This window comes from Mycolicibacterium palauense, from assembly GCF_002592005.1.
Lineage (GTDB): Bacteria > Actinomycetota > Actinomycetes > Mycobacteriales > Mycobacteriaceae > Mycobacterium > Mycobacterium palauense.
In genome coordinates this window covers 1-57,671 of the sequence record NZ_NVQF01000002.1, presented here as the reverse complement: position 1 = coordinate 57,671, position 57,671 = coordinate 1, and the positions used below count along the sequence as shown (strand labels likewise).

The following is a 57,671-nucleotide window of genomic DNA, read 5'->3' as shown; positions in this document are numbered from 1 at the left end:
ACGAGAGCACCTCCTCGGTGGTCGGATACCTGCCGGCGTGGGACTCCGGGATGTTCGACCCGTCGCGCAGGGCGCCCACCGGCGGCTGGCCGGTGGGGGCGGCAAGCTCGACGTGCTGGGAACCCAGCAGCGAGGTCTGCGCGACCCGGGCGGTGGCGTTGGCCGGCAGGTGCACGTTGGAGTCCAGCGAGAGCTGCGCCGCGGCGTAGAAGGTGCCGTCGGGCCGCTGCACGGCGTCGATCCCGGACACCGAGCCGACGGTCACGTCATCGACCATGACCGGTGAATTCTGCGGCAGCGTCGCGACATCGGGCAGTGCGACGGTGACGGTGTAGGACCCCGGCCCGTGCCCCCTGGTACCCGGCATGTCCAGTGAGTTCAGGCCGCCGAACGAGCAGCCGGCCAGCAGCGCCGCGCCCGACGCGAGGGCCGTGGCCCGCCGCGCGGTGCGGGCCAACGCCGTGATCGGTCTCATCGGCCGCCTCCGGTGGCCGGTGCCGGGGCGGGTGCCGGCGCGGGTGCCGGCGCGGGTCCCGGCGGCGGGCCCCCACCCGGCGGCAACTGGGGCGGGCCCGGCGAAACCTGGCCCTGCACCGGCGGCGGCGGCAGGAAGATGTCGTTCCAGTCGGTGCCCGGCGGGACCACCGGCGGGTTGGCGCCCGGGGCGGGCTGCCACTGCAGATAGGGCAGCGGGGTCTTGGCCTTGGCCTCGGTCGCCGGGGTGTCGTACTGGATCTGTCCCTTGTAGGCCAGGATGCTGTTGATCGGGTGGAACAGCACCGGCGGGTAGTTCATGGTGATCCGGCGCATCACCGGCCCCATCCGCTCGCGGCAGATCTCGGCGCGCTTGTAGTTGTCCGGGTTGGCCCCGATATCGAAGGTGCCGCCGCAGATGAACTGCACGGGGTTGGCGAAGTTCGGCAGGGAGAGCACCCCGGCGACGGTGCCCTGCGCGGGCTCGTAGATGTTGTAGAAGTTCGCCAGACCGTTCGGGGTGACGTGCAGGACCTGTTCGATGTCGTCGTGCTGGTCGGAGAGCAGCTTGGTGAATCGCGTCAGTTTGTCGACGGTCCCAATGAGCGCGTCGTTGTTGTCGTCGAGCAGTCCGCGCACGTCGGCGAGCGCCGTGTTCAGGGTGTCGAGGGTGTTGTCGAGGCCGACCGTGCTGTCGGCCAGCACCTGTGACACCGAGGCGACGTGGCTGGTGAACTGGACGATCTGCTCGTTGCTGTTCGACAGCGCGTCGATGAGCACCTGCAGGTTGCGCACCGTGCCGAACAGATCGGTGCGGGAGTCCCCGAGCCGGCCCGCGGTCTGCGACAGCTCGCGCAGGGCGTTTCGGAACGAGTCGCCGTTGCCGTCGAACGTGGTGGCCGCCTGGTCGACGAAGGTCGACAGCGGGCCCTGCAGACCGCCCTGTTCGGGTCCGAGTGTCTCGGACAGTTTGGTCAGTTCCTCCTTGACCTCGTCCCACTCCACCGGCACTGCCGTGCGGTCATCGCCGATGACGGCGCCGTCGGCCAGCAGCGGCCCGCCCTTGGCGTCGTCGTAGGCGGGGGTGAGCTGGATGAACCGGGCCGCCACCAGGTTCGGCGAGATGATGATCGCCTTGGCGTCGGCGGGCACCCTCACACCGTTGTCGATCGACATGGTGATCTTGACGTCGCCGGCGCGCGGTTCGATCGCGTCGACCCTGCCGACGGGCACGCCCAGCACCCGCACCTCGTCGGCCGGATACAGACCCACCGCCGAGGAGAACAGCCCGACGACCTTGTAGGTCGATCGGCCCGGCCACAGCACGAACAGGCCGACCGCCAGCGCCACCACCAGCACGACGACGGCGGTGATCAGCAGCCCGCGCCGGCGGCTGCTGCGGGGAGCGGAGGTGGTTGCCATGTGATCGGTCGTGGAATCGGTCATGGTGACTTCGGCCTGATGATGAGACGTTCGGAAATGAAGCCGCGCAGATAGTCGGCGAGGCTGTCGGGCAGCTTGCCGGGCTGGAAGTAGGTGTCCAGCAGGACCTCCGAGAGGGTGGCCGGTGGCAGGCCGTAGAGGTTGATCTGGAAGCCGGGCGCCGAGCCGACCACCTCACCGAGCGCGGTCGCGTACGGCGGCAGGCGTTTGAGCGCCTCGCTGATGTTGTCGCGGTGCTCGTTGAGGTTCTGCAGCACCGCACTGAGGTTCGTCAGCACGGGGCCGAATTCCTTGCGGTTGTCGGCGACGAAACCCGAGATCTGTGCGGAGACATCGTCGATGCCGGCGATCAGGGTGGACAGCGCCTGCCGGCGCTCGTCGAGCGCGGCGAACAGCTGGTTGCCGTCGACCACCAGCTGGTTGACCTGCTTGGCCCGGTCGCTGAGGGTCTTGGTCACCGACTGTGCGTGCTGCAGCAGCTCGGCCAGCGCCTGGTCGCGCTTGTTCAGCGTGCGGGACAGCGCGGTGACGCCGTCGAGCGCGCCGCGCAACTGAGGCGTGGCGTCGTGCAGGGTGTCGGTCAGCGTCTGCAGCGCCATCTCGAACCGCGGCTTGTCCAGCGCGGCGGTGTTGGCGCCCAGATCCTGTAGCGCGGCGTTGAGCGTGTACGGGGTGGTGGTGCGGCCCAACGGGATCGTCGTCGAGGACCCGCCGCCGGCCGGTGTCACGTCCAGGGACCGCTGCCCCAGCACGGTGTCGGTCTTGATCGCCGCCAGCGACTGGTCCCCCACCCGGATGTCCCGGTCGACGGTGAAGGAGACCTTGGCCGCGGTGCCGGCGAGTTGCACCGACTGCACGTGGCCCACCTTGATGCCCGAGACGTTCACGTCGTTGCCGGGCGAGATGCCGCCCGCGTCGGTGAAGAAGGCGGTGTAGTTCTTGCCCTGCGGCCAGAACGGGAGGCTGGTGTAGCCGAACGACACCAGCACCAGGCACAGCACGAGGACGATGCCGAAGATGCCGGTGCGGAGCGGATTCGAGCTGTCAGTTGTCCGGGACAGGAGCGCACCTCCCCCTGGACGGATCGGCGGGACCGCCGAACGGAATCAGGATGTCGCTGCCTGCCGGGCCGTTGATCTTCATCCGGATCGAGCAGTAGTAGATGTTGAAGAAGGAACCGTAGGCACCCAGCGCGTTGAGGCGCAGGTAGTTCTCGGCCAGCGGCTCGATGACCTTGTTGACGTCGGCCTTGCGGCGGTCGAGTTCCCCGGTCAGCGGCCGCAGGTTCTCGATGACCCCCTGCAGCGGGCGCCGGCTCTTGGTCAGCATGTCGGTGAGATCAGTTTCGGCCGAGGCCAGCGGGGCGATCGCGCCGGCGATCGGGTCGGCCCCCTGCGCGAGCCCGGTGATGAGCTTCTGCAGCTGGTCGACGCTCTCGTTGAACTGGGCGCCCTTGGCGTCCACGGTGGACAGCACCGCGTTCAGGTGATCGATGACGTCGCCGATGAGCTGGTCGCGCGCGGCCAGATCGGTGGTGAAGGCACCGGTCGAGGACAGCATCTGGGAGATGGCGCCGCCCTGGCCCTGCAGCAGGGAGATGACGGCATTGCTGATCTCGTTGACCTTGGTCCCGTCGAGACCCTTGAGCACCGGACGCAGCCCACCCAGCAGCGCGTCGAGGTCGAGGGCGGGCTGGGTGTGGTCCTCGGCGATGGTGCCGCCCGGCGGGAGTTTACGCAGTTCGCCGGGGCCCGAGGTGATCTCCAGGAAGCGGTCGCCGACGAGGTTCTCGTAGCGGATGAGCGCCCGGGTGGAGGTGTAGAGCTGGTAGCGGTCGTCGACGTCGAAGGTGACGTCGACGGAGTTGTCCGGTTTCAGCGTAACGGCCTGGACGGAGCCGACCGGCACCCCGGCGATGCGCACGTCCTGGCCCGACTTCAGCCGGGACGCCGTGGTGAAGGTGGCGTGGTAGGTGTGCCCGGCGGAGAACCGGAACTCGCCGAAGACGATCACGAGCCCGGCGGCCACCAGCACCATCACCACGGTGAAGATGCCGACCTTGATCCCTGTGCCCCGGTTCATCAGAAATCGTCCCGCTCTGCGAACGCGCCGTTGAAGAGGAACTGCAGGGTCGACGGGGCGTCGAACTGCAACTCGGTGTTCGGCTCGTAGGGAACGTAGGCGTTGTCGGTGACCAGGAACGGCGCGCGGTACCACGAACCGCCCAGCTGCTTGCTCGGGATCACCGGCAGGCCACGGCAGTTCGGCCCGCCCGAGGCGTTCACGATCGGCAGGCTCTCGGGATAGGTGTAGGCCGGCGCGCCCGGCAGGAAGTTCGACGAGACGAACAGACCCGGGCGGGTGCCGCCGATGATGGGGGCGAACTTGTCCACCGCGGTGCCAACACCTTCGAGTACACAACCGAATTCGGGCGAGTACTCACCGACCACCTTCAGCGGGGCGCGGGCCCGCTGGATGGCCGCGATGTAGTCCTGGGCGCCCGGTGCCAGCGTGTCGTGGCCGTTGTTGGCCAGCCCGGTGGCGGCCAGCAGGGTGGCGTTGAGGTTGTCCTGCTGGTCGACGACCGTCTCGCTGATCGACGGCGCGTTGTCGAGCACGGTCACCAGGTCCGGGGCGGCGTCGGCGTAGATGTCTGCGACGTCGCCGAGCTTGCGGATGTCGTCGTGCACCGTCGGCAGCTTCGGGTTCAGTTGCGCCAGATAGGTGTTCAGTCCGGCCAGGGTGGCGCCGAGGTCGTCACCGTTGCCGCGCAGGCCCTCGCCCAGCGCCGTCATCGTGGCGTTGAGGTTGATCGGGTCGATCTTGTGCAGCACGTCGGTGAGCGTCTGGAACAACGTGTTGACTTCGAGCTGAACCGAGGATGCCTGCACCGTCGCGCCGGGGCGCATGGCGGTCTTCGACGGCGACTCCGGCGGCACGAACTCCACCGACTTCGCCCCGAAGACGGTGTTGCTGGCGATGTGCACGTCGGCGTTGGCGGGGATGTAGGGCAGCTCGGAGCTGTTGACGGCCAAGGTCAGCTTGGCCTGGTCGCCGGCGTACTCGATCGACTTCACCTTGCCGATCTGCAGGCCCCGGTACTTGACCTTCGCGTCCTGTTCCATCACCAGGCCGGCGCGCGGGGACATCACCGTCACCGTGTCGGTCGGGGTGAACGCGGCGGTGTAGGCCAGGTAGGTGAACACCATGGCCGCCACGATCAGCGACGCCAGGACCGCCGCCGCGATGCGGATGTGGCTGCGTTTCGATTCGCCGTCTGCCATCGCGCTACCCGGAGAGGTTGAAGTTGCCGGACCCGCCGTAGACGGCGAGTGAGATGAACAGGGTGATGACCACGACGACGACCAGCGAGGTCCGCACCGCCTGGCCCACGGCGATGCCGACGCCGACGGGCCCGCCCGAGGCGTTGTATCCGTAGTAGGTGTGCACCAGCATCACCGCGATCGACATCACGATGGCCTGCAGGAACGACCACAGCAGGTCGGTGGGGATCAGGAAGGTGTTGAAGTAGTGGTCGTAGAGGCCCGCGGACTGCTTGTTGATGAACACCGTGGTGAACCGGGCGGCGAAGAAGGCGGCCAGGACCGACAGCGAGTACAGCGGGATGATGGCGATCAGTCCCGCCATCAGCCGGGTCGACACGAGGTAGGACACCGAGTGCACCGCCATCGACTCGACCGCGTCGATCTCCTCGGCGACCCGCATGGCCCCGAGCTGGGCGGTGGTGCCGGCGCCGATGGTGGCCGCCAACGCGATCCCGGCCACCACCGGGGCGACGATGCGCACGTTCAGGAAGGCCGAGAGGAATCCCGTCAGCGCCTCGATACCGATGTTGCCCAGCGAGGAGAAGCCCTGGACGGCGATCACGCCGCCGGATGCCAGGGTCAGGAACGCCGCGACGCCGACGGTGCCGCCGATGATCGCCAGTGCGCCCACCCCCATCGTCATCTCGGCGATCAACCGCACGGTCTCCCGGCGGTAGCGGGTGACGGCGTTGGGGATGTAGCGCATCGACTGGCCGTAGAACAGGGCCTGTTCGCCGAAGCTGTCCACGGCCCTGGGCACACCGGAAAGCCACCGGCGCAGCCGCACGGTGACGTCGTAGTTGGGCAGTCCGCTCATCGTTCCAGCACCCGCACGCCGATGGCGGTCATGATCACGTTGATCACGAACAGACAGATGAACGCGTAGACCACCGTTTCGTTGACGGCGATGCCGACCCCCTTGGGGCCGCCCTGCACGGTCAGGCCGCGGTAGCAGCCGACCAGGCCGGCCACCACCCCGAACAGCAGCGCCTTGACCTCGGCCAGCAGCAGTTCGGGCAGACCGGTCAGCACGGTCAGGCCGTTGATGAACGCGCCCGGGTTGACCCCCTGCAGGAACACCGAGAAGACGTACCCGCCGGCGATGCCGATGGCGCACACCAGCCCGTTGAGCAGCAGGGCCACGAACGTCGAGGCGAGCACCCGGGGCACCACCAGACGCTGGATCGGGTCGATTCCCAGCACCCGCATCGCGTCGATCTCCTCGCGGATGGTGCGCGCACCCAGATCCGCGCAGATCGCGGTGGCCCCGGCACCGGCGACGACGAGCACCGTCACCACCGGCCCCAGCTGGGTGATGGTGCCGAACGCGGTGCCCGCGCCGGACAGGTCGGCGGCGCCGATCTCGCGCAGCAGGATGTTCAGGGTGAAGGCGACCAGCACGGTGAAGGGAATCGACACCAGCAGGGTCGGCACCATCGACACCCGCGCGATCATCCAGGTCTGCTCCAGGAACTCGCCGAACTGGAACGGCCGGCGGAAGGTCGACCGGAAGGTGTCCAGGGTCATCTCGAAGAAGCCGCCCACGGCCCGAGCCGGAACCGCGAGCTGTTCAAACAACCTCGGTTCCCTTCTCGCTGGGGGCGGATACCGAGCCCGCCCACGCACCCTTGGCGAAGCTTGTGCGCTTACTGTGCGGCTGGCTCGATCCACCCCGGAATCGGACGTCGACCTCTGTGAGACGGATCATAGTAACTAGAACACGTTCGCAGTGTCAAAGGGCTACCAATGAGACAAACGGTGTCAATTTGTCGAGGTCAGACCCATTGTGACGCAGATCATTCTAGAACGTGTTCTACCCGGATTCCGGGGCCGCCCAGTGGCCGTCAGCACACTGTGACAACCTCAGTTGTCCAAAAGTCCGATCGCGGAAAACATCCGGTCGGGATCACGGTCGGCAAAGTACTGACCCAACCGCTGGCTGAGCTCTCGAGGATCCCACGCATCACCGGGCGCGGTGAACTTTTGCTCGATTTGCGGCGCCGCGACCAGACCCACCGACGGGCCGTAGACGATGAAGACCTGACCGTTGACCTCCGTGGCGGCGGGCGAGGCCAGGAAGCGCACCAACGTCACCACGTGCTCGGGTGCCAGCGCGTCGACCTCACCCTCGGCGAGCTCCGGGGTCTCCCCGAACGTGCCGGCGGTCATCGCGGTGCGGGCCCGCGGGCAGATCGCGTTGGCACGGACGCCGTAGCGCCCCACCGCGCGCGCCGCCGACACCGTCAGCGCGGTGATCCCCGCCTTGGCGGCGCCGTAGTTGGCCTGCCCCGGCGGGCCACCCAGCCCGGCCTCCGAGGAGGTGTTGACCAGGCGACCGTAAACGGTGCCGTTCCGGTCGCCGTCCCCCGACTTCTTGGCCTTGTCCCGCCAGTACACCGCCGCGTTGCGGGTCATCAGGAAGTGCCCACGCAGGTGCACGGCCAGCACGGCGTCGAAGTCCTCGTCGGACATGTTGAACAACATGCGGTCCCGGGTGATGCCGGCGTTGTTGACCACGATGTCCAGGCCGCCGAGACCGTCGGCGGTGGCCACCAGCTCGTCGGCGGTCGAGCGCGCGCTGATGTCCCCGGCCACCGCCACGCCCTTGGCCCCGGCCGCGGCGATCTCGTCGAGCACATCGGAGCCGTCGAGCGCCTTGGCGATGTCGTTGACCACCACGGTGGCCCCGGCGGCCGCCAGGCCGACGGCCTCGGCGCGGCCCAGCCCGGCCGCGGCCCCGGTGACGACGGCGACCCTGCCGGACAGATCGATGGCGCCCTCGGCGGGCGACGGGGAGCTGGCGTGCGATGCCTGCGGTGTCTGCGATGTCAAAGTACGAATACCTCTAGTCTTTTCGGTTCAGAGCGGCCCGTGGGCACTCCGCGATCGCCTGCTCGGCAAGCGCCTCCTGGTCAGCGGGCACCTCGTCGACCTTGACGACCGCGTAGTCGTCGTCGTCGAGGTCGAACAGGTCCGGCGCGATCCCGACGCACACCGCATTGCCCTCGCAGCGATCCCGGTCCACTTCCACCCTCATGGCAAGCCTCCTCGCGACATGGTCCGGGCCGGTCGGCCCGGGTTGGGCCCAGGATAAGACTCCAGCGGGGGCCCCGCCGGTGATGCGCCAGTGTTGCACCGTCCTGGACCGTAAGACTAGAACGTGTTACAACGAGGATGGCAAACGGGTTCGCCAGATCTGCGGCAGATCTACTTCAGATCCCCATCGGGACCTCCCCCTGAAGCACGACGAACCCCGGACGAAGGACGGCGGCATGCGGATCGGCTACAGCCCCGAACAAGAGGAATTGCGCCGCGAACTGCGCTCCTACTTCTCCCAACTGATGACCCCCGAGCGCACCGAGGCGCTCAGCTCGATCGAGGGCGAATACGGCCGCGGCAACGCCTACCGCGACACCGTGGCCCAGATGGGTAAGGACGGGTGGCTGGCGCTGGGCTGGCCCAAGGAGTACGGCGGGCAGGCCCGCTCGGCGATGGACCAGCTGATCTTCACCGACGAGGCCTCGATCGCCGGCGCCCCCGTGCCGTTCCTGACCATCAACAGCGTCGCCCCGACCATCATGGCGTTCGGCACCGACGAGCAGAAGAACTTCTTCCTGCCCCGCATCGCCGCGGGCGATCTGCACTTCTCGATCGGCTACTCCGAACCCGGCGCCGGCACCGATCTGGCCGCCCTGCGCACCACCGCGGTGCGCGACGGTGACGACTACGTGATCAACGGCCAGAAGATGTGGACCAGTCTGATCCCCTACGCCGACTACGTCTGGCTGGCGGTGCGCACCAACCCCGAGGCCAAGAAGCACCGGGGCATCTCGATGCTGATCGTGCCCACCACCGCCGAGGGCTTCTCCTGGACCCCCGTGCACACGCTCGCCGGGGTCGACACCAGCGCCACCTACTACTCCGATGTGCGCGTACCGGTCTCCAACCGCGTCGGTGAGGAGAACGCCGGCTGGAAGCTGGTGACCAACCAGCTCAACCACGAGCGGGTCGCGCTGGTCTCGGCGCAGCCCATCTTCGTCGCGCTCAACGGTGTGCGCGAATGGGCGCAGAACACCAAGAACGCCGACGGCTCCCGGGTGATCGACTCCGAGTGGGTGCAGCTGAACCTGGCCCGCGTGCACGCCAAGGCCGAGGTTCTGAAACTGATCAACTGGGAGCTGGCCTCCGCCGAGGCGGCCGCGCCCTCACCGGCCGACGCGTCGGCGGCCAAGGTCTTCGGCACCGAGCTGGCCACCGAGGCCTACCGGCTGCTGATGGAGGTGCTGGGCACCGCGGCCACGCTGCGCCAGGACGCGGCGGGCGCACTGCTGCGCGGCCGGGTGGAGCGGATGCACCGTTCGTGCCTGATCCTGACGTTCGGCGGCGGGACCAACGAGATCCAGCGCGACATCATCGGCATGGTCGCCCTCGGCCTGCCCCGGGCCAACCGTTAAGAAAGCGGCGACTGACATGGACTTCTCAACATCCGAGGCCTCCGACGACCTGGGCGGCCTGGTCCGCACGATCACCGAGTCGGTGTGCACACCCGAACACCAGCGCGAGCTCGACGGGCTCGACGAGCGGTTCGACCGTGACCTGTGGCGCGCCCTGACCGACGCCGACGTGCTGTCCGCGGCCGCACCGGAATCCCTGGGTGGGGGCGGGTACGGCCCGCTGGAGCAGACCGCGGTACTGGTGGCCCTGGGCCGCCAGCTCGGCGCGGTGCCCTACCTGGAATCCGTCGTGCTGGCCGCCGCAGCGCTGGCCGAGTCGGGATCCCCCGCGCTGCAACAACAATGGGCCACCCCGGCGGTCTCCGGGCAGAAGATCCTCACCATCGCCCTGGCCGGCGAGATGGGCGACGGGCCGGTGCAGGCCACGGCCATCCCCGACGGCCGGGCCGGCTACCGGCTCACCGGTGCACGCACCCAGGTGCCCTACGCCCCGGTGGCCGACGCGTTCCTGGTGCCCGCCGAAACCGACACGGGCACGGTGCTGTTCCTGGTCGCGGCCGAAGACCCCGGCGTGACGGTCACCTCGCTGGACACCACCGGTCACGGCAGCGTCGGCCGGCTGGAGCTGCGCGAGGTGGACCTCGACGCCGAACGCGCCGCCGGCGGCGGCGAACTCGTCGGCTGGATCCGCGCCCGCCACGCACTGGGTCTGACGGCCTTTCAGTTGGGGGTGCTCGAGCGTGCCCTCGAACTCACCGCCGAGTACGCCCGCGAGCGCGAGCAGTTCGACCGGCCGATCGGAAGTTTCCAGGCCGTCGCCCAGCGCCTGGCCGACGGCTACATCGACGTCAAGGGTCTGCGCCTGACCCTGACCCAGGCCGCCTGGCGGGTGGCCGAGGATCTGCCCTCCGACATCGACGTACGGACCGCGGCGTTCTGGGCGGCCGAGGCCGGCCACCGGGTGGCCCATACCGCGGTGCACGTGCACGGCGGTGTCGGCATCGACATCGACCACCCGGTGCACCGCTACTTCCTGGCCGCCAAGCAGACCGAGTTCGCGGTCGGCAACGCCACCGGTCAACTGCTGGCCATCGGCCGCGAGCTGGCCGACACACCCGCCTGAACCGGACGGCACCCCGTGCCCGGTGTGACGGTCTCCGAGCTGTTGGTCCCCCTGGCCGGGGTCGACGACCGCGGTGTCTTCGCGTGTGACCCCGATTCCGGGGCAGGTTCTCACGCCGGGTCTCGCGCAGGGTCCCACGCTGGGTCCCGCGCTGGGTCTCAATCGGTGTCGTTCGTCAGCTGGCGCGACCATATTCAGGACGGCGCCGATCTGGCGGCGTTGCTGCGTTCCCGGCTCGACCCCGACCGGCCGCCACATGTGGGCGTGCTGCTGGGCAACACGCCGTTCTTCTGCACCGTGCTGGTGGCCGCCGCGCTGTCGGGAATCGTCCCGGTGGGGCTCAACCCGACCCGCCGGGGCGCGGCGCTGCGGCGGGACGTCGAGCACGCCGACTGCCAACTCGTCCTGGCCGACCGGGAGAACACCCGGGCGGGGATCGAGGCCCTCGACGTCGAATCCCCGGCGTTCGCAGCCGAACTGGCCGGCCACCGCGGGTCGCCCGTCGAATTCGCGCCCGCCGAACCCGAGGATCTGTTCATGCTGATCTTCACCTCGGGGACCAGCGGAGATCCCAAGGCGGTGCGCTGCACCCACGAGAAGGTCGCGGTGCCCGGGGTCATGCTCGCGGCGCGCTTCGGCCTGGGCCCCACCGACACCTGCTACCTGTCGATGCCGTTGTTCCACTCCAACGCCATCATGGCCGGCTGGGCACCCGCGGTGGCCGCGGGTGCCTCGATCGCCCTGCGGCGCAGGTTCTCCGCGTCTGGGTTCATCCCGGACGTGCGTCGCTTCGGGGCCACCTACGCCAACTACGTGGGCAAACCGCTGTCCTACATCCTGGCCACCGAACCCCGGCCCGACGACGCCGACAATCCGTTGCGGATCGCCTACGGCAACGAGGGCGCACCGCGTGATCTCGCCCGGTTCGCCGAACGGTTCGACGTCCGGGTCGTCGACGGCTTCGGCTCCAGCGAGGGAGGGGTGGCCATCGCACGCACTCCCGACACCCCCGAGGGGGCGCTGGGCCCGCTGAGCGACGGCGTGGACATCGTCGATGTCGACACCGGCCGGCCGTGCCCGCCCGGTGTGGTGGGCGAACTGGTCAACACCACCGGGCCCGGCCAGTTCCGGGGCTACTACCGCGATCCGGGCGCCGAGGCGGAACGGATGCGCGGCGGCCGTTACCACAGCGGCGACCTGGCCTACCGCGATGAGAACGGGTTCGCCTACTTCGCCGGGCGGCTCGGCGACTGGATGCGCGTCGACGGCGAGAATCTGGGGACCGCGCCGATCGAACGCGTCCTGGTGCGCTACCCCGGTGTCGTCGAGGTCGCGGTCTATCCGATCCCCGACCCCGCGGTCGGCGACCGGGTGATGGCCGCCCTGGTGATGCCCGACCCCGAGGATGCCCGGGCCTTCGATCCCGCCGCCTTCCGCGAGTTCCTCACCGCGCAGGACGATCTGGGCCCCAAACAGTGGCCGGTGTTCGTCCGGGTGAGCGCGGCGCTGCCCCGGACCGAGACGTTCAAGATCCTCAAACGGCAGCTCGCGGCGGAGGGCACCGGATGCGCCGACCCGGTCTTCGAGATCACGCGACCGGACCGGGCCCGGGCGACGGTGGCCGGCCTCGACCCCGGCGCCGGGGGACGGCCGCGGTGACCGACTGGGACGAGACCTGCGACGTGCTGGTGGCCGGGTCCGGCGCCGGCGGGATGACCGGTGCCTACACCGCCGCGCGCGAGGGCCTGACCGTCATCCTGGCCGAGGCGACCGAGAAGTTCGGCGGCACGACGGCATACTCCGGTGGCGGCGGGATGTGGTTTCCGGCCAATCCCGTTCTGCTGCAGGCCGGTGCCGACGACACGGTCGAGGACGCGTTGGAGTACTACCACGCGGTGGTGGGCGACCGGACGCCCCGCGAACTTCAGGAGACCTACGTGCGCTCCGGCGCGCCGCTGGTCGAGTACCTCGGCACCGACGAGGACATCGCCTTCATGCTGCTGCCGTGGCCGGACTATTTCGGCAAGGCGCCCAAGGCCAGGCTGGACGGCATGCGCCACATGGCGGCCAAGCCGCTGCGGGTCTCTGCGGCGCCGGACCTGCGTGAGCTGGTCCGCGGGCCCCTCGACACCGAGTGGCGCGGCACCCCGGTACCGGAGGACTACTTCGTCGGGGGCCGCGCCCTGATCGCACGGCTGCTCGTCGCCACCCGCCGCCATCCGGGCGCGGCGCTGCGGCGCGACACCACGCTGGTGGAGTTGGTGGTCTGCGACGGTGCCGTGACCGGCGCCGTGCTGGAGAGCGCCGACGGTTCCGGCACCACCCGACGCCACCGAGTGCGTGCCCGGCGCGGGGTGCTGCTGGCCGCCGGCGGATTCGAGCACAACGACGAGATGCGCCGCGACTACGGGGTGCCGGGGCGGTCGCGGGACACCATGGGGCCGTGGGGTAATCGGGGCCGCGCACACCTGGCCGGTATCGCCGCCGGGGCCGGCACCGACCTGATGGACCAGGCGTGGTGGTCACCGGGCCTGACGCACCCCGACGGCCGCTCGGCGTTCGCGCTGTGGTTCACCGGCGGCATCTTCGTCGACGACCGAGGCAGGCGGTTCGTCAACGAGTCCGCGCCCTACGACCGGCTGGGCCGGGCGGTCATCGCCGCGATCGAGGACGGCTCGGTCACCGTGCCGTACTGGATGGTCTATGACGACGCCGACGGGGTGGTGCCTCCGGTCAAGGCCACCAACGTGGCGATGGAGGAGCCGCAACGCTACCTCGACGCCGGGTTGTGGCGCAGCGCCGACACCCTGGAGGCCCTCGCCGCTCGGATCGGCGTCCCCGCGGCGAATCTGGTGGACACCGTGGCCCGGTTCAACCGGTTCGCCGCCGAGGGCACCGACCCGGACTTCGGCCGCGGTGAGGAGGCCTACGACCGGGCGTTCTCCGCGGGGGCGTCGCCGCTGCGGCCGATCAGCCGGCCGCCGTTTCATGCCGCGGCGTTCGGGATCTCGGATCTGGGCACCAAGGGTGGGCTGCGCACGGACACCGCCGCCAGGGTCCTCGACACCGCCGGGCGGGTGATCCCGGGGTTGTACGCCGCGGGCAACACGATGGCCGCGCCCAGCGGCACCACCTATCCCGGTGGCGGCAACCCGATCGGGACCTCCATGGTGTTCGCTCATCTGGCCGTGCGCGACATGCTCGCCCGGCCCGACTGACCCGGTCCCGGTCAGCCCAGCATCGACGGGATGACCGCCTCGATCAGGTGTGGCCCCGGCTCGGCGAACGCGGCACCGAGCGCGGCGGCGAGTTCCTCGGCGGTGGTGGCCCGGCGGGCAGGCACCCCCATGCCCTCCGCGATGCGGACGAAATCGATTGTGGGCCGGCCGAGGTCGAGCAGATCAAGGGCCCGGGGCCCCGGTGACGCGGCGTTCTCGGCGCCGACCCGCTGCAGCTCGATCCGCAGGATGTCGTAGGCGCCGTTGTTGAGGATCACGGTGGTGATGTCGAGATGCTCGCGGGCCTGGGTCCACAGGGCCGACACCGTGTACATGGCCGAGCCGTCGGCCTGCAGGGACAGCACCGGCCGGTTGGGCGCGGCGACGGCGGCGCCGATCGCCGCGGGCATGCCGAAACCGATCGCACCCCCGGTCAGCGTCAGGACGTCGTGGGCGGGGGCACCCGCGGTGGCCGGCGCCAGCGCCACCCCGGCGGTGTTGGCCTCGTCGACGACGATCGCCGCCTCGGGCAGCAGGGCCCCGACGACCGCGGCGGCCGACAGCGCGGTCAGCGGCCCGGTCGGCAGTTCGGGGCGCGCCGCCGGTGCGGGCACGGGCTCGGTGCCGGCGGCCAGGTCGTCGGCCAGGGCGGCGAGCGTCTCGGCGGCACCGCGCGGCCCGGCCAGGTGCTGCACCGTGCAGCCTTCGGGGACCAGATCGCTGGGTTTGCCCGGGTAGGCGAAGAACGACACCGGGTGCGGGGCGCCGGCGAGGATGAGGTGGCGGGCACCGGCGAGCTGGGCGGTGGCCGCCTCGGCGAAATACGCCAGGCGCTCCACGGCCGGCACCCCCGCGCCGCGTTCCTGGCGGGCGGGGAAGGTCTCGCACAGCACCCGCGCCCCGGTCGCGGCGGCCAGGCGGGTGGCCGCGGTCGTCCCGCGCCGCCCGGCGGCGTCCCCGCCGAGCAGGATCATCGCCGGTTCCCCGGACCTCAGCGCGTCGACGGCACCGCGTAGCGCGGCCTGGTCCGGGGGCGCCGAATCAGACACCGGCGCGGGCGCCGAATCAGACACCGGCGCGGGCGCCGATGCAGTCCGCGTCGGGTTCCAGGACGCGTCGGCGGGCAGGATCAGGGTCGCGATCGTGCCGGCGCGCGCCGCCGCGATGGCCTCGGCCGCGTCGGCGGCCACCGCGTCGGCGTGGGCGGTGCGGCGCATCCAGCCGGAGACGGTGCCGGCCACGGCGTCGATATCGGATTCCAGCGGGGCGTCGTACTTCTTGTGATAGGTGGCATGGTCGCCGACCACGAGCACCATCGGTACCCGGGCGCGGCGGGCGTTGTGCAGATTGGCCAGGCCGTTGCCCAATCCCGGCCCCAGATGCAGCAGCGCACCGGCGGGCTTCCCGGCCATCCGGGCGTATCCGTCGGCGGCCCCGGTGGCCACCCCCTCGAAGAGGGCCAGCACACCCCGCATCGCCGGAACGCTGTCCAGCGCGGCGACGAAGTGCATCTCGGAGGTGCCGGGGTTGGCGAAACAGACCTCGACCCCGTTGTCGACCAGGGTCGCGATCAGGGCCTGGGCGCCGTTCACGCGCGGTCTCGGTTTCGGCGCCGGGCGCGGCCGGCGTGCCGGACCCGCGGGACGTTCATGGGATCGCGACCTTTCGGGGGCTCTCGTGGCTGGCCCGCTGCGGCCGGCAGCGGGTCGCGGGGCGTCCCGCAGTACATCATGATCTGACCCCGGGCGGGGTCAGGCATGCTGCCGGTGTCCGGCGGCGGCCCCCGCGGCCGTCGCCGAGGCCCGCCCCGTCACGCCCGTCGCGTCGCGCAGCTCCTCGAACGCGGACTGGATGCGCGCGGTGAACGATTCGTCGGGCAGGGTTCTCGAACAGCCGTACACCGCGAAGTTGAGCACGTCGGCGTAGCTCCAGACCGTGATGTTGACGCCGGCGGCGTATTTCAGATGGCCGCAGGAGATGAAGTTCTCGACGCCCATCCCGCCGAAGTAGCGCTTCTCGCCGGGGCCCCTGACGTTCGAGACGATCAGGGCCCCGGGCACCACCCGCTGGCCCATCCGCCGGGCCAGCCGCAGCATCGGGCGCAGCACGATCGGCGGGGCGAGGTCGAACCATTCCTCCCGCTGGACCGGGCGTGCGGCCACGCTGGCCTTGACCGCCTGGGTCTGCACGGTGGCCGCCCGCAGCCGGTCCATCGGGTCGGCCAGGTGCGACGGCAGCGCGAACGTGCGGTTGGTGGCGGCGGTCCCCCACAGCCGGGTGTCGCCCTCCCGGCTGACCTTGGCGGCGGCGTTGGCGACCAGGGGTCCGTCGAGCGGCCCCCCGGTCTCGTCGAGGTAGTCGCGCACCGCGCCGGCGACGACGGCGATGACCACCGCGTTGACGGTCCCGGACACGGATCGCGCCATGTCCTTGATGTCGGCCAGGGGCACCGAGGTCCAGCAGAACGTCCGTCCCGGGGTCAGCGGCCCGCGCCAGGGAAGCTCGGGTTGTTCGCGCAGCATCGACGGGGAGTGCGGTGCCGGCGCGCGGCCCGCGGCCGCCGCGTGCCCGGTCCGGATCGCGCGTAACCGGCGCGGCAGCTCGCGCCGGTATTCCAGCCACATCGACCGAACGCCGTCACGCAGCGCGTCGATGTCGCTGGTCCGCTCCGGCGGATGCGGGATGACCGGCGCGACGGTGGCGGCCCCCGGCTGCGGATGCGACAGCACGTCGAGCAGCTCGACGAACCGGCCGCCGTCGGCCAGCGCGTGGTTCATCTTCAGGAGTGCCACGACCTTGTTCCCCTCGTACCCCTCGAAGAACCACACCTCCCACGGAGGCCGCCCCGGAGGCACCGGGACGCTGGCGGCTTCGCCGATCATCCGGCACAGTTGCGACTTCGTTCCCGGCGCGGGCAGCCGCGCATGCCGGACGTGGTTGCGCACGTCGAAGTCGGGGTCGGTCATCCACACCGGGCGGGCCAGCCCGAACGGCACCGGGCGCACCCGCCACTGCATCTGCGGAAGGACCGTCACCGCGTCGGCGAGCACCTCGGTCATGTGCTCGAACCGGAAGTCGCGGCTCGACTCCTCGTCGAACACCGCGATCTTCACCGTGTGCTGCGGCTCGATCGGTTCGTCCAGAATGAACGTGGTGTCGCTTCCGGAGAGCCTGATCGCGGGCTCGGTCGGTTGAGATCTCATGATCGTCCTCCTCCACCGTGCGATATGTGAAACACATCGCTCCGGCCGACATTCGTGAGCTGGCTCACAATAACGCCGGGAAAGCCCGGCGACCGCCGGAACCGGACGGATGCGGGGCACATTTCGTTCCCCGCCGTCGCGAAAACGCAGTCGAGTGGGGTGCGTCACACTAAACTTCTCGGCGCACACACCCGTCAGGGTGCACATCCGCCCTGTTGGTGCGGGCGAACGTGCCCCGGCCCCAGAGGTAGCGCAGTGAGCGACGCAAAGACCGACGCAAAGACCGACCCGGCGACCAACCCGGCGACCGGAGAAGACCCCGCCGCCCGCCCGGGAGACTTCACCGGCGAGTGGAACCCCGATCTGCTGCGCCGGATGCTGACGCTCGCCGGCCCGCTGTACAACCTCTACTTCCGATCCGAAGTACGGGACGTCGACAGGATTCCCCCCGGCGGAGCGCTGGTCGTGTCCAACCACTCCGGCGGACCCATCGCCCAGGACGTCCCGGTCTTCTGGCTCGGGTTCTTCCGGAAGTTCGGCTACGACCGCCCGGTGTACACGCTGATGCACGATCTGCTGCTGCGCGGACCCACCGTCGCGGTGTTCACCCGGTTGGGGATGCTGCGCGCCAGCCGCGAGAACGCCATCAGAGCCCTGCGCTCGGGAGCCGTGGTCATCGTCTTCCCGGGCGGCGACTACGACGCTCTGCGGCCCACCTCGCAGCAGGCCGTCATCGACTTCGACGGCCGCACCGGCTACGTCGCCACCGCGATCGAGGCCGGCGTGCCGATCGTGCCCATGGTGTCGATCGGCGGGCAGGAGACCCAGCTGTACCTGACCCGGGGAAAGTGGCTGGCCAAACGCCTGGGCCTGAAACGCCTCACCCGCGCCGAGGAGGTGGCCGTCACGATGGGAATCCCGTTCGCCGTGAGCGTGGGTGCGTGGAACGTGCCGCTGCCGTCCAAGATCGTCACGCAGGTGCTGGACCCGATCGACATCACCGCCGAGTTCGGCGAGAAACCCGACGTCGCCGAGGTCGACGCCCGCGTCCGCAAGGTCATGCAGGCGGCCCTCGACGACCTCGCCGCCCGGCGCCGTTTCCCGGTCCTGGGGTGATCCCCGTGACCTCGGCGGCCGGCACGCTGTCCCACCGGGCCCATGACGTTCGCGACGCCGTCCGGGCGATGAGCAGGGCGCGGCTGCTGGTGGCGCTGCGCCCCGACAAGTACGTGCGGATGGTCGCGGCCATGCGGCGCGTGGGGTTCTCGAACACCGTCGGGATCGCCGTGTCGGCGCAGCGCTGCCCGCAACGCCCCGCGCTGATCGACGAACTGGGCGTACTGAGCTATCGCGAACTCGACTCGCGGGCAAACGCATTCGCCGCGGCGCTGCAGCAGCTGCCCGGCGGCGCTCCGCAGACCGTGGGCATCATGTGCCGCAATCACCGCGGGTTCGTCGATGCCCTCGCCGCCACCGAGCGCATCGGTGCCGATGTGCTGCTGCTCAACACATCGTTCGCCGGACCGGCCCTCGCCGACGTCGTGGCGCGGGAACGGCCCGACGTCCTCGTCTACGACGAGGAGTTCGGCCCTGCGGTGGACGTCGCGCTTGGCGACCACCCGGGCACCGCACGCATCGTGGCCTGGACCGACCGCCCGGCCGAGCACCCCGACACCGTCGAGACGCTGATCGCGCGGCACGCCGGACGCCGCCCCGCCCGCACCGACCGCAAGTCCAGGGTGGTCCTGCTGACCTCCGGCACCACCGGCACACCCAAGGGCGCCCGGCGCGCGGCGGGGGGCGGCGGCAGCGAGGGTCCGGCGATCCTGGGCCGGCTGCCCTGGCGTGCCGAGGAGACCACGGTCGTGGCCGCTCCGCTGTTCCACGCCTGGGGATTCGGGCAGCTGATCATGGGCACGATGCTGTCGTGCACCCTGGTGGTGCGGCGCACCTTCGACCCGGCGGCCACCATGGAACTGGTCGACCGGTACCGGGCCAGCGGGCTCAGCGTGGTCCCGGTGATGCTGGACCGCATCATGGAACTGCCGGACGAGGTCCGCAACCGTTTCCACGGACGCTCACTGCGGTTCGTCACCGCCGCCGGCTCCCGGATGCGCCCCGACGTCGTCACCAGGTTCATGGACCAGTTCGGCGACGTCGTCTACAACAACTACAACGCCACCGAGGTCGGGGTGATCGCCCTCGCCGGCCCCGCGGACCTGCGCGCGGCGCCCGACACCGCCGGAAAACCGATGCCCGGCACCATGATTCGTATCCTCGGACCGGACCGGAGCGAGGTGCCCCGGGGGGAGGTCGGCGCCATCTTCGCCCGAACCACCACACAGTTCGAGGAATACACGTCGGGACAGACCAAGGACGTAGAGGACGGGTTCATGGCCACCGGCGACATGGGCTACCTCGACGACGCCGGACGGCTGTTCGTGGTGGGCCGCGACGACGAGATGATCGTCTCCGGTGGGGAGAACGTCTACCCGGTCGAGGTGGAGAGGGCGCTCGCGAGCCACCCCGCGGTGGCCGAGACCTCCGTTCTCGGCGTCGACGACGAGAAGTTCGGTCAGCGCCTCGCGGCCTTCGTGGTGCCCAGGCCCGGAGCGACGGTCACCGCCGACGCCCTCAAGCAGCACGTCCGCGGCCGGCTGGCCAACTACAAGGTTCCCCGGGAGATCGTGTTCCTCGACGAGTTGCCCCGCAACGCCGTCGGCAAGGTGTTACGCAAGGACCTCAAGGCCCGCCTCGTCAACGCCTGACACACAAGGGATTCCGGGAGCAAGTCGAACAACGGACAGACAGGCGGAGATTCGGACATGAACCACAGTGGCAGTCGCGTGGACCCGTCGACACCCGGGGCCGCCAGGTGAGCGCCCCGACACTCACCCACGCCCCGGGAACGCCGAAACTGCTGCTGGGCAGCTACGACATCGCGACCCTGGGGTACACCGACGACGAGTACTTCCTGTCGGGATCGGCCACGGCCTACGACGCCACCGGCGAGCTCGGTCCGGACGGGTGCTGGGATGCAGCACCGTCGGCCACGGCGGACTACACCACCCGGATCGTCGTCCTGCAACCGTCCGAGGCCGCCACCTTCAACGGAACCGTCATCGTCGAATGGCTCAACGTCAGCGGCGGCATCGACGCGCCCGCGATCTGGTTCATGGCCCACCGCGAGCTGGTCCGGCAGGGCTACGCCTATGTCGCGGTCTCGGCGCAACAGGTCGGCATCGAGGGCGGCGCCAGCCTGGGCATGGACATGTCGCTGAAGAAGCAGGACCCGGAACGCTACTGGCATCTGAACCACCCCCAGGACGCCTTCTCCTACGACATCTTCACCCAGGTGGGCAGGCTGCTCCGCGAAGCGGGCGCGGACGTGCTGAGGGGATCCACCCCGGACTACGTCATCGCGGCCGGCGAGTCCCAGTCGGCGATGTTCCTGACCACCTATGTGAACGCCGTCGACCCGCTGGCACGCGTCTACGACGGCTTCCTCATCCACTCCCGGTTCGGCCCCGCCGCGGCGTTGGACGGCAGCTCCATCTTCGCCCAGCACGAGGACACCGCACCCCGGGCGGTGCGGTTCCGTCCCGATCTGCGCGTGCCGCTACTGACCGTGCTGACCGAGACCGACGTCGTCGGCGGCGCCCGGCCCGGCTACCACCGGGCGCGCCAACCCGACACCGAATCGCTGCGCACCTGGGAGATTCCCGGCACCGCCCATGCCGACAACTACACGATCCAGGTGAGCCGCATCGACACCGGCCATGCACCGCTCGAGGAGCTGGTCGCCGCGTACGCCCCGACCGATGCGCTGCTGGGTCAGCAGTTGCCGCACTACATCAACTTCGCCCCCCAGCACCATTACGTCCTGCAGGCGGCGCTCGACCGGGCGCACACCTGGGTTCGCACCGGCGCGCTCCCCCCTGCCGCCGCCCCGCTGGAACTGACCGACGCCGAGCCGCCGCGGCTGGTCCTCGACGGCAACGGCCTGGCCACGGGCGGGGTGCGCACCCCGTGGGTCGACGTACCGATCGCGCGGACCACGGGCATCGGCAGCGCCGAGAGCCCGCTGTCGCACCTGTTCGGCTCGGGCGAGCCGTTCGACACCGCCACCGTCGCCCGGCTCTACCCCGGCGGCGCCCCGGAGTATCTCGAACGTTTCACGGCGGCACTGGATTCGGCGATTCAGGCGGGCTTCCTGCTGGCGGCGGATCGCGAGGAGATCCTGGCTCTGGCCGCGGCGACCTACCCGGGGGGCCGGTGAGCCTGCGGTGCCCTCCACTCAGGCCACAGTTCAGGCCTCGACGGCGGACCGATCGACCAGGCCGGCCTGCACCAGCGCGTAGTCGACGAACTCCTGCACCGCCTTGGAGCGGAAGAAGGCCGCGTGTCCGCCGTGGTACCAGACGATCTCGGGCCGGCCCCAGTGCTCCCAGATGCGCACGGCATGTGACCGTGGATGCACGATGTGGTCGGCGATCCCCGCGTAGACGAAGCGACCGGACATCGGCACACGGGGGCTCAGCGACAGCGGTGAGAGCATCCGCCCGAGGGGTTCCGCCCGGACCAGCAGTTGCTGGCGCGGGTCGTCCTCGGCGAACCCGGCGTGGTACTCGAACACCTTGACCAGATCGATCACCGGGACACCGAGGATGGCGCAGGCGAGGCCGTCTTCGAGGCTGGCGACCAGCGAGGTGACGTAGGCACCCAGCGACATGCTGTTCAGCCCGATCGGTGCGCCCGGGTCCTGCGACCTGATCCAGGACAGCAGCCGCCGCACGTCCCACACCGACTGGGCGGTGGAGTGCGCGTTGTCCAGGAGGTTCTCGGACGGGAACGACACCCCCTTGGGCAGCCCGCGTTTGCGGGGGCCGTGCATCGGCAGCACCGGCAGCGCGACGTTGAGCCCGAGGTTCTCATGGAGGTGCCAGGCCCGGAACAGGCGCAGGTCGATGGTGGCCCGGCCCATCTCGCTGCCGTGCACGCACACCACCCAGGGGCGGGGCTCGTCGTGGCGCAGGACCAGCGCGTACTCACGCTGGTTGGAGGTGTAGCCCTGCCAGCGCTCGGCGCCCGGTTCGCCCGGGTGGGGGGCGTACCCGCTGTCGAAGGAGATTCGCTCGTGGGAACGTTTTCCGTCCACGATTCGGCGGGTGCTGACCTCGTCCAGCGGCGGGGGCTCGGGGAAGAACGTCTCGGGATGATCCAGCCAGCCGTTCTGCCCGTAGAACTCGATCGCCGCGGCGACTTCGCGGTCGACCCGATCGAACACCTCTTGTTCGGGAAACCCCCGGAACGCCCGGAACGCGGTGACGACGACCTCGTCCAACAACGCGTGCGCGGCCAGCACCGGCGACGGCCGCACGACCGGAAGGTCGGTGGACTCACCGCCGAGATAGCGCGTCCAGGTCTGCGCATAGAACCGGCCGGCCCGGGCGAAGGGCCCGACGACGTGGCCGAACGGAGCGAGGCCCGCCGCGAGCGGACCCGACGCTCCCGCCGGCCTGCGGCCGGGGTCGTGGCTTTCTGGCCCTGCCATACAGGCACACGCTATGGGCAACGCCCCGGCTCCGACCAGGGCCTTACGTCCCTCGAGTCGGTTCCGCCCGGCCCTTAAACCGCGCCGACGGTCCCAGGCGGGACGCTCAGCGGTCGCGGATGGCGTCGAGCCGCGCGGTGGCGGCCTCGAACCCGGCGACCAGTTCGCCGATGATGTCGGCGACGGGGCGGATCTCGTTCATCCTGCCGACGATCTGGCCGACGGGCATCGCCACCGCGGTCGGATCGCCGGATTCGCTCATCCGCTGATGGGCCTCGCTGACGAGGATGTTCTGCAGCGGCATCGGCAGCGGCTCGGGCGCCTCGGGCGCGTCCCAGGCATCGGTCCAGCGGCTCTTGAGCAGCCGGGCCGGCTTTCCGGTGTAGATGCGCCGCCGAACGGTGTCACCCGAGGTCGCGGCCAGCATCGCCTGCTGGACCACCGAGGTCCCCTCGGCGGTGCGGACACCCAGGTCGTACTCGGCGGCGGTGAGGAAGGCCGAACCCATCCAGACACCCTGCGCGCCGAGCGCCAGCGCGGCGGCGACCTGGCGGCCGGTGCCGATGCCGCCGGCGGCCAGCACCGGGGTCTCGCCGACCGCGTCGACGATCTCCGGCCACAGCACCATCGACCCGATCTCGCCGGTGTGCCCGCCGGCCTCGTGGCCCTGGGCGACGACGATGTCGACGCCGTTGTCGACATGTCGTCGGGCATGGGTGGCCGATCCGGCCAGTGCGGCGACCGGCACGCCCGCGGCGTGCACCTGGTCGATCACATCCCTGGGCGGAGAGCCCAGCGCGTTGGCGATCAGCTTGATCGGATGTTTCAGGGCGACCTCGACGTGGCTGCGGGCCACCGAGTGCAGCCACCCCAGCACCCCTTCGGAGCGCTGCTCGTCCTCGGGCAGCGGCGGCACGCCGAGATCGGCCAGGGTCTTGGCGACGAAATCGCGGTGCGGTTGGGGGATCAGCTTGTCGATGTCGACCGAGGTGCCCTCGGTGGGGATCTTGGCGGGCATCACCACGTCGACCCCGTAGGGCTTACCGCCGGTGTTCTCGTCCATCCAGCACAGCACGTTCTCGAGATCGTCTGGATGGTTGAACCGCACGCAGCCCAGCACACCGAGCCCGCCGGCGCGGCTGACCGCGGCGGCCACCTTCTCCGACGGGGTGAACACGAAGATCGGGTAGTCGATCCCGAACCGGTCGCACAGCTCGGTGCGCATCAGGCCTGCACTCCCTGGGCCGCCCGGTGACTGGAATGCACCTCGTCGGCGGGGCGTGCCTCGGTCTGCTCCTTGGCCCAGCGGTAGTCGGGCTTGCCGGCCGGGGAACGCCTCACCTCGTCGACGATCCAGAGGCTGCGCGGCACCTTGTACCCGGCGATCTGGGTGCGCACGTGGGCGTCGAGGTCGGCCAGCGTGGGCCGCACGCCTTCGCGCCCCTGCACCACGGCGGCCACGTGCTGTCCGTAGCGTTCGTCGGGCACGCCGACAACCAGGGCGTCGAACACGTCGGGGTGGCCCTTGAGCGCGGCCTCGACCTCTTCGGGGTAGACCTTCTCACCGCCGGTGTTGATCGACACCGATCCCCGGCCCAGCATGGTGACCGTGCCGTCGGCCTCCACCTCGGCGTAGTCGCCGGGGATGGCGTAGCGCACGCCGTTGATGGTGCGGAAGGTCTCGGCGGTCTTCTTCTCGTCCTTGTAGTAGCCCACCGGCAGGTGACCGCGCTTGGCGATGATTCCGCGCACCCCGGAACCGGGGACCACCTCGTTGCCGTCGTCGTCGAGGACGACGGTGTTCTTGTCGATGGACACCCGGGGGCCGCCGGTGTTCGATCCGCCCTTGGCCACGATGCTGGTGCCGCCGAACCCGGTCTCCGAGGAGCCGATCGAGTCGGTGATCACCCGGTTGGGCAGCAGTTCGAGGAACTTCTCCTTGATGCTGGGCGAGAACAGTGCCGCGGTGCTGGCCAGCAGGAACAGCGAGGACAGGTCATACTCGGATTCGACCTTGAGCAGCGCGTCCAGCAGCGGCCGGCCCATCGCGTCGCCGGTGAAGAACAGCAGGTTGACCTTGCGGTCGTTGACCGTGCGCCAGACCTCCTCGGCGTCGAATTCCGGTGCGAGCACGACGGTTCCACCGGAGAACAGCGCCATCCAGGTGGCCGACTGCGACGCGCCGTGGATCATCGGCGGGATCGGGAACCGCACCATCGGCGGGCCGGCGGCGGCCTGCTCGGCCAGGGTGTACTCGCCCTCGACGTATTCTCCGGTGGCGTAGTCGATTCCACCGAGAAGCACCCGATAGATGTCCTCGTGGCGCCACATCACGCCCTTGGGGAACCCGGTCGTGCCGCCGGTGTAGAGCAGATAGATGTCGTCCTCGCTGCGGGGGCCGAAGTCCCGCACCGGCGAGCCCTGCGCGAGGGCCTCCTCGAACGCCACGCCGCCGTAGGCGCCGTAGTCGAGGTCGGATCCGTCCTCGATGACCAGCACGGTCTCGACCTTCGGGGTGTCGGGCAGCACGTTGGCCACCTTGTCGCTGTAGCGGCGCTCGTGGATCAGGGCGACCATGTCGGAGTTGTCGAACAGGTAGCGCAACTCGCCCTCGACATAGCGGAAGTTGACGTTCACCAGAATGGCGCCGGCCTTGATGATGCCCAGCATCGCCACGACCGTCTCGATCCGGTTGCGGCAGTAGATGCCCACCTTGTCGTCCTTCTTGACGCCCCGGGCCTGGAGGTAGTGCGCCAGCCGGTTGGCCTTCTCCTCCAGTCCGGCGTAGGTCAACTCCTCTGCGCCACAGATGAGGGCGACGCGGTCAGGCACGGCGTCAATGGCATGCTCGGCGAGATCGGCGATGTTGAGGGCCATGGCCCCTAAACTAGAACGTGTTACATTTCGTGACAAGTTCCATGCCTCGGCGCAGAAAGGTGGACACCGGTGAGCGAGCCCGACAAAGGTCCCGACGCCCTCGTTGAACAGCGCGGACACACCCTGATCGTCACGCTGAACCGGCCCGAGGCCCGCAACGCGCTGTCCACTGAGATGCTCTCGATCATGGTCGAGGCCTGGGACCGCGTCGACAACGATCCGGAGATCCGCAGCTGCATCCTCACCGGCGCGGGCGGGTACTTCTGCGCGGGCATGGACCTCAAGGCCGCGACCAAGAAGCCGCCGGGGGACTCGTTCGCCGACGGCAGCTACGACCCCTCGCGCATCGACGGGCTGCTCAAGGGCCGTCGCCTGACCAAACCGCTGATCGCCGCCGTGGAGGGCCCCGCGATCGCCGGCGGCACCGAGATCCTGCAGGGCACCGACATCCGCATCGCCGGAGAGAGCGCCAAGTTCGGCATCTCCGAGGCGAAGTGGAGCCTGTACCCGATGGGCGGCTCCGCGGTGCGACTGGTGCGCCAGATCCCCTACACGATCGCCTGTGACCTGCTGCTGACCGGGCGGCACATCACCGCCACCGAAGCCCTGGACTACGGGCTGATCGGCTACGTCGTTCCCGACGGCACGGCGCTGGACAAGGCCCTGGCGATCGCCGAGGTGATCAACAACAACGGCCCGCTGGCGGTGCAGGCGATCCTGCGCTCGATCCGCGAGACCGAAGGAATGCACGAGAACGACGCGTTCAAGATCGACACCCAGATCGGGATCTCGGTGTTCCTGTCCGAGGACGCCAAGGAGGGTCCGCGGGCGTTCAAGGAGAAGCGCACGCCCAACTTCCAGATGAAGTAGCCGGCAACGGCCCGTCTCCGCCCGCCGAAAGTGCGGATCGGTACGCGAGGACCGCCACGTGCGTACGGAACCGCACCCTCGGGAGCGCCTGTGGATCGCCGTCGGGCCTGGCGGGCGAGGGCTGGCACCGTGCTGGCATGCCTCGTCTCGGCGGGCCGTTCCGCGCGACGGAGGCCCTTGACGCGGGCGCCCTGACGTATCGGGAGTTGCGCCGCCTGCACACCGCGGTCTACCCCGGCGTGTGGATGGCCCGCGACCTCGAAATGACCGCCCGCCTGCGCGCCCGCGCGGCCTGGCTGTGGTCACAGCGTCGCGGCGTGTTGGCGGGACTGTCGGCGTCGGCCATCCTCGGCGCCAGGTGGATCGACGCCGACCTCTGCGCGGAGCTCATCCACACGAATCGGCGGCCCCCGCGCGGCATCACGGTCCACAGCGATACGCCGGCATCCGGGGAGACCCGGCTCGCCTCGGGAATGTGCGTGACCACGCCGGCACGCACCGCCTTCGACCTGGGCCGACGACTGCCCCTGGTTGCCGGTGTCCAGCGGGTGGACGCGCTGATGAACGCCACCGGCGTCGACGCGGCGGCCATCGCCCACATCGCTGCGACACATCGTGGTGCTCGCGGCTCGCGTCACCTGCGCGAAACCCTGCGCCTCGTCGACGGCGGCGCCGAATCACCCTACGAGTCGTTGACCCGCATTCTGTTGGTGGAACATGGGTTTCCGAAGCCCGAAACGCAGATCGACGTGGTCGACGACGACGGTGTGGTCTTCGCCCGCATCGACATGGGCTGGCGCGAGTACCGCGTGGGAGTGGACTTCGACGGCGCCCACCACTGGACCGATTCGAAACAACGGGACCGCGACGTGGAACGGTACGCCAGACTGCCCGAACTGGGCTGGATCGATGTCAGGGTCACCAGTGGCATCCTGCGCAGCCGCCGGGCGGCGTTCTTCGAACGGGTCGGCGCCGCGCTCATCGCCCGCGGCTGTCCGAGAACGTGGTGAGTCGCATCGACTGTGCGGGTTGATACGGCCAGAGCGGCTTTTCCGTATGAAGTCGCACGCTCGTGGGCGGTACCTCAGCCGAGCAGCCTGGGGCCCGGGGTGAACACGACCGGCATCTGCTCCAGCCCGCTGACGAAGTTGGCGGGGCGCAGCGGCAGCCGGCTCTCGTCGGCCAGGCGCAGATCCGGCATCCGCTCGACCACCCGCGAGAGCATCAGTTTGAGTTCCAGCCGGGCCAGCTGATTGCCCATGCAGAAATGCGTGCCGAACCCGAACGCCAGGTGACTGTTCGGGTTCCGGTCGATGTTGAAACCGTCCGGGTCCTCGAAGACGCTCTCGTCGAAGTTGGCCGACTCGAACATCAGCATGATCTTCTCGCCGGCCCTCAGCTCGGTGCCGTGGAACTCGATGTCGCGGGTCAGCGTGCGGCACATGTTCTTCACCGGTGAGGTCCAGCGCAGCATCTCCTCGATGGCCGCCGGCAGCAGCGCGGGGTCGGCGACCACCCGCTCCCACTGGTCGCGGTGGCGCAGCAACTGCTCGGTACCGCCGGACAGCGTGTGCCGGGTGGTCTCGTCGCCGCCGATGAGGATCAGCAGGGTCTCCATGACGATCTCGTCGTCGGACATCCGCTGACCCTCGACCTCGGCGTTGACCAGAATCGAGAACAGGTCGTCGGTCGGCTCGGCGCGCCGCTTGGTGATCATCTCCATGGAGAAGGCGGTGTAGGCGGCGAAGGTGTCCATCACCTTCTGCATCGCGGTCTCGTCCAGATGCGAGCTGAGGCCACAGACCAGGTCATCCGACCAGGTGAGCAGCATCTCGCGCTGCTCCGGCAGTACGCCGAGCATGTCGCCGATCACCGCCATCGGCAGCGGAGCGGCGATGTGGCGTACGTAGTCACACTCGCCACGTTCGATCACCCCGTCGATGAGGGTGTCGCACAACCGGCCGATCGATCCCACCTTGTCCATGACGCGCTTGCGGGTGAATCCGGCGTTGACCAGCTTGCGCCGCAACAGGTGTGCCGGATCGTCCATGTCGATCATGTACGGCATTCCCGGCGTGTCGGGGCGGATACCGCCGGTGCTGGAGAACACCTCCGGATTGCGCTCGGCATCCAGGACCGCCTGGTAGGTGGTGGCCGCGGCCAGACCGTTGCGGTCCCGGAAGACGGGCTGGTTGGCGCGCATCCACCGGTAGGCCTCGCGGGCGTTGCCGTCGGCGTAGAAGTTGCCGTCGGCGAGGTCTACGTCAAGCGTCGTGGCGGTCATGGGCTGGGGCTGCTCCCGGTTGAGTTGTGTGATCGGTCGATCACGTGGTGACGTCGTGGGCGTCGCCGAACGTCATCTCGACATTGGCAGAGGACTGGCTCACCAGGGCGCGTTTGGGCAAACCGAGGGCTCGCAGTTCATCGGCGTAGGGGTGGTCGCCCAGCCGCAGCCTGGCCCCACCCGCGCGCACCCGCATTCCGGAATTCCTCATCTCCCAGGGAATCTCACGCGTCACACCGTCCAGGCAGCTGTAGGTGGTCAGCACCTGGGGCCGGGCGGTCAACGCCGAGGGGACCGGCAGCCCCGCACCGAACTCGATGCCGGCGATCATCCGGCCGTCCTCGGCCACCTCGAAGTCGAACTTCGGGCTCTCCCGGACGGTGAAGTCGGCCATGATCTTCGGGAATCCCCAGATGCGCCGGCCGGCCTCCAGCGTGAAGGACTGGTTGACCGGGAGGTGGTGGATGAAGGCGGCGGCGGCGCCGAGCGCCCGCAGGCCCGCCAGGCCCGAGGGTGCCGGACGTCCGGGGGGGTTGACCATCACCGCGGTGCCGAACTCGTGGTACCGGCCGAGGTCACCGTCGACGTAGCGGACGAGCATCAGCATGGTCACCGCGCGGCCGGGCAGGTACTCGCAGACCCGCAGTCCGCTGTAGTCGATCATGCGCTGGGCGGCCGGCGCGGGCACCGAGAACATCGCGACATGGGTGTCGGCGGTGCGGATCCGCACCGGCATGGTGAGCACGGTGCCCGCGATGGTGTGCGTGCTGACGGCGGCGCCCGGCCCTGTGTCGGTCATCACGCCAATCTAGAACGCGTTCTAGACAGAGTGCAACAAGTGTCTACTGCCGACTACACCGAGCCGGGTGTACCAGATCGACTACACCAGGTCGACCAGGTCGCGGATCTGCTCGGTGGACCGGGCGCCGACCACCATCATCGTGACGCCGGCGGCCTCCCAGGCCGCGATCTGCTTGCGCACGAAGTCGATGTCTCCGACGATGGCCGCGTCGTCGACCAGCTCGTCGGGGATCACCTTGGCCGCCTGCTCTTTTCCGTCCTCGGTCCCCGAGCGGAACAACCTGGTGACGTCGTCGACCACCTCGGCGTAACCCATGCGGCGGTAGACGTCGGCGTGGAAGTTGGTGCCCTCGGCTCCCATCCCCCCCATGTAGAGCGCCAGATGCGGCTTGATGAGCTCCAGCACCGCAGGCCGGTCATCGGTGACGACGACCTGCGCGGTCGCACAGATCTCGAAGTCCTCCCGGGAGCGCCTGGCCCCCGGACGGGAGAATCCCTCATCGAGCCACTCGTTGTACATCGGCGCCAGGCGCGGGCTGTAGAAGATCGGCAGCCAGCCGTCACAGATCTCGGCGGCCAGGGCCACGTTCTTGGGCCCCTCCGCGCCGAGCATGATCGGGATGTCGGCGCGGCGCGGATGGGTGATCGGCTTGAGCGCCTTGCCCAGCCCGGTGGTGCCCTCCCCCGACAACGGCAGCGGGTAGTGCGGGCCGGGGCTGGTCACCGGCGCCTCACGCGCCCACACCTGGCGGATGATGTCGATGTACTCCCGGGTGCGGGCCAGCGGCTTGGGAAAGCGCTGCCCGTACCACCCCTCCACCACCTGCGGGCCCGAGACCCCGAGCCCGAGGATGTGGCGCCCCCCGGAGAGGTGGTCCAGGGTCAGAGCGGCCATCGCGCACGCCGTCGGGGTGCGGGCCGACAGCTGGATCACCGACGTACCCAGCCGCATCCGGGTCGTCTCCCGGCCCCACCAGGCCAGCGGCGTGTAGGCGTCGGATCCCCAGGCCTCCGCGGTGAACACCGTGTCGAAGCCCGCCTGCTCGGCGGCGGCGACCAGTTCGCCGTGGTTGGTGGGTGGCTGCGCACCCCAGTAACCCAGCTGGAGTCCAAGCTTCATCGGGAATCGACCTCTCTCTCGCATGTCCGCACCGGGCCGACCCGACCCGTTCTTGAAACCGTTCTTAGAACCTGTTCTACTCGATGCTGTGACCGCCAGCCAGAGCAGCCCGGCGCAGATCGTGGACCATGAGCCGCCGCTGTCCGCACCGTTGCAACTGTCCTTCGACTACACCCGTTCGGTCGGGCCGATCCTCAGCCAGTTCTTCACGGCACTGCGCGAGCGCCGCATCGTCGGGACCCGAGGTTCCGACGGCCGGGTGTTCGTCCCACCCGCCGAGTATGACCCCGTCACCTATGCCCCGCTGACGGAGGTGGTGCCGGTGGCCAGCGTCGGAACGGTGGTGTCGTGGACCTGGCAGCCCGAGCCGCTGGAGGGCCAGCCGCTGGATCGCCCGTTCGCCTGGGCGCTGATCAAACTCGACGGCGCCGACACGGCGATGCTGCACGCCGTCGACTGCGGTTCGGCCGACCGGATCGCCACCGGGAGCCGGGTGCACGTGCACTGGGTCGACGAGCCCGTCGGGGCGATCACCGACATCGCCCACTTCGTGCCGGGGGAGCAGCCCGAGCCGGCCACCGACACCGCCGACACCGCTGACACCGCCGACCAGCGTGACCCGGTGACGATGCTGGTGGTGCCCACCGCCATCGAGATCCAGCACACCGCCTCCCAGCCCGAGAGCGCGTTCCTGCGCGCGCTGGAGCGCGGCGTGCTGCTGGGCGCCCGCACCGGCGACGACGGCAAGGTCTACTTCCCTCCCAAGGAGGCCGACCCGGCGACGGGGCGCGAGCTCGACCAGTTCGTCGAGCTGTCCGACAAGGGCACGGTGACGACGTTCGCGATCATCAACATCCCGTTCGCCGGGCAGCGGATCAAGCCGCCGTACGTGGCGGCCTACGTGCTGCTCGACGGCGCCGACATCCCGTTCCTGCACCTGGTCACCGAGATCGAGGCCAGCGAGGTGCGCATGGGCATGCGGGTCGAGGCGGTGTGGAAACCCCGCGAGGAGTGGGGGCTGGGGATCGACAACATCGACCACTTCCGGCCGACCGGCGAACCCGACGCCGACTACGAGACCTACCGGCACCACCTCTGAGCACCGAATCTCTGAGCACCGACCCGCACCGACCCGCACCGACCGAACAAGGAACCAAGCGATGACTGATCACGAAGTGGCGGTGGTCGGATTCGCGCACGCACCCCATGTGCGGCGCACCGACGGCACCACCAACGGCGTCGAGATGCTGATGCCGTGCTTCGGCGAGCTCTACGACGAACTCGGCATCTCCCAGCGCGATATCGGGTTCTGGTGCTCGGGCTCGTCGGACTACCTGGCCGGCCGCGCGTTCTCGTTCATCTCGGCCATCGACTCGATCGGGGCGGTGCCCCCGATCAACGAATCGCACGTGGAGATGGACGCCGCCTGGGCCCTGTACGAGGCCTACATCAAGATCCTGACCGGTGAGGTGGACACCGCGCTGGTCTACGGGTTCGGCAAGTCCAGCGCCGGGGTCCTGCGCCGGGTACTGGCCCTGCAGACCGACCCCTACACCGTCGCGCCCCTGTGGCCGGACTCGGTGTCGATGGCGGGGCTGCAGGCCCGGATGGGGCTGGACGCCGGCACCTGGACCGACGAGCAGATGGCCCAGGTCGCGTTGGACTCGTTCGCCGCGGGGGGACGCACCGACAGCGAGAAGCCCGCGAAGAGCATCGACGAGCTGCTGGCGCGGCCGTTCTTCGCCGATCCGCTGCGCCGCCACGACATTGCGCCCATCACCGACGGGGCGGCCGCGATCGTGCTGGCCTCCGCGGACCGGGCGCGGGAACTGCGCGAGAACCCGGCCTGGATCGCCGGGATCGAGCACCGGATCGAAACCCCGGTCCTCGGGGCCCGGGACCTGACGACGTCGCCGTCGACGGCCGCGGTGGCCGCGGTGGCCACCGGCGGGGACGCCGGGTCGATCGAGATCGCCGAGCTGTGCGCCCCGTTCACCCACCAACAGCTGATCCTGACCGAGGCGATCGGGCTGCCGGACACGACGAAGGTCAACCCCTCCGGCGGCGCGCTGGCCGCCAACCCGATGTTCGCGGCCGGCCTGGAGCGCATCGGGTTCGCCGCCCGGCACATCTTCTCCGGCTCGGCCCAGCGGGTGCTCGCCCACGCCACCAGCGGTCCGGCCCTGCAACAGAACCTGGTCGCGGTCCTCGAAGGGAACAGCTGACGTGACGAAGAACCTGGCGGCGGTGCTGGGCACCGGGCAGACGAAGTACGTGTCCAAGCGGACCGATGTGTCGATGAACGGTCTGGTCCGTGAGGCGATCGACAGGGCACTGGCGGACTCCGGTGCGACCTTCGACGACATCGACGCCGTCGTCGTCGGCAAGGCCCCCGACTTCTTCGAGGGCGTCATGATGCCGGAGCTGTTCATGGCCGACGCGGTCGGCGCCACCGGCAAACCGCTGATCCGGGTGCACACCGCCGGATCGGTGGGCGGCTCGACGGCGATCGTCGCCGCCAGCCTGGTGCAGTCGGGCAGATACCGCCGGGTGCTGGCGATGGCCTGGGAGAAGCAGTCCGAATCCAACGCCATGTGGGCGCTGTCGATCCCGGTCCCGTTCACCAAGCCGGTGGGGGCCGGCGCCGGGGGCTACTTCGCCCCGCACGTGCGCGCCTACATCCGCCGCTCCGGCGCGCCGACCCACATCGGGGCCATGGTCGCGGTCAAGGACCGTCTCAACGGCGCCAGGAACCCGCTGGCGCACCTGCAACAGGCCGACATCACGCTGGAGAAGGTGATGGCCTCCCAGATGCTGTGGGACCCGATCCGCTTCGACGAGACCTGCCCGTCCTCCGACGGCGCGTGCGCGATGGTGTTCGGCGACGAGGCCGCCGCCGACGCCCGGGTCGCCGACGGACACCCGGTGGCCTGGGTGCACGCCACCGCGCTGCGCACCGAACCGCTGGCCTACTCCGGGCGCGACCAGGTCAACCCGCAGGCCGGCCGGGACGCCGCCGCGGCGCTGTGGAAGGCGGCGGGTATCACGAGCCCCATCGACGAGATCGACGTCGCCGAGGTCTACGTCCCGTTCTCCTGGTTCGAGCCGATGTGGCTGGAGAACCTGGGCTTCGCGCCCGAGGGCGAGGGCTGGAAGCTCACCGAGGCCGGCGAGACCGCCATCGGGGGCCGCATCCCGTTCAACCCGTCCGGCGGCGTGCTGTCGTCGAACCCCATCGGCGCCTCGGGCATGATCCGGTTCGCCGAGTCGGCCATCCAGGTGATGGGCAAGGCCGGCGAGCACCAGGTGCCGGGGGCACACAAGGCGCTGGGCCACGCCTACGGGGGCGGCTCGCAGTACTACTCGATGTGGGTCGTCGGCAGCGAGAAGCCGGACAGGCCGGCCGCCGGATGACGCGCATGAAGTACACGTGCAGCGTCGCGATGGGGCCCGTCGACGAACTCGTACATATCGCGCAGGCCGCCGAGGAGGCCGGCTTCGACGCGATCGCCCTGCCGGACTCGCTGTTCTACATGGAGAAGCAGGAGGCCGACTACCCCTACACCCCCGACGGTTCGCGGATGTGGAACGCCGAGACCCCCTGGGTCGACCCGCTGATCGCCGCGGCGGCCATGGGTGCGGTGACCTCCACCCTGCGCTTCTACACCAACGTGATGAAACTCGGTTCGCGCAACCCGCTGCTGCTGGCCCGCCAGGTCGGCTCGGTGGCCAACCTCACCGGCAACCGGTTCGGCTTCGGTGTCGGCATCGGCTGGGCGCCCGAGGAGTTCGAATGGTGCGGCGTGCCCTTCGCCAAGCGCGGCGCCCGGGTCGACGAGATGATCGAGGTCATCAAGCTGGTGTTGGCCGGCGGCATGGTGGAGTACCACGGCCGGTTCTTCGACTTCGACCGTCTGCAGATGAGCCCGGCGCCCAGCGAGCCGGTGCCGTTCTACGTCGGGGGCCACACCGACGTGGCCCTGCGCCGCGCCGCCCGCGTCGGCGACGGCTGGACCAGCGCCATGATGACCTGCGCACAGCTGGGCGAGACCATCTCCGCGCTGAACAAGCTGCGCGCCGAGTACGGCCGCGGCGGGGAACCGTTCGAGTTCCAGGCCGTGTGCATCGACAAGTTCGACGTCGACGGGCACCGCGAACTCGCCGCGGCCGGCGTCACCGACAACATCGTGATCCCCTGGGTGCTCGACGGTCTGGGTTTCGATGCGCCGCTGGACAAGAAGAAGGACTCGATCAAGCGGTTCGCCGACACCTACATCCACTCGGGCTGGCAGCAGTAAGCCGGCGGCGGTAACGAGCCCCGCCGGCGCCGCGTCGGGAGGCCAACATCACCCCTGCGCGAGGCCGAAACGGGTCGCGGGCGGGCGTAGACTGTGCCGAGGACATTTCCGTCCGCCAAAGCCCCCCATGCAGGCCCGGCACGGGCCCGAGTAGAAGCACGATCAGGTTGTCCAGGTATTTCCGGGCCGTCCGGCCCAAGCGCGTCGTCGCCACCGCGGCCGCGGCACTGCTCGTCGTCGGCGCCGCCGGCTGTGACGCAGCCAACACCAACACCCCCGGCAGGCTGGGGATGACCCCCACGACCAGCGCCGTCATCGAGCCCCAGAAGGCCGACAGCACCGACTACAGCCGGCTGCTGGTCACCGCCGACGACATCAGCGTCCCGCCGCAGGTGTTCACCACCGCGTCGTCGAAGGTGAACCCGAACGGCCTGAGCGGTGCCAGTGCGTTGTTCGTCAACGACGACGACACCCAGGCCGTCGCCGCGACCCTGTTGATCTACCCGGACGCGGCCACCGCGACGGCTACCCTGCACCAGGCCGTGGCCAGCGTCGGCAACCTCGTGGCCGGGGGCACCCCGCGTGCGAGTTCGGTGGGAACCGGCGGGACCGCGATCACCGGCCAGTCCCCGGACGGGACCAAGGCGGTGACGATGCTGCTGTTCACCGAGGGCCCGGCGCTGATGCGCCTGGAGTTCGACAGCGCGCCCGGCCAGCCCGCCGACGAGCAGTTCGTCACCTACGTCGGCAAGATGCAGGACGTCGCGCTGCGGGTCGGGCTCGACGAGGATTCGGCCTGACCCGGACCGGACCGGCGCCGTCCGCGGCGGGCGCGAGGTTCCGTGTTCGAAAATCGCTCGCCGTTCGGGTGACTTTGGTCATCTGTTCGGCCAGCTAGACGTGGTTTCAATTGCATCCCGTCGGGGCAAAACTGTAACGTGTTCTAGTTAGAGAGCAACGACTGGAGGCGCGAAGTGACGACTGACACGGCCCACAGCGGCGTTCGCGAGATCGACACCGGAAGCCTGCCGGATCGCTACGCCCGCGGCTGGCACTGCCTGGGGCCGGTCAAGGACTACCGCGACGGCAAGCCCCACGGTGTCGAGATCTTCGGCACCAAGCTGGTGGTGTTCGCCGATTCCCACGGCGACCTCAACGTTCTCGACGGCTACTGCCGGCACATGGGCGGCAACCTCGCCCAGGGCGAGATCAAGGGCGACGAGGTCGCCTGCCCGTTCCACGACTGGCGCTGGGGCGGCGACGGCAAGTGCAAGCTGGTGCCCTACGCCAAGCGGACACCGCGGCTGGCCCGCACCCGGGCCTGGCATACCGATGTGCGCGGCGGTCTGCTGTTCGTGTGGCACGACCACGAAGGCAACCCGCCGCCGCCCGAGGTCCGGATCCCCGAGATCCCGGAATGGGCCAGCGGCGAGTGGACCGACTGGAAGTGGAACACGATGCTCATCGAGGGCAGCAATTGCCGCGAGATCATCGACAACGTCACCGACATGGCCCACTTCTTCTACATCCACTTCGGGTTGCCGACGTACTTCAAGAACGTCTTCGAGGGCCACATCGCCAGCCAGTACCTGCACAACGTCGGCCGGCCCGACGTCAACGACATGGGCACCGCCTACGGCGAGGCCAGCCTCGACTCCGAGGCCTCCTACTTCGGCCCGTCGTTCATGATCAACTGGCTGCACAACACCTACGGCGACTTCAAGGCCGAGTCGATCCTCATCAACTGCCACTACCCGGTCACCCAGGACTCCTTCGTGCTGCAGTGGGGTGTGATCGTCGAGAAGCCCAAGGGCCTGGACGACAAGACCACCGAGAAGCTGGCCGACGGCTTCACCGCGGGGGTCAGCAAGGGCTTCCTGCAGGACGTGGAGATCTGGAAGCACAAGACCCGCATCGACAATCCGCTGCTGGTGGAGGAGGACGGCGCGGTCTACCAGATGCGCCGCTGGTACCAGCAGTTCTACGTCGACGCCGCGGACGTGACACCGGACATGACCGACCGCTTCGAGCTCGAGGTCGACACCACCGCGGCGGTGGAGAAATGGAACGTCGAGGTCGACGAGAACCTCAAACGCCAGGCCACCCAGAGCGACGAGCGGAATGCGGAGCAACCCTCCGAGGTGTCGTGATGTCGCCACGTGAGGAGGTACCCGACGTCGACCGGTTGACCCGGTCGATGATCCTCCTGCACGGCGGCCACGACCACGACCACGAGCACGGCCATGAGCACGGCCCCGACGACGGTCCCGCGAGAGACAGCGGAACCTGGAGCAAGGCCCCGGATTTCGCGGGCGAACCCGATCGCGCCGCCGCCGTCCGCGCCGCCACCGCCCGCGACCGCGAGCGGTACCTCAACTCGGGAATGGCCCCGGTGGACTGCCGGTTCTGCCACGCGACGGTGTCGGTCAGGAAGCTGGGCCCCGAATACACCGCCGTGCAGTGGAATTCCGATGCCGTGCAGAGCTGCGCCTACTTCGCCGAGATCCGTGCCAACGGCGGCGAGCCGCGGCGGGCCCGGTCCTGTCCACGGCTGAGCGACAGCATCAAACATGCCATCGCCGAGGGCTGCCTGGAGGCGGTCTCCAGCGCCCCCTCCCCCGGCGACGGCTGATCCGGGGCTGATCCAGGGCCGATCCGGGGCCGATCGGGGTCTGATCCGGGGGTTCGCCGCCGTCAGCCCTGCCGGCAGTTCTCCGGAGCGTGGGAGCCGGCGACGACGAAGTCCGAGCACTCCATGATCCGATCGTTGTTGTGGCCGACGACGAACCCGACGAGCGTCACGACGGCCACCAACGCCACCAGGCCCAGCCGCTGACGGTGCCGGGCCGGCGCGGTGAGCTCCGGATAGAACAGCTCGAAGAGCAGGCGCAGCGTCAGCGGCACCGACACCACGAGGATCACCACCGCCACCCAGGCGAAGAACGGACGGTCCAGGGCACCACTGGTTGACCCGTTCACCACCACCGCGGCGACGAACCACGCCAGCGGAGCCGACAGGGCGAGTCCGGTCACCCAGTTGCCCACCCTGCCGAAGGGCCGGTAGACGACGGTGAGCACCACAAGAATCGTCGACGACACCACGACGGTGAAGATGTCGTCGTAGAACACCGTCCCGTAGGCCCCCAGGTTGAAGGCCAACGGCCAGGTGATCAGCGCCAGCGCCAGGCTGGTGACTGCGACGGGCCCGCTGATCGTCGGCCCGCGGCCGGGCTCGGTCATGGTGTCCTCGCGCGGGGCCGAGCGCCCGCGCGCGCTTCGTCGGCCGGGTCGTCGGCCGGCACCGCCCGGCGTCACGGCGAATCGGTTCATGACCGCAGCGTTGCACACCGCACCGGTCGGGACCGGCCGGATCACCGGTTCCGCGGCACGGTCCCGGGCCTCACAGACCCGCGAAGCGCTCCCTGACCGTCTCGGTGGTCAGGCCGTAGTCCTCCAGCGCGTAACTGTGTTTGGGCGCACGGGGCCCCTGCTGGCTCTCGGTGTGCATGTCCCGCATGGCCCTGCGGGCGGCATCGCTGAGGTCGATGCCGAAGCGGGCGTAGATGCCCTCGACGGTCCCGATCGGGTCCTCGACGAAGTCGGCGTAGTCGATGTCGCAGAACTGGGCGGGGTCGTGCCTGGCGCGTTCGGCGTTGAACAACTCCAGGCCGCGGGACCAGGTCTCCAGCGAGTCCGCGCCGATCTGGGCGCCGACGAACCGCGTCGACCAGCCCTCGGTGGTGTGCGCGGCCAGCGAGCACATCGACGCCATCAGTGTCTCGGCCGGACGGTGGCACTGCACGACCAGGGCATCAGGGTAGGTGGCCATCAGCGCGTCCAGCGCGAACAGATGGCTCGGGTTCTTGAGCACCCACCGCTTCTCGGCGTCGTTGAGGCCGATCAGCTGGAGGTTCCTGCGGTGGCGCCGATACGGCGCGGTCCAGTCCTGCTCGGAGAGCCAGCGCGCGTAGGTCGGGATGTGGGCCAGCGTCTCGTAGGACACCGAGTGCAGCGATTGACGAAGCAGCTGCCAGCACTCCTCGACCTCGCCGGCGGTCATGTAGTGCAGGCCCATGTATTCGGGATTCTCGTTGTGCGCCTGGGCGAATTGGGCATCCAACTGCTGGAAGACCGGGTTGTCCGCCCAGGTCTCACGCGGCGGCCGGGGCTGGGGGAACTCCGCGAGCCACAACTGCAGCCCCTGATGTCCGGGATCGGCCGTCAGCAGCCGGTGCAGTGCGGTGGTCCCGGTGCGCGGCAGCCCGGTGACGAAGATGGGCCGCTCGATCGGCACATCGGCGTGCTCGGGGTGCTGTTTGAAGGCGGCCTCCGACATCAGCCGGGCCACCAGCGCGTTGCGCACGAAGAAGCGGCACATCTTGCTGCCGAACTCGGTGAGCCCCGCCTCGCGCTGATAGGACTCCAGCAGCACCGCCAGCGCCTCGAGGTAGTTGTCCTCATCGGAGCCGAAGTCCTCCAGCCCCACCGCCTTGGTCGCCGAGGCGTGCAGATCCTCGACGGTTCCGACATCGGTGCGTCCCATCAGGATTTGTACTCCCCGCAGTTGACGTCGAGGGTCTGGCCGGTGATGCCGCTGGACAGATCGCTGGCCATGAACAGGATGGCCGAGGCCACCTCGTCCTCGGTCGGCAGCCGCTTGAGATCCGATGCGGCCGCGGTGGCCTGGTAGATCTGCTCCACGGTGGTGCCGTACTTACCGGCCTGGTGATGGAAGTAGCTCTTGAGGGTCTCGCCCCAGATATAGCCGGGGACCACCGAATTCACCCGGATACCCTGCTCACCGAGCTCGGTGGCCAGCGACTGCGACATGGCCAGTAGCGCCGACTTGGCCATCTTGTAGGCGCCGTACTTGGCCTGGGAATGGCGCACCACCATCGAGTTGACGTTGACCACCGAACCGTTGGACTCGGCCAGGGCCGGGGTGAATCCCTGGATCATCCGCAGCGCGCCGAACACCGTCAGTTCGATCGCGTCGCGCATGTGCTCGAACGTCGTGTTGGCCAGCGGCTTCATCGACGGGACGCGGAACGCGTTGTTGATCAGGACATCGACCCTGCCGTAGGCGCTCAGGGACTCCTGGACCAGGTTGTCGACCTGGCCCTCGTCGGTGATGTCGGTGCCCACGGACACCGCACGGCGCCCCAGGTCGGCGACCTGCTTGGCGACGTCGTCGAGGCGCTCGACGGTGCGGGCGGCCAGCACCAGGTCGGCACCGGCCTCGGCGCACCGGCGCGCCAGCGTCGAGCCCAGCGCCGGCCCGACACCGCTGATGACGACGACCTTGCCCGCGAGCAATCCATTCATGTCCTAGCCCACCATCCTGTCGGCGATCTGCTTCTGGCGCAGGGCGATCCGCGCGCGCCAGTCCCCGTCGGAGATCTTGTTGGAGTCGTAGTAGGGCAGCGCGCCGGCGACCTCGTCGATGTCGAGCACCTCCACGGAGGGTCCGTCGGCCTCGGTGAGTTCCCGGGACAGCCGCTGCCAGCGGAACTGCAGGTATCCCTTGCGGTGCGCCAGGGTCTCACACCAGTTGGTGACGCCGGGGTTGGCGTCGGAGACGACGATCCTGATCTTGCCGTCCGGATCCGCCTGCGCCTGAGTGCCGTTCAGCGAGGTCTGGTGGTTGATGTAGTCCAGGGAGATGTACCACAGGCTGCCCAGCTGGAAACCCAGGTAGGGCGCGTCGGGGACCGGCAGCGTGATGATCATCGCCTGGTCGGCGGCGAGGTCGAAGTGCCCGACCGAGGAGTACTGGGTGGCCAGCCCGCCGGGAGTGAGCCTCGGCGCCACCATGGTGTTGACCGGCAGGTTGTCGTAGAACCACCGCGGGAACTGCAGCCAGGTCTTGACCCGTTGCACCAGTTGCCTGCCCGCCACGGCATACCGCTTCTCGATGAGCTCCCTGGTCAGCGGCGGCGGTGCCGTGCCCGCGGTGTCGGTGCGCGCGACCGAGAGGGTGCCCCGCCGCGCCGACCAGTCGTTGTAGACCTCGCGGATCAGCAGCTGCGACGGCGCGGTCGGGGTGACCCGCCACTCGAAGCTGCCGTCGGCGGCGACGTCGAGTTCGCGGTCGTCGAAGGCCGCCTGGCTCGCGGGTACGTTGTCGTCGGTGTACTCGCCCCCGAGCATCTGGAAGCTCAGGTCGGTGGTGGTGCCGCGGCGGCCGGAGACCACGTACTCCTTCCCGGGTTGTACGCGTGTGCCGAAATAGAGGGTGTCCGGGTTGTCCAGCCCCATCTTGGTGAACGGACCGGTGCCCGACTGCAGGAACGGATGGTCGCGCTCGTAGTCGAAGCCCAGGTGGATGCAGCCCATGATGCAGCCGGCCAGGTACTGCAGCCCCTCCAGCAGATCGGCCTCGTTCTCGATGTGTGGCGCCTCGGAGACCAGACGCTCGGCTTCGGCGATCGCATCGGTCAGCGGTTGTGCATACATCGAGCCGCGGCCCTCCTTCGGTCCAATATTGGACCGGACTGGTAGAGTTTCCGACCAGAACACTAGAACGCGTTCTAGTTCGAGTCAACGTCCCCATGCGGGACCCGCGTCCGGAGGGCCGATCGCTGGTGGTTGCCGACGCGCCGAGCCCGGAGCCGGTCGACGGCGGCCGGGATGTCACCGCCGATTCCGCGCGGATCTCCCCACCGACCGCGCGCGTGGTGGCGGTCCTCGATTTCCTCGGCCGCCATCCCCACGACCGGTTCGGGCTGTCCGAGCTGGCCCGGCGGCTCGGACTGAGCAAACCGACCTGCCTGGGCATCGTCACCACCCTGACCGGGGCGGGCTATCTCCTGCGGGATCCCGCCGACAAGACCTACCGGCTGGGCCCGGCGCTGATCACCCTCGGCCACACCGCCCAGGAGGCGTTGCGGGTCAGCCCGGCCGCGCGCGATGAACTGCGTGACCTGTGCACGCAGGTGCGGTGCACCGCTGCGCTGTCGGCGGTCGTCGACGACCGCATCACGCTGCTCGAGCTGGTGGCGCCGACCGGCACCGACCCGGGGGTCCGGGTGGGGCAGAGCTATCCGTTCGCGCCGCCGGTCGGGCTGATGTTCGTGCTGTGGGACGATGCCGCACTGCGGGAGTGGATGGCCCGCGAGCCCACCATCCCGCTGCGCACCGACGCCGAGCGGCTGCACCGGGTGGTCAGCGAATGCCGCGCCGACGGCTACCTGGTGGAACTGCTGACCCCCGCCGGGCAGCGCCTGTACGCGCTGACCGCCGGGATGACGAGCACCCTGCCCGAGGAGCTGCGGGCCCTGCTCTCGGAGATGGTCTCCGGGATCGGCGAGCGGGTCTACCTGCGCGGTGAGGAGCCCTCGGGCGGCGTCGGATCCCGGGCCGGATCCCAGGTCGGATCCCGGGCCGGATCCCGGGCCGGCCGACATCCCGTCAGTGTCATCTCCGCCCCGGTCTACGACCACCATCAGCGGCAGGTGATGGTGGTCTCGCTGCACATCGGGCGGTCACTGGACGCAGCCGAGATCGCCGACCGGGCCACGCGCCTGGTCGCCACCGCCGACGCGGTCAGCGCCCAACTGGGCGGCTCCAAACCCCGGTGGTGACCGTCAGGACGTCAGTGCGCCCGGGTCGTCGGGAACGTCGACGGCATGCTCCTGCAGCGTGGCCAGCGGCACCACCTCCAGGGTGCGCTGGTGGGTGCAGGCCAGCAGGACGGGCGCAGCGCAGCCATCCTGATGCGCCCGCAACCAGTTGGTCGCCGTGACGCACCACCGGTCGCCGGGATTCACCCCGGGGAACCGGTAGGCGGGCATGGGGGTGCCCAGATCGTTGCCGATGGAGCGTTGATGCTCCAGGAATTCGGCGGTCATCACCGCGCAGATGGTGTGCAGGCCGAGGTCCTCGGGTCCGGTCGAACAGCAGCCGTCCCGGTAGAACCCCGTCATCGGGTCGGACCCGCACGCCTGCAGCGGACCACCGAGCACATTGGTGTCGGTCATCGCACCAGTATGGTCCGGACCCGGCGGCCCCGACACTCGAGCGCACCGGCCGGGCCCCGCCTCGGCTAGGCGACCGCGGCGATCGCGAACGGCAGCACCTGCTCCGCCCCGCAGCTGCGCAGCGTGCGGGCCGCCATGGTCAACGTCCACCCGGTGTCGCTGAGGTCATCGACCAGCAGCACCGGACCGGACACCGGCGCCAGCACTGCGGGGTCGGGCGCCTCCCACGAATCCACTAGCGCGGCAACGCGATACGCCGAGTTCATCGCGGTCACCGGACGGCGGACCGGCGAGTAGGCCAACACCCCGAGATCCTTGAGGCGCCCGAGCTCGGACAGGCGTCGCACCAGCGAGGCGATGAGAACCGGGTGACGGGTGGAGTCCAGACCCATCACCGCGGCCGGCCGGGTCTGCCAGTCCCAGGCCGCGAGCACATCGACGGCGGCCCGGACCACCTCCTCGGGCACCGGGCCGTCGGGAGCGTCGAGCAGGGCTCGCAGCCGCGGTCCCCACCCCAGGTCGGTGAGCCGGCCGATCGCCCGCCCCGGGGCTGGACCATCGGTGATCCGGCCGGACAGGTCCACCCCGAGCCGGCCCAACCCGGAGGGCCACTGCCGACGGGGAGACAGCTCGACACCCGGTCGGGACAGGGCGCGCCCGGTGTCGGCCACCGCCTGCTCGTCCACCTCGGCGCTGTAGCGCGGCGACGTGCAGTTGTCGCAGCGTCCGCACCGCTCGCCGGCGCGCAGGTCGGGATCGTCGAGCTGGCGGCGCAGGAACGCCATCCGGCATTCGGTGGTGTCCTGGTAGTCCAGCATCGCCTGCTGTTCCCGACGACGGGACTGGTCGAGGCGTTCGTAGCGTTCGGCGTCGTAGCTCCACGGCTGCCCCGTGCCGACCCAGCCACCCTTGACGCGGCGCACCGCCCCGTCGACATCGAGGACCTTCAGCACCATCTCCAGCCGGGAGCGGTTCAGGTCCACCCGGCTCTCCAGCGCGACGGTGGAGAGCGGGCGCTCGGGGTCGAGGGCGGCCAGCACGTCGCGCACCGTCTGCTCGGCCGGGAACGACACCGAGGCGAAGTAGCGCCAGATGTCGCGGTCCTCGGCCCCGGGCAGCAGCAGCACCTCCGCGCTGTCGGTGGAACGACCGGCACGCCCGACCTGCTGGTAGTAGGCGATGGGTGAGGACGGCGCACCGAGGTGCACCACGAAGCCCAGATCCGGTTTGTCGAATCCCATGCCCAGCGCCGACGTGGCCACCAGCGCCTTGACCCGGTTGGCCAGCAGGTCGGCCTCCAGCTGTTCGCGCTCGGCGGTCTCGGTGGCGCCGGTGTAGGCCGCCACCGGGTGGCCGCGCTCACGCAGGAGGGCGGCGACGTCGCGGGCCTGCGCGACGGTCAGGGTGTAGACGATCCCCGAGCCCGGCAACTCACCGAGCCGGGCCGCCAGCCAGGCCGCGCGCTGGGCCGGTCCACCGGCACGGATCACCGAGAGCCGCAACGACTCCCGGTCCAGACCGCCGCGCAGCACCACGGTGTCCTCGCCGCCGACCCCGAGCTGGGCCGAGACGTCCTCGACCACCCGGTCGTTGGCCGTGGCGGTGGTGGCCAGCACCGGGATTCCGGCGCCCAGCTCGGCGATCAGGGTGCGGATTCGCCGGTAGTCGGGGCGGAAGTCATGGCCCCAGTCGGACACGCAGTGCGCCTCGTCGACCACCACGAGCCCCGCGTCGGCGGCCAGCGCGGGCAGCACATTGTCGCGAAAGTCGGGATTGTTCAACCGTTCCGGGCTGACCAGCAGCACGTCGAGATCACCCTCGGTGACCCGGCGGTGGATGTCGTCCCACTCGGTGACGTTGCCGGAGTTGATGGTCGCCGCCCGCACGCCGGCCCGCTCGGCGGCCAGCACCTGGTTGCGCATCAGGGCCAGCAGCGGCGAGACGATGACCGTCGGGCCGCGCCCCTGCTCACGTAGCAGTCTGGCGGCGATGAAGTAGACCGCAGACTTGCCCCATCCGGTGCGCTGCACGACCAGGGCGCGGCGGCGGTGCACGACGAGCGCTTCGATCGCCGTCCACTGGTCGTCGCGCAGGACGGCCGTGGGGCCGGCCAGCTGCTGCAGCAGTGCCTGCGCCTGCTCTCGTATCGACATCGCCTCCCATCCTGCTGGATCGCACCGACAGCGGGGCCGGGCAACCCCCGCACCGCCCCGGCCTGCGGTCCACCGGTCAAGCGTGTTAGCTGGGTGCCACCCCCTTCGCCCACCCCGGGAGCCTTCGGTGATCGACCCTGACAAGCACGAGTTCGTCCTGTCCGACGGGGCGGTGCTGCCCTACCTCGACAAGGGTGCCGGGCCGGTGTTGTTGCTCGTCCACGGTGTCTGCATGACCAGCGCGTTCTTCACCCACAACGTTGACGCCCTGGCCCGGGCCCACCGCGTCGTGGCCGTCGACCTGCGCTCGCACGGCGACTCGCCGACCTCGCGCACCGGCAACACGGTGGCACAGTATGCCCGCGATCTGCACGAGCTGATGACGGGGCTCGACCTGCACGACGTGACGGGTATCGGCTGGTCGATGGGGTCCTTTGTGTTGTGGGATCTCCTCAGCCAGTTCGGCACCGCGCGGGTCACCCGGCTCGCCGTCGTGTCGCAGGGCCCCGCGGACCTGACCCGCCCCGACTGGCCGCACGGCATCGCCACGCCCGACGAGCTCAGTGGCTTCGTCGACGCGATGCAGAGCGACCTCGCCGCCTTCTTCGCCGAGTTCGTGACGGACATGTTCAAGGACCCCGTTCCCCAGGAGCAGGCCGCGACGCTGCTGGCCGAGATCACCAAGATGGAGCCCAACCCGGGGACGGCCATTCTGGCCGATCAGACGCTGCGCGACTACCGCCCGTTCCTGCAGGGCCTGCCCGTGCCCCACCTGCTGGTCTGGGGCGTCGACGAGAAGGTGGTCAAGCTGGCCTCCGCACAGTGGCTCAGCAACGCTCTGGGCGACGCCGAACTGCATGTGTTCGACGACAGCGGGCACTGCCCGATGTGGGAGGAGCCGGAGCGATTCAACGAGCTCGTGGCCGACTGGGTGGCGCGGCGGGCTTCGTGACGGCTTCCACGAGGTGCTCGCCGGACTCCAGCAGGTGCGCGCCGGGGATCCCTACCGGAATGCGAATCCGCTGGGGTGGCGCACCGCGGTGCAACCGCCGCTCGCTACACCTGAGCCGACTCCTGCTCGCGTTTGATCTCCAGGGCGATGTCGATGAGCTGATCCTCCTGGCCGCCGATCAGCTTGCGCTGCCCGGCCCGGTGCAGCAGCTGATGCGCGGGCACCCCGTAGCGCTCGGACTGGCGGATGGCGTGCTTGAGGAAGCTGGAGTACACCCCGGAGTAGCCCATGATCAGCGCGTTGCGGTCCAGCAGGCACTCGGCGGGCATCGCCGGGGCGACGACCTCCTCGGCGGCGTCGGCGATGTCGAAGAAATCGATGCCGGTCTTCACACCGATCTTGTCGAACACACCGATCAGCGCCTCCACCGGGGCGTTGCCGGCCCCGGCGCCGAAGCGGCGGCAGCTGCCGTCGATCTGCTTGGCGCCGGCACGCACGGCCTCGATGGAGTTGGCCACACCGAGCCCGAGGTTCTCATGGCCGTGGAAACCGACCTGTGCGTCGTCGCCGAGTTCGGCGACCAGCGCGGCCACCCGGTCGCGGACCCCCTCGAGCACCAGGGCACCCGCCGAGTCGACCACGTAGACGCACTGGCAGCCGGCGTCGGCCATGATCCGGGCCTGGGCGGCCAGCTTCTCCGGCGGAATGGTGTGGCTCATCATCAGGAAGCCGACCGTCTCCAGGCCGAGCTCACGGGCCAGGCCGAAGTGCTGGATGGACACGTCGGCCTCGGTGCAGTGGGTGGCGATCCGGCAGATCGAGCCGCCGTTGTTCTGCGCCTCCTTGATGTCCTCCTTGGTGCCCACCCCGGGCAGCATGAGGAAGGCGATCTTGGATTCCTTGGCCGTCTCGGCGGCCAGCTTGATCAGCTCCTGCTCGGGGGTCTTGGAGAAGCCGTAGTTGAAGCTGGAACCACCGAGGCCGTCACCGTGGGTCACCTCGATCACCGGCACCCCGGCGGCGTCGAGCGCGGCGACGATGGCGCCCACCTCGTCCTTGGTGAACTGGTGACGTTTGTGATGCGAGCCGTCACGCAGGGACGTGTCGGTCATCCGCACGTCCCAGACCGGGTTGAAGAAAATGCTGTCTATGCCGCTCATGCTTGGCCTCCTGATGACGCGGACAGGGACACCCCGGCCGACTTCTTGGCGATCTCCTCGCCCACCTTGGTGGCCGCGGCGGTCATGATGTCCAGATTTCCAGCGTACGGCGGCAGATAGTCGCCCGCACCCTCCACCTCGACGAAGATGGTGACCACGTGGTTGCCGCCGTTGACCACCGAAGGCTCATCGAACTGCGGCTCGTTGAGCAGCCGGTAGCCCGGGACGTAGGTCTGCACCTCGGCCGCCACATCCTTGATCGACTGGGTGATCGCAGCGTGGTCGGCATCTTCGGGAATGGCGCAGAAGATGGTGTCGCGCATGATCATCGGCGGCTCGGCGGGGTTGAGGATGATGATGGCCTTGCCGCGCTGGGCCCCGCCGATGACCTCGACGCCGTTGGCGGTGGTCTTGGTGAACTCGTCGATGTTGGCCCGGGTGCCGGGCCCGGCCGACGCCGAGGACACCGAGGCCACGATCTCGGCGTAGGGCACGACCCCGCCCTGCTTGGCCACCGCGGATGTCACCGCGTACACCATCGGGATGGTGGCCTGCCCACCACAGGTCACCATGTTGACGTTCGGCGCGTCCAGATGTGCGTGCAGATTCGCCGGCGGGATGACCCCGGGCCCCACCGCGGCCGGGGTGAGGTCGATGGCCCGGATTCCGGCCTCGGCGTAGCGCGGGGCGGCGTCACGGTGCACGTAGGCGCTGGTGGCCTCGAACAGCATGTCCGGTTTCTCGTCGAGACCGAGCAGCCAGTCCGCCCCCTCGTGGGAGGTCTCCAGACCCAGCTTGCGGGCGCGGGCCAGGCCCTCGCTGGCCGGGTCGATGCCGACCATCCAGCGCGGTTCGATCCACTCCGATCGCAGCAGCTTGTACAGCAGGTCGGTGCTGATGTTGCCCGACCCGACGATCGCCGCGGTCGCCTTCTGAGCCATGAGAGTTCCTCGCTGATTGACGCTAATTCGAACGACTTATTCGAACGACAGGTGCACTGAACCTAACCCGGTGAAGTCCGCGACGAAACTGTCCCCCGGACGTGCATCTATCGCACGTGTGCACGACCCCGGTAACACCACGTCACCGGCCCTCAACCGGACCCCGAAACTGTCCACTTTCCGGGCCAGCCACGCCACCGCGGTCACCGGATTTCCCAGCACCGCGTCGCTTCGGCCCTCGGCGATCACCTCGCCGTTGCAGCGCAGCACCGCGTCGATGGCGGTGATGTCGATGTCCTTGGGCGACACCCGTTCCTTGCCCAGCACCCACCCCGCCGAGCTGGCGTTGTCGGCGATGGTGTCGCACAACTTGATCTTCCAGTCCTTGATGCGGGTGTCGATCAGTTCGATCGACGGCGCGAAGGCGGCCGTGGCGGCCAGCACGTCGTCCTCGGTGCAGCCGGCCCCGGGCAGGTCGTCGGCCAGCACGAACCCGACCTCGACCTCGACGCGCGGGTAGAGGTACTTGCCGGCCTTGACCGGCTGGTCCTCGAAGACCTCCATGTCGTCGAGCAGGTGGCCGTAGTCGGGTTCGTCGACGTTCATCATCTTCTGCATGGCCTCGCTGGACAGCCCCACCTTGTGGCCGATCACCCGGGCCCCCTCGGCGACCCGGCGCCGGATATTGATGAGCTGGATCTCGTAGGCATCCACCACGTCGATGTCCGGATTGCCGGCGGTCAGCGGGTCCATGGGAACCCTGCTGTCCTCGGCCTGGGCAAGTTGGGCGGCGAGGTCGGCCCGGATCTGATCGGACAGCATTGTGCGAATTCCCCTCGTTTCCTCAACCGGCCATGTTGTCGCCAGGCCGGGCAATTCTATAACGTGTTCTACATGACTGGACAGGAGTACGACGTCGTCGTGATCGGCAGCGGCGGCGCCGGCATGGTCGCCGCTCTGACCGCCGCTCACCAGGGCCTTTCCACCATAGTCGTCGAGAAGGCCGCGCACTATGGGGGTTCCACTGCGCGGTCGGGTGGCGGAGTCTGGATCCCGAACAACGAGATCCTCAAGCGTGACGGGGTCTCCGACACCGCCGAGGCCGCGCGGACCTACCTGCACGCCATCATCGGTGACGTGGTGCCCGCCGACAAGATCGACACCTATCTGCAGCGCGGGCCCGAAATGCTGTCGTTCGTGCTCAGGCACTCGCCGCTGAAGATGTGCTGGGTGCCCGGCTACTCCGACTACTACCCCGAGACCCCCGGCGGCCGGCCGGGCGGCCGATCGATCGAGCCCAAACCGTTCGACGCCAAGAAGCTCGGCGCCGACCTGCCCGGCCTGGAGCCGCCCTACGGCAAGGTGCCCCTCAACGTGGTCGTCATGCAGCAGGACTACGTCCGGCTCAACCAACTCAAACGGCACCCCCGGGGGTTGTTGCGCAGCCTCAAGGTCGGCGCGCGCACCATGTGGGCCCAGGCCACCGGCAAGAACCTCGTCGGGATGGGGCGCGCACTGATCGCCCCGCTGCGCATCGGGCTGCGCGAGGCCGGCGTGCCGGTACGGCTGAACACCGCGATGACCGACCTCTACCTGGAGGACGGCGTCGTGCGTGGCGTCTACGTGCGCGACGCGGCGGCCCCGGAGAGCGCCGAGCCCGAGCTGATCCGCGCCCGGCGCGGGGTCATCCTGGGTTCGGGGGGATTCGAGCACAACGAGCAGATGCGGGTGAAATACCAGCGCGCGCCGATCACCACGGAGTGGACGGTGGGCGCGGCGGCCAACACCGGCGACGGCATCGTGGCCGCCGAGAAGCTCGGCGCCGCCTTGGACACCATGGAGGACGCCTGGTGGGGGCCGACGGTACCGCTGGTGGGCGCACCGTGGTTCGCGCTGTCCGAACGCAATTCGCCGGGATCGATCATCGTCAACATGTCCGGCAAGCGGTTCATGAACGAGTCGATGCCCTATGTCGAGGCCTGCCACCACATGTACGGCGGCCAGTACGGCCAGGGGCCCGGCCCGGGCGAGAACATCCCGGCGTGGCTGGTGTTCGACCAGCAATACCGCGACCGCTACATCTTCGCGGGTCTTCAGCCCGGACAACGGATCCCGAACAAGTGGATGGAATCCGGGGTCATCGTCAGGGCCGACACCCTCGAGGAGCTCGCCACCAAGACCGGCCTGCCGGCCGCGGCGCTGGCCGCCACCGTCGAACGGTTCAACGGCTTCGCCCGCGCGGGCACCGACGAGGATTTCTTCCGCGGCGAGAGCGCCTATGACCGTTACTACGGCGACCCCACCAACAAGCCCAACCCCAACCTGGGCGAGATCACCCACCCGCCCTACTACGCGGCCAAGATGGTGCCCGGCGATCTGGGCACCAAGGGCGGGATCCGCACCGACAACGACGGGCGGGCGCTGCGCGACGACGGGTCGATCATCGAGGGCCTCTACGCGGCCGGTAACGTCAGCGCGCCGGTGATGGGGCACACCTATCCAGGCCCGGGCGGCACCATCGGCCCGGCCATGACCTTCGGGTATCTGGCGGCCCTGCACATCGCCGGGCACATCACCGCCGGGCATGCCGACGGATCCGCGGCAGGAAGGGGCTGACATGCCGATCAACCTCGAGGAAGCCATCGGCGCCGAACTCGAGCCCGTCGAGTTCTCCTGGACCAGCAGCGACATCCAGCTCTACCACCTGGGGCTGGGCGCCGGCGCCGATCCGATGGACCCCCGCGAGCTGCGCTATCTGACCGACAACACCCCGCAGGTGCTGCCGACGTTCGGCAACGTCGCGCAGAGCTTCCATCTCACCGAGCCGCCGACGGTGCAGTTCCCGGGCATCGACATCGAGCTGTCGCGGGTGCTGCACGCCAGCGAGGCGGTCTCGGCCCCCGGGCCCATCCCGCCGGCGGGCACCGGGGTGGCCGTCACCCGCTTCACCGAGATCTGGGACAAGGGCAAGGCCGCGGTCATCTGGTCGGAGACCACGGTCAGCGACCCCTCGGGTGCGCTGCTGTGGACCCAGAAGCGTTCGATATTCGCCCGCGGCGAGGGGGGCTTCGGCGGGGACCGCGGCCCGTCGGGAGCGCAGTCGCCGATTCCCGACGACCGGGCCCCCGACATCGAACTCGACATCACCACGCTGCCTCAGCAGGCGTTGCTCTACCGGCTGTGCGGTGACCGCAACCCCCTGCACTCCGACCCCGAATTCGCCGCCGCGGCGGGCTTTCCGCGACCCATCCTGCACGGGCTGTGCACCTACGGGATGGCCTGCAAGGCGCTGGTGGACGCCCTTCTGGACGGCGACGCCACCGCGCCGTCCTCCTACGGTGCGCGCTTCGCGGGGGTGGTGTTCCCCGGCGAGACGCTGCGCGCCAACGTCTGGAAGCTCGACGGGCGGATGGTCGGTAACGTCGTGGTACCCGGCCGCGACGACGCCGTCGCGCTGTCCGACCTGGAGTTCGTGCCCGCCTGAACGACACCCGGCCGGCCAGGGTGCATACCCGCCGGCGGTCCCGTTTGTTAGCTTCGTGCGGTACGGACGTATTGGATTCATCCCGTGGGCGATGCCGGCGGTGTGACGACTCTGGAGGGGAACACGATGAAGATCAGTCTGAGGACCGCCGCGGTGGCGGCCGCAGCAGCGGCGGTGACCGCACTGTCGGGGGCTCCCGTCTCCGCCGCCGAGGATGTCACCACCCAGCCCATGGGGAGCAAGGGCGAGCTGCGCAACGGCGACATCGTCCAGGCCTGGACCATCGCCGACCTCAAGCCCAGCACCGACCAGATCCCGTATCCCGTGAAGGGCCAGCTGTGGGAGGCCACCGCCACCGACCAGGCCGTCGCGGGCACGGTGACGCCGATCGTGTCGAATCTGAACGCCCGGGCCGCCGACGGTGAGAACTACCGGGTGCTGTTCGGTGTGGCCACACCGCAGGGCGTCAACCCGGCGACCCTGGCGCAGGGTGAGCAGACCACCGGCAAGGTGTACTTCGATGTGACCGGCGAGAAGCCCCTCGTGGTCGTCTACAACTCGATGGGCCAGGATCTGCTCGCCTGGACCCCGCCACCGCCGCCGCCCGCGCCGCGTTCCGGCGGGTCGTCGTACTCGGCGCCGGCGAGCACGCCCGCGACCGGCGCGGAGCCGGCCGAGGCCCCCGCGGACGCCGCCGAGACCCCGGCCGGTGAACTGCCCGCCGAAGAGGTTCCCGCGGGAAGCTCCGGCACGCCGCTGCCCGAGGGCGCGGCCGCCGAGGAGATGCCCGCCGGCAGCACCGGCACCCCGCTGCCCGAAGGCAGCACCGGCACCCCGCTGCCCGAAGGCAGCACCGGCACCCCGCTGCCCGAAGGCAGCACCGGCACCCCGAGTGAGGGCAGCCAGAGTGCCGCGGTGCCCGAGGGCACGCCGCTGCCGGAAGGCCAGGCCGCGGCCACCGCGGAGGGGACCCCCGCCGGCAGTTCGGGAACCCCGATGCCCGAGGGCAGCATGGGCACGCCCGCCGACGGCGCTGAGGCGCCCGCCCAGGCGCCAACCCAGGCACCGATCGTCACCACGACGCCGGTTCCCGCCCCGACGGCCTGACGCGGATACGGTCGGTGCATTCCCGACCGTCCCCGGGCCATCGGCCCACGGACGTCAGGTATGCACCGACCACCACGTGTACCGCTGATCGAGTCTGGGACCACCCGATCCCGACTCCGCCACGGCGGCCGCCAGGTCACCATGAACCCGAGCGGCGCGACCGTTAGTCGACGAACAGCTTCACCACCGTGATCCCGTCCCCGGGCCCGGTCTCGGCCGTCAAGCCCACGCCGACCGCGATCGCGGTGTTGTCATCACCGGGGCCGGTGGTGACGAGGTTCGACGTGCCCAGGGCGAAAGCCCCGTTGCCGTTACCGTTTTCGGCCAGCACCTCGTTGTCGTCGCCGTGTACCCACACGGTGTTGGCGCTGCCGAACGATGCGCGGGCCACGTTTCCGTCACCGATCACCACCACGCGGTTGTCTTCCCCGGCACCCGACACCGCTTCGTTGTTGTTCCCGATCACGCGCACGTCACCGTCGTCGTCAGCGCTGGCTACGTTGCCGTCACCGAACACGACCGCCCGACCGTTCGTGCCGTCCACCCCGTTCAACGCGCCGGACGCCGCGGCGCGAGCATACGTCCCGTCGAAAGCCTCCGTGGAGGCGGCGTTATCCCTTCCGACGATTTCGGACACCGCGACACCACCGGCGACGGCGGCGCTGGCGGCGACGCTGCTGACGCCGGTGATACGCGACGCCGCGTCGGCGTCGTCAGTCGCGCTGGCGACCCCGGTGCTGTCGACTCCGTAGATCGAGACCCGCGACACCGACCCATCCTCAGCGGATGCCGTCAACGTGCTGGTATCGCCCACATGTGTGGTGCTGGCCCGAGAGTCCCCGGCCGCGCGCGCCGTCAACAGACTCTCACTGCTGACCGCCCAGATGGTCGCGCGGCTGTCCTCGGCCAGTGCGGTGCCCTCGTTGTCGGCACCGATGATCGTCACCGTGGCGCGCCCACCCGAAGCAGCGCCGGTGCCCTCGTTGTGGTCGCCCACCAACCTCACCGACGCGTATCCGTCGCTGTCAGCGGCCGCGCTCGCCTCGTTCTCATCTCCGAGTACCACGATCTTGACCCGACCATCCGCGGTGTCAGCATCGGCGGTGTTGGTGTCCCCAACCACCTTGACGTAGGCGTGGCCTCCCTCGGCGGTCGCAGCGTTGTCGTCACCACGGATGTAGACCACGTTGCGCCCGTCGGTGGCCCGCGCGATGTTGCCGTTCCCGACGATCAGCACGAGATTGTCACCGAACGCGGTGGTGCCCGTGTTGGTGTCGCCGATCACGATGGTGGCGCCGCCGACGCCGTTGGCGGTCGCGGAGTCGTTGCCTCCGATGATCAGTGCCAGGCTGTCACTGGTGGCTTCGGCGGCGTTGTCCGAGCCGATGATGATCGTGGTGGCGTTGTCCGCGGCACTGGCCACGCTGTTGTCGCCGTGTATGTAGGCGGTGCTGCGGTCGTCGGCGCCGGCCAGGTTGTCGGCGCCGACAATCATCACCTTCGCCGCTGTCCCGGCAGTGACGCCGACGTTGCCTTCGCCGCGGATGATCACCCTGCTGAAGGTGCCGTCGGTGGCTTCAGCGTTGTTGTTCGTGCCGTGGACGACGGCGGTGTTGTGGTCTCCGTAGGCGGCGAGGGCTTCGTTGTCATTGCCGATCGCGACCGCGCGGTTGTGATTGCCGAAGGCAGCGCCGACGAGGTTGCCCTCGCCGATGATCAGCGCATGGTTGAAGTCGGAGTCAACGCTTGATCCGGCGGTGGCTGAGCTGACATCGCCGATGGTGACGGCGCGGGTGAAAAATCCACCTATGGCGGTCGCGGAGCTCGAGTCGCCGATGACCAGGGTACGAGCGCTGCCGGTGGAGTCGGAGACATTCCCGTCGCCTTTGATGTGGACCGAGGCGCCCGTCCCGGCTGCGGTGCCAGCGTTGGAGTCTCCACGGATGACCACGGTCGTATAGCGCCCAGACGTGGACGCGACGTCCGAGTTGCCGATGATCACGGTTCTGGTCGCGTCGCCGGTCGACACCGCGATGTTGTCGTCGCCGACGATTCGGGCGGTGTTGAAGTTGCCGTCGGTGGCTTCAGCGCTGTTGTTGTCGCCGTGGACGACGGCGGTGTTGTGGTCTCCGTAGGCGGCGAGGGCTTCGTTGTCATTGCCGATCGCGACCGCGCGGTTGTGATTGCCGAAGGCAGCGCCGACGAGATTGCCCTCGCCGATGGACAGAGCGTGGTTGAAGTCGCCGTCGGCCGTCGCTGAGGACCCTCCGGCCGTCTCTGAAACAGCGCCGACGACCGTTGCGGTTGTGAAACTACCCGCAGCGGTGGCGGCACTCGAGGTGCCGATGACCTTGGCCGTGGCGAATACGTCACCGTCCTCGGCGGTGGCCTGAACAGCGCTACCGTCGCCGACGATGCAGGCCCTGGCCATAGCACCGCTCGCTGAGGCGGCGTTAGCGTCGCCGCGGATGAAGGCGGTGCTCAAGAAGCCACTGGCCTGGGCGATGGAACCCTCGCCGACGATTCGGGCGGTGTTGAAGTTGCCATCGGTGAGGGCGGTGGAGTCGTCGCCGCGGACGACCGCGCGGCTGAACCAGCCTTCGGCGGTGGCGGTGGCGCCGTCGCCGTGGGCGATGGCGATGGAGCCGAAGCCGTCGGAGGTCGCCACCGCTGTGCCGTTCTGGATCAGCGTGCGGCCGTTGATCGACACACTGAAATTGGCGTAGGTGAGGTCGATTTCACGGCGCACGAACCCCAGCACCGCCAACGCCAGGGGCGAGGGTGTGGTGGGGGCCGGGGTGGTGTTGTTGGCGCTGAAGGGGGCGAACACCGCCGAGATCAGGTTGGTGGCCAGCGTGATGAACGCACCGGGTTGGGCCTGTAACGCCGGCGCGGGCTGCTGGCGGTCGAGTGTCACCACCGCCTCGCTCGGCGCCGCGGCGGGGGGCGCAGACAGTCGAGCGGACGACAGCACCGTGCCCTGCTCCTGCTCCGGGGCATCCTCGTCATTGCCGAGTTCGGAGGTCTCGGCACTGGTGTCGGGCACGGCGGCCTGTTCAACCAGCGGGGCCGGCTCCGCCACAGACTGATCGACTGTGGCGGGGGTCAGAGCCGACTCTGATGGAGCTGGATCGTGCGCCCCGGCGGCGGTCTGTCGGTCCGAATCCGCAGGTTCGTAGTTCCCGACTGTCGAGGCCTGCTCCCCAACTCCCGTGTCGGTATCGGTGTCAGGTCCGGAGCCGGTGTCGGGTTCGGTGTCCTCATCCTCATCGAGATCGGCATCGGCGCCAGAATCGAGGTCGGAATCGGTGTCCTCGTCGCCGAGATCGGTGTCGTCGGTGTCGGTGTCGGTGCCGGTGTCGCTGTCGGTGTCGCTGTCGGTGCCGGTGTCGGTGCCGGTGTCGCTGTCGGTGTCGCTGTCGGTGCCGGTGTCGGTGTCGGTGTCGGTGTCGGTGTCGGTGCCTGAACTCGTGTCGGTGCCTGAACGGGTGTCGGTGCCTGAGCCGGTGTCGGGGCCTGAACGGGTGCCGGTGTCGCTGGTCCTGCCTGAACGGGTGCCGCTGGTTCCGGTGGCGGTGGTGGTGTCGTTCTTCCCGCGACCGGTGGAGGCCCTCGATTCCGAGGCGCCGCCGTCGGACCGGTCCGGAGCGGCCCAGGCCGGCCCGGCCGGACCGGCCAGAGCACACCCCACTCCCAGGGCGACCGCCAGCGCGCCGATTCGCCCGATATGCCTGCCCTCTCCGGCCACGGACACCGTCACCAGCGGACTCTGACCAGACACCCGACGCTCACCGGCCCCCTGCCCGCGGCTCGTCGTGGTGTTGCCCGCCCTGTGCCTACCCATCAGATAAATCCCCCATCGTTCATTGAACTGGTCACGGCCCGCACTGCCAGACATTGGAGAAAACGTCACACCACCGAGCAGTCCTCAACTGCCTGTGTAAACGATCCACAATGCGACAACACAGCAAACGAATCAGAGTGGGTACGTTAGCCGCTTCGTGCCACCAGCAATAGAGGGAACACCCCTGCACACCACCCTCGACATCCGTGGCCGCTGCGAAAGGGAGAGACCAGTCGACCAGAGCGTCGGGCGCATCAGCACCCAGGTCTGCACCGGACCTCAGGAATGCATCGACCACCACGTGTACAGCTGATCGAGTCTGGGACCACCCGATCCCGACTCCGCCACGGCGACCATCAGGTCATCGTCAGTCGTCCAGGCCACGGTCGGTGTGGTGTCCCGCAGACCGCACACCAACGTGCCGGCGACCTTCTCCGGCGTCGCGTTGCGCCGCCACGGGCCCGGTGACTGGATGTTGCCCGGGCATGTCCGTACCTGCATCGACGAGACCGTCCGGTCGAACAGCGACCGCAGTCCGGCCCGGTCTTCGGCCAGGGTGAACGTCGAGGCCAACGGGCCACCCGCGTCGGTGTTCGGCCCGCAGCTCGCCGCGGCCCGCGCGTTGTCCGGCAGCGGCGCCGGCCGGCACGAATCCGCCGGGTAGCCCCGTGGCACCAGACGCATCAGGTCCTGCTGGGCCGCGCTGTCCTGGGCCGGAGTGGTGGTGCCAACCGCCGTGTCCGCGGTGTCGGCCGTGTCGCCGGGGGGCCGGGTGAGCCAGAACACCAGTGCGCCCACCACGATGATGACCGCGAGCGCGGCCCCGCCGAGCAGCAGGGGACGGCGGTCGCCGGCCGGGCGGGGGGCCGAGGTGTCCGGGAACTGCCAGCGGGGGTCGGGACCCGTTGGGAAGCTGGCGCGTATACACGACACACGTCGCGCACGACACACGAATGTGAGATCTCGGCGGCCGCCGTAACAGCAACACAAAAAGTGCACAGATGGA

General features: G+C 69.5%; 49 protein-coding genes (1 of these 49 running past the window's edge). 21 read left to right on the top strand and 28 right to left on the bottom strand.

Annotated features, from left to right (window positions below):
* The 9 genes from CSR00_RS01165 to CSR00_RS01125 all read right to left on the bottom strand — a co-directional run.
* Positions 1–475, bottom strand: the 5' portion of a protein-coding gene (locus tag CSR00_RS01165) for an MCE family protein (protein WP_099020568.1). 713 nt of this gene lie to the left of the window's left edge; only the first 475 of its 1,188 coding nucleotides appear in the window; it begins with the start codon at positions 473–475; its stop codon lies off the left edge, out of view.
* Entirely contained in the window at positions 472–1,896 is a 1,425-nt protein-coding gene (locus CSR00_RS01160; RefSeq protein WP_099020667.1) for an MCE family protein, read from the bottom strand. The genes CSR00_RS01165 and CSR00_RS01160 overlap by 4 nt, the downstream gene beginning before the upstream one ends.
* Positions 1,897–1,916: 20 nt before the next feature.
* A complete protein-coding gene (locus CSR00_RS01155; protein ID WP_099020567.1) occupies positions 1,917–2,978 on the bottom strand; it encodes an MCE family protein in 1,062 nt (353 codons plus the stop codon).
* Positions 2,962–3,999, bottom strand: coding sequence for an MCE family protein (locus CSR00_RS01150; RefSeq protein WP_099020566.1), 1,038 nt, complete (start codon positions 3,997–3,999; stop codon positions 2,962–2,964). The genes CSR00_RS01155 and CSR00_RS01150 overlap by 17 nt, the downstream gene beginning before the upstream one ends.
* The gene (locus CSR00_RS01145; protein ID WP_099020565.1) at positions 3,999–5,201 is read right to left on the bottom strand and encodes an MCE family protein; all 1,203 of its coding nucleotides are present in this window, start codon (positions 5,199–5,201) and stop codon (positions 3,999–4,001) included. The genes CSR00_RS01150 and CSR00_RS01145 overlap by 1 nt, the downstream gene beginning before the upstream one ends.
* A gap of 4 nt (positions 5,202–5,205) precedes the next feature.
* Positions 5,206–6,060 (bottom strand): MlaE family ABC transporter permease, encoded by an 855-nt coding sequence (locus CSR00_RS01140; protein ID WP_099020564.1) that lies wholly within the window; start codon positions 6,058–6,060, stop codon positions 5,206–5,208.
* Positions 6,057–6,821, bottom strand: a complete 765-nt coding sequence (locus CSR00_RS01135) for an MlaE family ABC transporter permease (RefSeq protein WP_099020563.1) — start codon at positions 6,819–6,821, stop codon at positions 6,057–6,059. The genes CSR00_RS01140 and CSR00_RS01135 overlap by 4 nt, the downstream gene beginning before the upstream one ends.
* Before the next feature lie 285 nt (positions 6,822–7,106).
* Entirely contained in the window at positions 7,107–8,075 is a 969-nt protein-coding gene (locus CSR00_RS01130) for a 3-oxoacyl-ACP reductase (RefSeq protein ID WP_099020562.1), read from the bottom strand.
* 13 nt (positions 8,076–8,088) lie between these two features.
* Positions 8,089–8,280: a ferredoxin gene (locus CSR00_RS01125; protein WP_099020561.1), complete on the bottom strand. Its 192-nt coding sequence runs from the start codon at positions 8,278–8,280 to the stop codon at positions 8,089–8,091.
* A 235-nt stretch (positions 8,281–8,515) separates the two neighbouring features.
* On the opposite strand from CSR00_RS01125, the gene CSR00_RS01120 reads away from it, so the two are divergent.
* From CSR00_RS01120 to CSR00_RS01105, 4 genes are read left to right on the top strand one after another with little or no spacing between them, the layout of a single operon-like run.
* Complete coding sequence (locus tag CSR00_RS01120) at positions 8,516–9,697, top strand: acyl-CoA dehydrogenase family protein (RefSeq protein WP_099020560.1); 1,182 nt, start codon at positions 8,516–8,518, stop codon at positions 9,695–9,697.
* Between the two features lie 16 nt (positions 9,698–9,713).
* Complete coding sequence (locus CSR00_RS01115; RefSeq protein ID WP_099020559.1) at positions 9,714–10,820, top strand: acyl-CoA dehydrogenase family protein; 1,107 nt, start codon at positions 9,714–9,716, stop codon at positions 10,818–10,820.
* 15 nt (positions 10,821–10,835) lie between these two features.
* The gene (gene fadD17, locus CSR00_RS01110) at positions 10,836–12,479 is read left to right on the top strand and encodes a long-chain-fatty-acid--CoA ligase FadD17 (RefSeq protein ID WP_176561853.1); all 1,644 of its coding nucleotides are present in this window, start codon (positions 10,836–10,838) and stop codon (positions 12,477–12,479) included.
* The gene (locus CSR00_RS01105) at positions 12,476–14,038 is read left to right on the top strand and encodes an FAD-binding protein (RefSeq protein WP_281259652.1); all 1,563 of its coding nucleotides are present in this window, start codon (positions 12,476–12,478) and stop codon (positions 14,036–14,038) included. The genes fadD17 and CSR00_RS01105 overlap by 4 nt, the downstream gene beginning before the upstream one ends.
* 11 nt (positions 14,039–14,049) lie before the next feature.
* On the opposite strand, the gene CSR00_RS01100 is transcribed toward CSR00_RS01105, so the two are convergent.
* Entirely contained in the window at positions 14,050–15,630 is a 1,581-nt protein-coding gene (locus tag CSR00_RS01100; RefSeq protein WP_099020557.1) for an acetolactate synthase large subunit, read from the bottom strand.
* A gap of 159 nt (positions 15,631–15,789) precedes the next feature.
* Positions 15,790–17,241, bottom strand: coding sequence for a wax ester/triacylglycerol synthase domain-containing protein (locus tag CSR00_RS01095; protein WP_176561852.1), 1,452 nt, complete (start codon positions 17,239–17,241; stop codon positions 15,790–15,792).
* Between the two features lie 375 nt (positions 17,242–17,616).
* On the opposite strand from CSR00_RS01095, the gene CSR00_RS01090 reads away from it, so the two are divergent.
* From CSR00_RS01090 to CSR00_RS01080, 3 genes are all read left to right on the top strand, one after another.
* Complete coding sequence (locus CSR00_RS01090; protein WP_099020665.1) at positions 17,617–18,357, top strand: lysophospholipid acyltransferase family protein; 741 nt, start codon at positions 17,617–17,619, stop codon at positions 18,355–18,357.
* 5 nt (positions 18,358–18,362) lie between these two features.
* Complete coding sequence (gene fadD12, locus CSR00_RS01085; RefSeq protein ID WP_407662386.1) at positions 18,363–20,009, top strand: acyl-CoA ligase FadD12; 1,647 nt, start codon at positions 18,363–18,365, stop codon at positions 20,007–20,009.
* A gap of 107 nt (positions 20,010–20,116) precedes the next feature.
* Positions 20,117–21,520, top strand: a complete 1,404-nt coding sequence (locus CSR00_RS01080; RefSeq protein WP_099020555.1) for an alpha/beta hydrolase domain-containing protein — start codon at positions 20,117–20,119, stop codon at positions 21,518–21,520.
* Between the two features lie 30 nt (positions 21,521–21,550).
* Here CSR00_RS01080 and CSR00_RS01075 read toward each other — a convergent pair whose 3' ends face one another.
* The 3 genes from CSR00_RS01075 to CSR00_RS01065 form a co-directional block, all read right to left on the bottom strand.
* Positions 21,551–22,795 (bottom strand): alpha/beta hydrolase family protein, encoded by a 1,245-nt coding sequence (locus tag CSR00_RS01075; RefSeq protein WP_099020554.1) that lies wholly within the window; start codon positions 22,793–22,795, stop codon positions 21,551–21,553.
* Between the two features lie 106 nt (positions 22,796–22,901).
* Positions 22,902–24,020, bottom strand: a complete 1,119-nt coding sequence (locus CSR00_RS01070; RefSeq protein WP_099020553.1) for an NAD(P)H-dependent flavin oxidoreductase — start codon at positions 24,018–24,020, stop codon at positions 22,902–22,904.
* Complete coding sequence (locus CSR00_RS01065; RefSeq protein WP_099020552.1) at positions 24,020–25,672, bottom strand: medium/long-chain-fatty-acid--CoA/3-oxocholest-4-en-26-oate--CoA ligase; 1,653 nt, start codon at positions 25,670–25,672, stop codon at positions 24,020–24,022. Before CSR00_RS01065 ends, CSR00_RS01070 begins: the two co-directional genes overlap by 1 nt.
* A gap of 69 nt (positions 25,673–25,741) precedes the next feature.
* On the opposite strand from CSR00_RS01065, the gene CSR00_RS01060 reads away from it, so the two are divergent.
* Both CSR00_RS01060 and CSR00_RS01055 read left to right on the top strand, forming a co-directional pair.
* On the top strand, positions 25,742–26,542 hold the full coding sequence (locus CSR00_RS01060) for a crotonase/enoyl-CoA hydratase family protein (RefSeq protein WP_099020551.1): 801 nt from the start codon (positions 25,742–25,744) through the stop codon (positions 26,540–26,542).
* 137 nt (positions 26,543–26,679) lie between these two features.
* The gene (locus tag CSR00_RS01055) at positions 26,680–27,552 is read left to right on the top strand and encodes a type IV toxin-antitoxin system AbiEi family antitoxin (protein WP_099020550.1); all 873 of its coding nucleotides are present in this window, start codon (positions 26,680–26,682) and stop codon (positions 27,550–27,552) included.
* A gap of 74 nt (positions 27,553–27,626) precedes the next feature.
* Here the strand turns inward: CSR00_RS01055 and CSR00_RS01050 are convergent, their stop codons facing one another.
* The 3 genes from CSR00_RS01050 to CSR00_RS01040 form a co-directional block, all read right to left on the bottom strand.
* Positions 27,627–28,826, bottom strand: coding sequence for a cytochrome P450 (locus tag CSR00_RS01050; protein WP_099020549.1), 1,200 nt, complete (start codon positions 28,824–28,826; stop codon positions 27,627–27,629).
* A 40-nt stretch (positions 28,827–28,866) separates the two neighbouring features.
* The gene (locus CSR00_RS01045; protein WP_099020548.1) at positions 28,867–29,625 is read right to left on the bottom strand and encodes an acetoacetate decarboxylase family protein; all 759 of its coding nucleotides are present in this window, start codon (positions 29,623–29,625) and stop codon (positions 28,867–28,869) included.
* Positions 29,626–29,706: 81 nt separating this feature from the next.
* The gene (locus tag CSR00_RS01040) at positions 29,707–30,747 is read right to left on the bottom strand and encodes an LLM class F420-dependent oxidoreductase (protein WP_099020547.1); all 1,041 of its coding nucleotides are present in this window, start codon (positions 30,745–30,747) and stop codon (positions 29,707–29,709) included.
* Between the two features lie 88 nt (positions 30,748–30,835).
* Between CSR00_RS01040 and CSR00_RS01035 the strand changes: the two genes are divergently transcribed.
* From CSR00_RS01035 to CSR00_RS01005, 7 genes are all read left to right on the top strand, one after another.
* On the top strand, positions 30,836–31,846 hold the full coding sequence (locus CSR00_RS01035) for a Zn-ribbon domain-containing OB-fold protein (RefSeq protein ID WP_099020546.1): 1,011 nt from the start codon (positions 30,836–30,838) through the stop codon (positions 31,844–31,846).
* Between the two features lie 61 nt (positions 31,847–31,907).
* Complete coding sequence (locus tag CSR00_RS01030) at positions 31,908–32,972, top strand: thiolase family protein (RefSeq protein ID WP_176561851.1); 1,065 nt, start codon at positions 31,908–31,910, stop codon at positions 32,970–32,972.
* Between the two features lies 1 nt (position 32,973).
* Positions 32,974–34,161 carry a thiolase family protein gene (locus tag CSR00_RS01025; protein WP_099020545.1) on the top strand — a complete coding sequence of 396 codons (1,188 nt, stop codon included), beginning with the start codon at positions 32,974–32,976 and terminating at the stop codon, positions 34,159–34,161.
* A gap of 5 nt (positions 34,162–34,166) precedes the next feature.
* Complete coding sequence (locus CSR00_RS01020) at positions 34,167–35,045, top strand: TIGR03619 family F420-dependent LLM class oxidoreductase (protein WP_099020544.1); 879 nt, start codon at positions 34,167–34,169, stop codon at positions 35,043–35,045.
* 167 nt (positions 35,046–35,212) lie between these two features.
* Entirely contained in the window at positions 35,213–35,845 is a 633-nt protein-coding gene (locus CSR00_RS01015; RefSeq protein ID WP_099020543.1) for a hypothetical protein, read from the top strand.
* A 174-nt stretch (positions 35,846–36,019) separates the two neighbouring features.
* Positions 36,020–37,195 carry a 3-ketosteroid-9-alpha-monooxygenase, oxygenase component gene (locus tag CSR00_RS01010; protein ID WP_099020542.1) on the top strand — a complete coding sequence of 392 codons (1,176 nt, stop codon included), beginning with the start codon at positions 36,020–36,022 and terminating at the stop codon, positions 37,193–37,195.
* On the top strand, positions 37,195–37,677 hold the full coding sequence (locus tag CSR00_RS01005; RefSeq protein ID WP_176561850.1) for a hypothetical protein: 483 nt from the start codon (positions 37,195–37,197) through the stop codon (positions 37,675–37,677). The genes CSR00_RS01010 and CSR00_RS01005 overlap by 1 nt, the downstream gene beginning before the upstream one ends.
* 62 nt (positions 37,678–37,739) lie before the next feature.
* Here CSR00_RS01005 and CSR00_RS01000 read toward each other — a convergent pair whose 3' ends face one another.
* The 4 genes from CSR00_RS01000 to CSR00_RS00985 all read right to left on the bottom strand — a co-directional run bounded on the left by CSR00_RS01000 (position 37,740) and on the right by CSR00_RS00985 (position 41,501).
* On the bottom strand, positions 37,740–38,285 hold the full coding sequence (locus CSR00_RS01000; RefSeq protein WP_141564210.1) for a hypothetical protein: 546 nt from the start codon (positions 38,283–38,285) through the stop codon (positions 37,740–37,742).
* Positions 38,286–38,445: 160 nt separating this feature from the next.
* Positions 38,446–39,588, bottom strand: coding sequence for a sulfotransferase family protein (locus tag CSR00_RS00995; RefSeq protein ID WP_176561849.1), 1,143 nt, complete (start codon positions 39,586–39,588; stop codon positions 38,446–38,448).
* Positions 39,588–40,370 carry an SDR family oxidoreductase gene (locus CSR00_RS00990; RefSeq protein ID WP_099020538.1) on the bottom strand — a complete coding sequence of 261 codons (783 nt, stop codon included), beginning with the start codon at positions 40,368–40,370 and terminating at the stop codon, positions 39,588–39,590. The genes CSR00_RS00995 and CSR00_RS00990 overlap by 1 nt, the downstream gene beginning before the upstream one ends.
* Before the next feature lie 3 nt (positions 40,371–40,373).
* The gene (locus CSR00_RS00985) at positions 40,374–41,501 is read right to left on the bottom strand and encodes a hypothetical protein (protein WP_099020537.1); all 1,128 of its coding nucleotides are present in this window, start codon (positions 41,499–41,501) and stop codon (positions 40,374–40,376) included.
* A 95-nt stretch (positions 41,502–41,596) separates the two neighbouring features.
* Between CSR00_RS00985 and CSR00_RS00980 the strand changes: the two genes are divergently transcribed.
* Entirely contained in the window at positions 41,597–42,628 is a 1,032-nt protein-coding gene (locus CSR00_RS00980; protein WP_099020536.1) for an IclR family transcriptional regulator, read from the top strand.
* Positions 42,629–42,631: 3 nt separating this feature from the next.
* Here the strand turns inward: CSR00_RS00980 and CSR00_RS00975 are convergent, their stop codons facing one another.
* Together CSR00_RS00975 and CSR00_RS00970 are read right to left on the bottom strand one after the other, a co-directional pair.
* A complete protein-coding gene (locus CSR00_RS00975) occupies positions 42,632–43,024 on the bottom strand; it encodes a DUF2237 family protein (protein WP_099020535.1) in 393 nt (130 codons plus the stop codon).
* 65 nt (positions 43,025–43,089) lie between these two features.
* Entirely contained in the window at positions 43,090–45,177 is a 2,088-nt protein-coding gene (locus CSR00_RS00970; RefSeq protein WP_099020534.1) for a RecQ family ATP-dependent DNA helicase, read from the bottom strand.
* A 127-nt stretch (positions 45,178–45,304) separates the two neighbouring features.
* Between CSR00_RS00970 and CSR00_RS00965 the strand changes: the two genes are divergently transcribed.
* On the top strand, positions 45,305–46,129 hold the full coding sequence (locus CSR00_RS00965; protein WP_099020533.1) for an alpha/beta fold hydrolase: 825 nt from the start codon (positions 45,305–45,307) through the stop codon (positions 46,127–46,129).
* Between the two features lie 104 nt (positions 46,130–46,233).
* On the opposite strand, the gene dmpG is transcribed toward CSR00_RS00965, so the two are convergent.
* From dmpG to CSR00_RS00950, 3 genes are read right to left on the bottom strand one after another with little or no spacing between them, the layout of a single operon-like run.
* The gene (dmpG, locus tag CSR00_RS00960; protein WP_099020532.1) at positions 46,234–47,289 is read right to left on the bottom strand and encodes a 4-hydroxy-2-oxovalerate aldolase; all 1,056 of its coding nucleotides are present in this window, start codon (positions 47,287–47,289) and stop codon (positions 46,234–46,236) included.
* Positions 47,286–48,230 (bottom strand): acetaldehyde dehydrogenase (acetylating), encoded by a 945-nt coding sequence (locus CSR00_RS00955; protein ID WP_099020531.1) that lies wholly within the window; start codon positions 48,228–48,230, stop codon positions 47,286–47,288. The genes dmpG and CSR00_RS00955 overlap by 4 nt, the downstream gene beginning before the upstream one ends.
* Before the next feature lie 36 nt (positions 48,231–48,266).
* Positions 48,267–49,052, bottom strand: a complete 786-nt coding sequence (locus CSR00_RS00950) for a 2-keto-4-pentenoate hydratase (protein WP_099020530.1) — start codon at positions 49,050–49,052, stop codon at positions 48,267–48,269.
* A 63-nt stretch (positions 49,053–49,115) separates the two neighbouring features.
* Between CSR00_RS00950 and kstD the strand changes: the two genes are divergently transcribed.
* The 3 genes from kstD to CSR00_RS00935 all read left to right on the top strand — a co-directional run bounded on the left by kstD (position 49,116) and on the right by CSR00_RS00935 (position 52,821).
* On the top strand, positions 49,116–50,846 hold the full coding sequence (kstD, locus tag CSR00_RS00945; RefSeq protein ID WP_328514680.1) for a 3-oxosteroid 1-dehydrogenase: 1,731 nt from the start codon (positions 49,116–49,118) through the stop codon (positions 50,844–50,846).
* 1 nt (position 50,847) lies between these two features.
* The gene (locus tag CSR00_RS00940) at positions 50,848–51,714 is read left to right on the top strand and encodes an enoyl-CoA hydratase ChsH3 (RefSeq protein WP_099020529.1); all 867 of its coding nucleotides are present in this window, start codon (positions 50,848–50,850) and stop codon (positions 51,712–51,714) included.
* Between the two features lie 126 nt (positions 51,715–51,840).
* A complete protein-coding gene (locus tag CSR00_RS00935; protein WP_099020528.1) occupies positions 51,841–52,821 on the top strand; it encodes an MPT63 family protein in 981 nt (326 codons plus the stop codon).
* A 163-nt stretch (positions 52,822–52,984) separates the two neighbouring features.
* On the opposite strand, the gene CSR00_RS00930 is transcribed toward CSR00_RS00935, so the two are convergent.
* Positions 52,985–56,581, bottom strand: a complete 3,597-nt coding sequence (locus CSR00_RS00930) for a beta strand repeat-containing protein (protein WP_176561848.1) — start codon at positions 56,579–56,581, stop codon at positions 52,985–52,987.
* Between the two features lie 363 nt (positions 56,582–56,944).
* A complete protein-coding gene (locus CSR00_RS00915) occupies positions 56,945–57,598 on the bottom strand; it encodes a hypothetical protein (protein WP_245905767.1) in 654 nt (217 codons plus the stop codon).
* Positions 57,599–57,671: the final 73 nt, after the last annotated feature.

Bases quoted from the DNA above. Each gene is read 5' to 3' on its own strand.
- CSR00_RS01005 (WP_176561850.1), top strand. From the start codon at position 37,195: ATGTCGCCACGTGAGGAGGTACCCGACGTCGACCGGTTGACCCGGTCG.
- dmpG (WP_099020532.1), bottom strand. From the start codon at position 47,289: ATGAGCGGCATAGACAGCATTTTCTTCAACCCGGTCTGGGACGTGCGG.
- CSR00_RS01000 (WP_141564210.1), bottom strand. From the start codon at position 38,285: ATGACCGAGCCCGGCCGCGGGCCGACGATCAGCGGGCCCGTCGCAGTC.
- CSR00_RS01070 (WP_099020553.1), bottom strand. From the start codon at position 24,020: ATGCGCACCGAGCTGTGCGACCGGTTCGGGATCGACTACCCGATCTTC.
- CSR00_RS01065 (WP_099020552.1), bottom strand. From the start codon at position 25,672: ATGGCCCTCAACATCGCCGATCTCGCCGAGCATGCCATTGACGCCGTG.
- CSR00_RS00985 (WP_099020537.1), bottom strand. From the start codon at position 41,501: ATGTATGCACAACCGCTGACCGATGCGATCGCCGAAGCCGAGCGTCTG.
- CSR00_RS01045 (WP_099020548.1), bottom strand. From the start codon at position 29,625: ATGACCGACACAGGGCCGGGCGCCGCCGTCAGCACGCACACCATCGCG.
- CSR00_RS01140 (WP_099020564.1), bottom strand. From the start codon at position 6,060: ATGAGCGGACTGCCCAACTACGACGTCACCGTGCGGCTGCGCCGGTGG.
- CSR00_RS01075 (WP_099020554.1), bottom strand. From the start codon at position 22,795: ATGGCAGGGCCAGAAAGCCACGACCCCGGCCGCAGGCCGGCGGGAGCG.
- CSR00_RS00975 (WP_099020535.1), bottom strand. From the start codon at position 43,024: ATGACCGACACCAATGTGCTCGGTGGTCCGCTGCAGGCGTGCGGGTCC.
- CSR00_RS00995 (WP_176561849.1), bottom strand. From the start codon at position 39,588: ATGGGACGCACCGATGTCGGAACCGTCGAGGATCTGCACGCCTCGGCG.
- CSR00_RS00955 (WP_099020531.1), bottom strand. From the start codon at position 48,230: ATGGCTCAGAAGGCGACCGCGGCGATCGTCGGGTCGGGCAACATCAGC.
- CSR00_RS00980 (WP_099020536.1), top strand. From the start codon at position 41,597: ATGCGGGACCCGCGTCCGGAGGGCCGATCGCTGGTGGTTGCCGACGCG.
- CSR00_RS00970 (WP_099020534.1), bottom strand. From the start codon at position 45,177: ATGTCGATACGAGAGCAGGCGCAGGCACTGCTGCAGCAGCTGGCCGGC.
- CSR00_RS01095 (WP_176561852.1), bottom strand. From the start codon at position 17,241: ATGAGATCTCAACCGACCGAGCCCGCGATCAGGCTCTCCGGAAGCGAC.
- CSR00_RS01160 (WP_099020667.1), bottom strand. From the start codon at position 1,896: ATGGCAACCACCTCCGCTCCCCGCAGCAGCCGCCGGCGCGGGCTGCTG.
- CSR00_RS00935 (WP_099020528.1), top strand. From the start codon at position 51,841: ATGAAGATCAGTCTGAGGACCGCCGCGGTGGCGGCCGCAGCAGCGGCG.
- CSR00_RS01120 (WP_099020560.1), top strand. From the start codon at position 8,516: ATGCGGATCGGCTACAGCCCCGAACAAGAGGAATTGCGCCGCGAACTG.
- CSR00_RS01030 (WP_176561851.1), top strand. From the start codon at position 31,908: ATGACTGATCACGAAGTGGCGGTGGTCGGATTCGCGCACGCACCCCAT.
- CSR00_RS01090 (WP_099020665.1), top strand. From the start codon at position 17,617: ATGCTGACGCTCGCCGGCCCGCTGTACAACCTCTACTTCCGATCCGAA.
- CSR00_RS01040 (WP_099020547.1), bottom strand. From the start codon at position 30,747: ATGAAGCTTGGACTCCAGCTGGGTTACTGGGGTGCGCAGCCACCCACC.
- CSR00_RS01020 (WP_099020544.1), top strand. From the start codon at position 34,167: ATGAAGTACACGTGCAGCGTCGCGATGGGGCCCGTCGACGAACTCGTA.
- CSR00_RS00940 (WP_099020529.1), top strand. From the start codon at position 50,848: ATGCCGATCAACCTCGAGGAAGCCATCGGCGCCGAACTCGAGCCCGTC.
- CSR00_RS01145 (WP_099020565.1), bottom strand. From the start codon at position 5,201: ATGGCAGACGGCGAATCGAAACGCAGCCACATCCGCATCGCGGCGGCG.
- CSR00_RS01115 (WP_099020559.1), top strand. From the start codon at position 9,714: ATGGACTTCTCAACATCCGAGGCCTCCGACGACCTGGGCGGCCTGGTC.
- CSR00_RS01150 (WP_099020566.1), bottom strand. From the start codon at position 3,999: ATGAACCGGGGCACAGGGATCAAGGTCGGCATCTTCACCGTGGTGATG.
- CSR00_RS00950 (WP_099020530.1), bottom strand. From the start codon at position 49,052: ATGCTGTCCGATCAGATCCGGGCCGACCTCGCCGCCCAACTTGCCCAG.
- CSR00_RS01055 (WP_099020550.1), top strand. From the start codon at position 26,680: ATGCCTCGTCTCGGCGGGCCGTTCCGCGCGACGGAGGCCCTTGACGCG.
- CSR00_RS01050 (WP_099020549.1), bottom strand. From the start codon at position 28,826: ATGACCGCCACGACGCTTGACGTAGACCTCGCCGACGGCAACTTCTAC.
- CSR00_RS00990 (WP_099020538.1), bottom strand. From the start codon at position 40,370: ATGAATGGATTGCTCGCGGGCAAGGTCGTCGTCATCAGCGGTGTCGGG.
- CSR00_RS01125 (WP_099020561.1), bottom strand. From the start codon at position 8,280: ATGAGGGTGGAAGTGGACCGGGATCGCTGCGAGGGCAATGCGGTGTGC.